Origin of the sequence: Rheinheimera marina, assembly GCF_042654345.1 — a bacterium.
Taxonomy (GTDB): domain Bacteria; phylum Pseudomonadota; class Gammaproteobacteria; order Enterobacterales; family Alteromonadaceae; genus Pararheinheimera; species Pararheinheimera marina.
Genome location: NZ_JBHSGB010000010.1, coordinates 631,457 through 689,127, shown reverse-complemented (window position 1 = coordinate 689,127; position 57,671 = coordinate 631,457). Strand labels below are relative to the sequence as shown.

Annotated in this window: 50 protein-coding genes (2 of these 50 running past the window's edge); 21 read left to right on the top strand and 29 right to left on the bottom strand. The window is 52.6% G+C overall.

Translation table 11 applies throughout. From position 1 onward, the window contains the following. From ACFO3I_RS12770 to ACFO3I_RS12755, 4 genes are all read right to left on the bottom strand, one after another. Positions 1 to 463, bottom strand: the 5' portion of a protein-coding gene (locus ACFO3I_RS12770) for a DUF2937 family protein (RefSeq protein ID WP_377334395.1). 50 nt of this gene lie to the left of the window's left edge; the window shows 463 of its 513 coding nt (coding positions 1–463); the start codon lies at positions 461 to 463; its stop codon lies off the left edge, out of view. After that, the gene (locus ACFO3I_RS12765; protein WP_377334393.1) at positions 460 to 756 is read right to left on the bottom strand and encodes a helix-hairpin-helix domain-containing protein; all 297 of its coding nucleotides are present in this window, start codon (positions 754 to 756) and stop codon (positions 460 to 462) included. Before ACFO3I_RS12765 ends, ACFO3I_RS12770 begins: the two co-directional genes overlap by 4 nt. A 33-nt stretch (positions 757 to 789) precedes the next feature. Beyond that, entirely contained in the window at positions 790 to 1,059 is a 270-nt protein-coding gene (locus ACFO3I_RS12760; RefSeq protein ID WP_377334391.1) for a hypothetical protein, read from the bottom strand. 126 nt (positions 1,060 to 1,185) lie between these two features. Next, positions 1,186 to 2,205 (bottom strand): Gfo/Idh/MocA family oxidoreductase, encoded by a 1,020-nt coding sequence (locus tag ACFO3I_RS12755; RefSeq protein ID WP_377334389.1) that lies wholly within the window; start codon positions 2,203 to 2,205, stop codon positions 1,186 to 1,188. A 132-nt stretch (positions 2,206 to 2,337) separates the two neighbouring features. On the opposite strand from ACFO3I_RS12755, the gene ACFO3I_RS12750 reads away from it, so the two are divergent. Continuing rightward, positions 2,338 to 4,290: an alkaline phosphatase D family protein gene (locus ACFO3I_RS12750; RefSeq protein ID WP_377334387.1), complete on the top strand. Its 1,953-nt coding sequence runs from the start codon at positions 2,338 to 2,340 to the stop codon at positions 4,288 to 4,290. Between the two features lie 13 nt (positions 4,291 to 4,303). On the opposite strand, the gene ACFO3I_RS12745 is transcribed toward ACFO3I_RS12750, so the two are convergent. Next, a complete protein-coding gene (locus ACFO3I_RS12745; protein WP_377334385.1) occupies positions 4,304 to 5,029 on the bottom strand; it encodes a substrate-binding periplasmic protein in 726 nt (241 codons plus the stop codon). Between the two features lie 210 nt (positions 5,030 to 5,239). Between ACFO3I_RS12745 and ACFO3I_RS12740 the strand changes: the two genes are divergently transcribed. Further along, positions 5,240 to 7,570 carry a TonB-dependent receptor gene (locus tag ACFO3I_RS12740; protein ID WP_377334383.1) on the top strand — a complete coding sequence of 777 codons (2,331 nt, stop codon included), beginning with the start codon at positions 5,240 to 5,242 and terminating at the stop codon, positions 7,568 to 7,570. A 59-nt stretch (positions 7,571 to 7,629) separates the two neighbouring features. On the opposite strand, the gene ACFO3I_RS12735 is transcribed toward ACFO3I_RS12740, so the two are convergent. The 4 genes from ACFO3I_RS12735 to ACFO3I_RS12720 all read right to left on the bottom strand — a co-directional run bounded on the left by ACFO3I_RS12735 (position 7,630) and on the right by ACFO3I_RS12720 (position 11,482). After that, positions 7,630 to 8,805, bottom strand: coding sequence for a glycerophosphodiester phosphodiesterase family protein (locus ACFO3I_RS12735; protein ID WP_377334381.1), 1,176 nt, complete (start codon positions 8,803 to 8,805; stop codon positions 7,630 to 7,632). Positions 8,806 to 8,878: 73 nt separating this feature from the next. Then, positions 8,879 to 9,700 (bottom strand): DMT family transporter, encoded by an 822-nt coding sequence (locus ACFO3I_RS12730; RefSeq protein ID WP_377334640.1) that lies wholly within the window; start codon positions 9,698 to 9,700, stop codon positions 8,879 to 8,881. A gap of 319 nt (positions 9,701 to 10,019) precedes the next feature. Then, the gene (locus ACFO3I_RS12725) at positions 10,020 to 10,505 is read right to left on the bottom strand and encodes a glutathione peroxidase (RefSeq protein WP_377334379.1); all 486 of its coding nucleotides are present in this window, start codon (positions 10,503 to 10,505) and stop codon (positions 10,020 to 10,022) included. A gap of 83 nt (positions 10,506 to 10,588) precedes the next feature. After that, entirely contained in the window at positions 10,589 to 11,482 is an 894-nt protein-coding gene (locus tag ACFO3I_RS12720) for a diguanylate cyclase domain-containing protein (RefSeq protein ID WP_377334377.1), read from the bottom strand. A gap of 168 nt (positions 11,483 to 11,650) precedes the next feature. Here ACFO3I_RS12720 and cobB point away from each other — a divergent pair, with 168 nt between their 5' ends. Continuing rightward, positions 11,651 to 12,361 carry a Sir2 family NAD+-dependent deacetylase gene (gene cobB, locus ACFO3I_RS12715; RefSeq protein WP_377334375.1) on the top strand — a complete coding sequence of 237 codons (711 nt, stop codon included), beginning with the start codon at positions 11,651 to 11,653 and terminating at the stop codon, positions 12,359 to 12,361. Between the two features lie 116 nt (positions 12,362 to 12,477). Continuing rightward, a complete protein-coding gene (locus ACFO3I_RS12710; protein ID WP_377334373.1) occupies positions 12,478 to 14,478 on the top strand; it encodes a PhoX family protein in 2,001 nt (666 codons plus the stop codon). 72 nt (positions 14,479 to 14,550) lie between these two features. Here ACFO3I_RS12710 and ACFO3I_RS12705 read toward each other — a convergent pair whose 3' ends face one another. The 7 genes from ACFO3I_RS12705 to ACFO3I_RS12675 all read right to left on the bottom strand — a co-directional run bounded on the left by ACFO3I_RS12705 (position 14,551) and on the right by ACFO3I_RS12675 (position 19,965). Next, positions 14,551 to 15,183: an alpha/beta fold hydrolase gene (locus ACFO3I_RS12705; RefSeq protein WP_377334371.1), complete on the bottom strand. Its 633-nt coding sequence runs from the start codon at positions 15,181 to 15,183 to the stop codon at positions 14,551 to 14,553. Between the two features lie 176 nt (positions 15,184 to 15,359). Continuing rightward, positions 15,360 to 15,782: a GFA family protein gene (locus ACFO3I_RS12700; protein ID WP_377334369.1), complete on the bottom strand. Its 423-nt coding sequence runs from the start codon at positions 15,780 to 15,782 to the stop codon at positions 15,360 to 15,362. A 164-nt stretch (positions 15,783 to 15,946) separates the two neighbouring features. Continuing rightward, positions 15,947 to 16,858: an alpha/beta hydrolase family protein gene (locus tag ACFO3I_RS12695; protein ID WP_377334367.1), complete on the bottom strand. Its 912-nt coding sequence runs from the start codon at positions 16,856 to 16,858 to the stop codon at positions 15,947 to 15,949. A gap of 74 nt (positions 16,859 to 16,932) precedes the next feature. After that, positions 16,933 to 17,301 (bottom strand): VOC family protein, encoded by a 369-nt coding sequence (locus ACFO3I_RS12690; protein WP_377334365.1) that lies wholly within the window; start codon positions 17,299 to 17,301, stop codon positions 16,933 to 16,935. A gap of 15 nt (positions 17,302 to 17,316) precedes the next feature. Beyond that, positions 17,317 to 17,658: a YdbL family probable chaperone protein gene (locus tag ACFO3I_RS12685; protein ID WP_377334363.1), complete on the bottom strand. Its 342-nt coding sequence runs from the start codon at positions 17,656 to 17,658 to the stop codon at positions 17,317 to 17,319. Between the two features lie 10 nt (positions 17,659 to 17,668). Further along, positions 17,669 to 17,851, bottom strand: a complete 183-nt coding sequence (locus ACFO3I_RS12680; protein ID WP_377334361.1) for a YnbE family lipoprotein — start codon at positions 17,849 to 17,851, stop codon at positions 17,669 to 17,671. Continuing rightward, positions 17,848 to 19,965 carry an intermembrane phospholipid transport protein YdbH family protein gene (locus ACFO3I_RS12675; protein WP_377334359.1) on the bottom strand — a complete coding sequence of 706 codons (2,118 nt, stop codon included), beginning with the start codon at positions 19,963 to 19,965 and terminating at the stop codon, positions 17,848 to 17,850. Before ACFO3I_RS12675 ends, ACFO3I_RS12680 begins: the two co-directional genes overlap by 4 nt. Positions 19,966 to 20,209: 244 nt before the next feature. Between ACFO3I_RS12675 and ACFO3I_RS12670 the strand changes: the two genes are divergently transcribed. From ACFO3I_RS12670 to ACFO3I_RS12645, 6 genes are all read left to right on the top strand, one after another. Beyond that, positions 20,210 to 23,044, top strand: coding sequence for a M16 family metallopeptidase (locus tag ACFO3I_RS12670; protein WP_377334357.1), 2,835 nt, complete (start codon positions 20,210 to 20,212; stop codon positions 23,042 to 23,044). Between the two features lie 447 nt (positions 23,045 to 23,491). Next, complete coding sequence (locus ACFO3I_RS12665) at positions 23,492 to 24,535, top strand: efflux RND transporter periplasmic adaptor subunit (protein WP_377334355.1); 1,044 nt, start codon at positions 23,492 to 23,494, stop codon at positions 24,533 to 24,535. 20 nt (positions 24,536 to 24,555) lie between these two features. Then, the gene (locus ACFO3I_RS12660; protein ID WP_377334353.1) at positions 24,556 to 27,642 is read left to right on the top strand and encodes an efflux RND transporter permease subunit; all 3,087 of its coding nucleotides are present in this window, start codon (positions 24,556 to 24,558) and stop codon (positions 27,640 to 27,642) included. A gap of 370 nt (positions 27,643 to 28,012) precedes the next feature. Further along, positions 28,013 to 28,231 carry a hypothetical protein gene (locus ACFO3I_RS12655; RefSeq protein ID WP_377334351.1) on the top strand — a complete coding sequence of 73 codons (219 nt, stop codon included), beginning with the start codon at positions 28,013 to 28,015 and terminating at the stop codon, positions 28,229 to 28,231. Between the two features lie 38 nt (positions 28,232 to 28,269). Further along, a complete protein-coding gene (locus ACFO3I_RS12650) occupies positions 28,270 to 28,758 on the top strand; it encodes a hypothetical protein (RefSeq protein ID WP_377334349.1) in 489 nt (162 codons plus the stop codon). Continuing rightward, on the top strand, positions 28,755 to 29,075 hold the full coding sequence (locus tag ACFO3I_RS12645) for a hypothetical protein (RefSeq protein ID WP_377334347.1): 321 nt from the start codon (positions 28,755 to 28,757) through the stop codon (positions 29,073 to 29,075). The genes ACFO3I_RS12650 and ACFO3I_RS12645 overlap by 4 nt, the downstream gene beginning before the upstream one ends. A gap of 188 nt (positions 29,076 to 29,263) precedes the next feature. Here the strand turns inward: ACFO3I_RS12645 and ACFO3I_RS12640 are convergent, their stop codons facing one another. From ACFO3I_RS12640 to ACFO3I_RS12625, 4 genes are all read right to left on the bottom strand, one after another. Then, positions 29,264 to 32,107: a TonB-dependent receptor gene (locus ACFO3I_RS12640; protein WP_377334345.1), complete on the bottom strand. Its 2,844-nt coding sequence runs from the start codon at positions 32,105 to 32,107 to the stop codon at positions 29,264 to 29,266. 245 nt (positions 32,108 to 32,352) lie between these two features. Next, on the bottom strand, positions 32,353 to 33,975 hold the full coding sequence (locus ACFO3I_RS12635; RefSeq protein WP_377334343.1) for a M28 family metallopeptidase: 1,623 nt from the start codon (positions 33,973 to 33,975) through the stop codon (positions 32,353 to 32,355). A gap of 70 nt (positions 33,976 to 34,045) precedes the next feature. Next, positions 34,046 to 35,740 (bottom strand): M28 family metallopeptidase, encoded by a 1,695-nt coding sequence (locus tag ACFO3I_RS12630; protein ID WP_377334341.1) that lies wholly within the window; start codon positions 35,738 to 35,740, stop codon positions 34,046 to 34,048. Positions 35,741 to 35,875: 135 nt separating this feature from the next. Next, entirely contained in the window at positions 35,876 to 36,430 is a 555-nt protein-coding gene (locus ACFO3I_RS12625; protein WP_377334340.1) for a hypothetical protein, read from the bottom strand. A gap of 200 nt (positions 36,431 to 36,630) precedes the next feature. Between ACFO3I_RS12625 and ACFO3I_RS12620 the strand changes: the two genes are divergently transcribed. Beyond that, positions 36,631 to 38,544: an alpha-amylase family glycosyl hydrolase gene (locus ACFO3I_RS12620; protein ID WP_377334338.1), complete on the top strand. Its 1,914-nt coding sequence runs from the start codon at positions 36,631 to 36,633 to the stop codon at positions 38,542 to 38,544. 398 nt (positions 38,545 to 38,942) lie between these two features. On the opposite strand, the gene ACFO3I_RS12615 is transcribed toward ACFO3I_RS12620, so the two are convergent. Then, positions 38,943 to 40,583: a methyl-accepting chemotaxis protein gene (locus ACFO3I_RS12615; RefSeq protein ID WP_377334336.1), complete on the bottom strand. Its 1,641-nt coding sequence runs from the start codon at positions 40,581 to 40,583 to the stop codon at positions 38,943 to 38,945. Positions 40,584 to 41,007: 424 nt separating this feature from the next. Here ACFO3I_RS12615 and ppnP point away from each other — a divergent pair, with 424 nt between their 5' ends. The 4 genes from ppnP to ACFO3I_RS12595 all read left to right on the top strand — a co-directional run bounded on the left by ppnP (position 41,008) and on the right by ACFO3I_RS12595 (position 45,780). Beyond that, positions 41,008 to 41,289 (top strand): pyrimidine/purine nucleoside phosphorylase, encoded by a 282-nt coding sequence (ppnP, locus tag ACFO3I_RS12610; RefSeq protein ID WP_377334334.1) that lies wholly within the window; start codon positions 41,008 to 41,010, stop codon positions 41,287 to 41,289. A 34-nt stretch (positions 41,290 to 41,323) separates the two neighbouring features. Further along, complete coding sequence (locus tag ACFO3I_RS12605) at positions 41,324 to 43,129, top strand: ABCB family ABC transporter ATP-binding protein/permease (RefSeq protein ID WP_377334332.1); 1,806 nt, start codon at positions 41,324 to 41,326, stop codon at positions 43,127 to 43,129. 131 nt (positions 43,130 to 43,260) lie between these two features. Beyond that, positions 43,261 to 44,607 (top strand): DUF4397 domain-containing protein, encoded by a 1,347-nt coding sequence (locus tag ACFO3I_RS12600; protein WP_377334330.1) that lies wholly within the window; start codon positions 43,261 to 43,263, stop codon positions 44,605 to 44,607. A 102-nt stretch (positions 44,608 to 44,709) separates the two neighbouring features. Beyond that, a complete protein-coding gene (locus ACFO3I_RS12595) occupies positions 44,710 to 45,780 on the top strand; it encodes a calcium/sodium antiporter (protein ID WP_377334328.1) in 1,071 nt (356 codons plus the stop codon). 45 nt (positions 45,781 to 45,825) lie between these two features. On the opposite strand, the gene ACFO3I_RS12590 is transcribed toward ACFO3I_RS12595, so the two are convergent. From ACFO3I_RS12590 to ACFO3I_RS12575, 4 genes are all read right to left on the bottom strand, one after another. Next, a complete protein-coding gene (locus tag ACFO3I_RS12590) occupies positions 45,826 to 46,017 on the bottom strand; it encodes a hypothetical protein (protein WP_377334326.1) in 192 nt (63 codons plus the stop codon). 402 nt (positions 46,018 to 46,419) lie between these two features. Then, complete coding sequence (locus ACFO3I_RS12585) at positions 46,420 to 47,250, bottom strand: SDR family oxidoreductase (RefSeq protein WP_377334325.1); 831 nt, start codon at positions 47,248 to 47,250, stop codon at positions 46,420 to 46,422. After that, complete coding sequence (gene map, locus ACFO3I_RS12580; RefSeq protein WP_377334324.1) at positions 47,247 to 48,038, bottom strand: type I methionyl aminopeptidase; 792 nt, start codon at positions 48,036 to 48,038, stop codon at positions 47,247 to 47,249. The genes ACFO3I_RS12585 and map overlap by 4 nt, the downstream gene beginning before the upstream one ends. Then, entirely contained in the window at positions 48,010 to 48,237 is a 228-nt protein-coding gene (locus ACFO3I_RS12575; RefSeq protein WP_377334323.1) for a ParD-like family protein, read from the bottom strand. Before ACFO3I_RS12575 ends, map begins: the two co-directional genes overlap by 29 nt. Before the next feature lie 160 nt (positions 48,238 to 48,397). Between ACFO3I_RS12575 and ACFO3I_RS12570 the strand changes: the two genes are divergently transcribed. Beyond that, complete coding sequence (locus tag ACFO3I_RS12570) at positions 48,398 to 49,615, top strand: methyl-accepting chemotaxis protein (protein ID WP_377334322.1); 1,218 nt, start codon at positions 48,398 to 48,400, stop codon at positions 49,613 to 49,615. Between the two features lie 15 nt (positions 49,616 to 49,630). Here the strand turns inward: ACFO3I_RS12570 and nhaR are convergent, their stop codons facing one another. Then, positions 49,631 to 50,581 carry a transcriptional activator NhaR gene (gene nhaR, locus ACFO3I_RS12565; protein WP_377334321.1) on the bottom strand — a complete coding sequence of 317 codons (951 nt, stop codon included), beginning with the start codon at positions 50,579 to 50,581 and terminating at the stop codon, positions 49,631 to 49,633. Between the two features lie 187 nt (positions 50,582 to 50,768). Between nhaR and ACFO3I_RS12560 the strand changes: the two genes are divergently transcribed. Further along, positions 50,769 to 51,098, top strand: a complete 330-nt coding sequence (locus tag ACFO3I_RS12560; RefSeq protein ID WP_377334320.1) for a DUF4144 family protein — start codon at positions 50,769 to 50,771, stop codon at positions 51,096 to 51,098. Positions 51,099 to 51,103: 5 nt separating this feature from the next. On the opposite strand, the gene ACFO3I_RS12555 is transcribed toward ACFO3I_RS12560, so the two are convergent. Continuing rightward, positions 51,104 to 51,463 carry a DUF3703 domain-containing protein gene (locus tag ACFO3I_RS12555; protein ID WP_377334319.1) on the bottom strand — a complete coding sequence of 120 codons (360 nt, stop codon included), beginning with the start codon at positions 51,461 to 51,463 and terminating at the stop codon, positions 51,104 to 51,106. A gap of 132 nt (positions 51,464 to 51,595) precedes the next feature. Here ACFO3I_RS12555 and ACFO3I_RS12550 point away from each other — a divergent pair, with 132 nt between their 5' ends. The 4 genes from ACFO3I_RS12550 to ACFO3I_RS12535 are packed head-to-tail and all read left to right on the top strand — an operon-like array spanning position 51,596 to position 55,421. Continuing rightward, on the top strand, positions 51,596 to 51,976 hold the full coding sequence (locus tag ACFO3I_RS12550; protein WP_377334318.1) for a DUF2946 family protein: 381 nt from the start codon (positions 51,596 to 51,598) through the stop codon (positions 51,974 to 51,976). 60 nt (positions 51,977 to 52,036) lie between these two features. After that, positions 52,037 to 52,657: a hypothetical protein gene (locus ACFO3I_RS12545; RefSeq protein ID WP_377334317.1), complete on the top strand. Its 621-nt coding sequence runs from the start codon at positions 52,037 to 52,039 to the stop codon at positions 52,655 to 52,657. Continuing rightward, a complete protein-coding gene (locus tag ACFO3I_RS12540; protein WP_377334316.1) occupies positions 52,635 to 54,026 on the top strand; it encodes a TolC family protein in 1,392 nt (463 codons plus the stop codon). The genes ACFO3I_RS12545 and ACFO3I_RS12540 overlap by 23 nt, the downstream gene beginning before the upstream one ends. A gap of 15 nt (positions 54,027 to 54,041) precedes the next feature. After that, positions 54,042 to 55,421 carry a multicopper oxidase family protein gene (locus tag ACFO3I_RS12535; protein WP_377334638.1) on the top strand — a complete coding sequence of 460 codons (1,380 nt, stop codon included), beginning with the start codon at positions 54,042 to 54,044 and terminating at the stop codon, positions 55,419 to 55,421. A gap of 81 nt (positions 55,422 to 55,502) precedes the next feature. Here the strand turns inward: ACFO3I_RS12535 and cueR are convergent, their stop codons facing one another. Together cueR and ACFO3I_RS12525 are read right to left on the bottom strand one after the other, a co-directional pair. Next, complete coding sequence (gene cueR, locus ACFO3I_RS12530; RefSeq protein WP_377334315.1) at positions 55,503 to 55,907, bottom strand: Cu(I)-responsive transcriptional regulator; 405 nt, start codon at positions 55,905 to 55,907, stop codon at positions 55,503 to 55,505. Continuing rightward, positions 55,904 to 57,671, bottom strand: partial view of a heavy metal translocating P-type ATPase gene (locus ACFO3I_RS12525; RefSeq protein WP_377334314.1) — the 3' portion only. Its footprint extends 605 nt past the window's final position; only the last 1,768 of its 2,373 coding nucleotides appear in the window; its start codon lies beyond the right edge, outside the window; the stop codon is at positions 55,904 to 55,906. Before ACFO3I_RS12525 ends, cueR begins: the two co-directional genes overlap by 4 nt.

Genomic DNA, 57,671 nt, shown 5'->3' with positions numbered 1-57,671 from the left:
AAAAGGGCCACATCAGCAGCAGGTTCAGCAGCAAGGCGCACAGCACGGCAAACAGCAGCGCTTCGCCGGTTAATGGAATGCCTGGGGTGAAATTTTTTACCACATCCTGTAGCTGAGACAACCGCTTGGGCTGCAGCATAAACCAGAGTTTTTCCGGCAAATAGCCTTGCTCAAAGGTGTAAATGCCAGCCTGAAGCTCTTGCAGCAAATCGACGGTAGCCTGCTTTTGTCTGGCGTCATCCCGCACACTGGGTTCCGGATTTTGCAGATGCTGCGCGATCATTGCGTCTAAATCGGCAAACTGATGGGCTTTGGCGGTGGCGCTATACCCATCAACCTGCAATTGAGTCGCCTGATAAAAACCAGCCAGGTACTGATGATAGTGCTCAGCCAGCAGCGGCAGTTGCAACGACAGCAACAGTGCCGCGCCAAACACCAGTTTATCAAGTAATCGTTTAATCACTGGGCAGGCTCCTGCAGATACTGTTTACGCTCATCGGTATAACACCACCATGCTTTGGCATCTTCCCCTTGCATAAAGCGGGTCACCGAAATAAACACATCAATGACACAAGGGTCGTGCCGTTGCCCGGTCAGCTCGCACAGCTGCTGGTACATCTGATAAGGGTCACGACTGCGTAATTCATCTGGCTGCGTGATGCCAAGCAGCCGCAAATCGGCCGCGCTGGCCGGGCCAATATTCGGCAGATCGGTCAACTGCTGCAAGCGGCTGCGAGAAACTTTATCCGGGTGCACAATATTCTCCGTGGCAACAACGCGACAAATTGATTAACTGAACAACCCGACCGCCAATTCAGCCCAGATCAGCGCCAGCAGCGTTACTACAAGCACAGCGAGCAGGGTACGCTGTGCTTTGCCAGGCAACTGAGCTGCCACCAACCGGTAAATCAAGCCAGCAGAAAACAGCAACACAGCCGCCACAAAGAAATCTGCTGGCCCCCAATTCACTTCAGTGCTCAACTGCATACCAAGCACAGGCAACAACATCAAGCCACATGTAACGAGTGCCACTTGTCTGACCGTTTGAGTAAGCTCCACTTTTCACCTCCTGTTGTCCGGGTTAAACCTGCAGTCTCTGATGATCGAGCGCAGCTTCTTTTTCTGCTCCGCCTGAACCGCAGCTTTGTTTTTACAGGCTGCGCAACAGGACCCCGCAGGCGCACCTTACCAGTTCAGGGTTTTGCCAGTGTCAGCACTTTGCAGTGCCAATTCGATGGCTTTCACTGAGTGCAATGCCTCCTGCACTGTCACTGGCAGCGGTGCCTGCCCATGCAGCGCCAACGCCAACTGCTGGTAAAAACAGCTGTAATGGCCTTTGCCAAGCGGCAGCGGCCGGGTACCTCCGGCATCACTAAGTTCAGCCTGGCGTTGCTGCTGCCGCACCGCCCAGCGCGGGTCTGTCCTACCCTGGCCAAAACGTAAAATCTCTTCCTGCGGGTCCAGTCCATAGCTACGAAAAGTCGCCTGGCTACCCTGCACCTCAAAACGCAGCGGCGTGGCGGCGGCAAAAGGTGACGAACTTAAGCAGACTTCTTTATCGGCATAGTGCAGCTGCAGCTGAAAATAATCGGTATTCTTGCCCGAATCCCGCAGCACGCGGCAACGGGCCGTCAATGCTTCCGGCTCACCAAACAGCAGCAAAGCCTGATCAATCAGATGCGGCCCTAAATCGAATAAAATGCCACTGCCAAAATCGGCAGTTTCGCGCCAGCGCTGCTGTACCTCTGGCCTGAATCTGTCGTAACGCGACTGCATCAGCCGCACCTGGCCCAGACAGCCTTGTTGGATCTGCTGTTGCAGCGCCAGAAAATCATCATCAAAACGGCGGTTGTGAAAGGCACAGAGCTGTAAATTTTTTTGTGCCGCGAGATCTGCCAGTTCTTCAGCTTCATATTGACGCAGCGTAAAAGGTTTTTCCACCACCAGATGTTTGCCCGCCAACAGCGCGGCTTTGGCCAATAAATAATGGCTTTGGTTGGGCGAGGTAATCACCACCAGCTGGGCGTCCGTTTGGCTGATCAGCTGCTGCGCTTCCGGATAGACCGTGAGGCCCGATTTGAAATTCTGAGCATCTGACTGAGAGCTAGACAGCGCCACCAGTTGATAACCCGCTTGTGCGGTTAAAAATGGCAGATGGAATACCTTGGCTGATAGACCAAAACCTATCACTGCGGTTTTTATCATACGACATGCCTCCGAGTTGCAGAATGCACAGCATAGCTGGTTTACCCTAGCCAAGTGGTTCAATTCAGTGAAGATTTAGGAAAACTGCGATAGGATGAAGCCAAACGTCACTTTGACTTGGGGATCTGACTTTTGACATCTGACTCGTTGCCATTGGTTCTGGCCGGCCCAATTTTGCGTTTGGCCACTCCAGAGCGTCTGGTATTTTGGCTGGCGACCTCCACGGCAATAGATGCCCGTTTGCAGCTAAGCCGCCCGGCGGATAGCAGTTTCCAACTGGCGTTCAGCGCCAGTCAGCTGGCTGAAGCGACCCAGCAGTTGCAACTGGCAGAGGCGCTTTACCTGCAGATGATTGATTTGCCATTGCTGCAGGCACTGCCGGTGCAACAACAGATCAGTTACGATCTGCAACTGAAACCCCAGAGTGCAGAGCGCTGGCAGAATTGCAACGAGTGGGCCAGTGCGCTCTGTTACCCAGGCCAGCAGTTGCCTTTTTTCCGGCTCGAGCCAAAAGTACGGCAGCTACTGCATGGCTCTTGCCGCAAGCCACATTTTGCCGGTCCGGACGGCCTGGTGCGCGCCGATCAGTTTCTGCAGCAATGCAGTGAGCATGACTGGCCGTCTTTGCTGATGCTCAGCGGCGATCAGATCTATGCCGATGATGTCGCAACCCCAATGTTGTATGCCATTCATCAGCTTGCCAACAAACTCGGTTTTGCCAACGAACACTTACCAGAGGCCGATATTCAAAACTCGGTCGAACTGCATCAGCAACGGCCTTATTATGGCCAGCGTGAACAATTGCTGCCCGACACCAAAGCTGGCCAACAAGTGCTGCAACAGCTGTTTAAAGGGGTACGGAAACCCGTTTTTACCAGCGACAATGCACATAATCATTTAATTTCTTTTGCCGAAGTTTGCTGCATGTACCTGCTGGTCTGGTCGCCGCAGTGTTGGGGATTACTGACTAAGGCGTTGCCAGCAGAACTGATTGAGCACATGCCAGCAGCCCAGCACGCCAAACTGCAGAAACAGCAGCAGACCATCCAAACTTTCGCCTCTGGCCTGGGTCAGGTGCAGCGGCTGCTTGCCCATTTACCTGTAGCGATGATCTTTGATGATCACGACATTTCCGACGACTGGAACCTGACAGCAGAGTGGGAGCAGACGGCGTACCAACATCCGTTTTCCCGCCGCATTATTGGCAACGCCTTGTTGGGCTATTGCCTGTTCCAGGGCTGGGGCAATGCCCCGGAGCAACATCAGCCCCTGCTGACGCTGTGCCAGCAAGCGGCGACCGTTCCAGGCAGCCTGGCGCATGATGAGTGCATTAACGCGCTGCTGAAATTTAATCAGTGGCGGTATCAATGGCCGACCGAACCGCCACTGATCGTATTGGACACCCGAACCCAGCGCTGGCGTTCAGAGGTGTCTCCGGATCAACCATCAGGCCTGATGGACTGGGAAAGCATTACTGATCTGCAGCAGCAATTGCGTGGCCACAGTGCAGTCTTGCTGGTATCGCCTGCCCCGGTATTTGGCGTCAAACTGATTGAAACCATTCAGCACCTCTTTACCGCCTTTGGCAAACCCCTGTTGGTGGATGCCGAAAGCTGGATGGCACATCCCGGATCTGCGCATGCGCTGCTGAACCTGTTCCGCCACCCGAAAACGCCACAAAACTTTGTGATTTTGTCCGGCGATGTGCATTACAGCTTTGTATTTCAGGTCGCTTTGCGCTGTCGCGAACAGAGCCCGTCCATCTGGCAAATCACCAGCAGCGGGCTGAAAAACCAGTTTCCTGACCGGCTGTTGAAACTGCTGGACCGCAGCAACCGCTGGCTCTATGCCTCCTGGTCACCACTAAACTGGCTGACCAAAAGACGGCAGATGAAGGTAACTCACCATAAACCACTGGGTGCGTCCGCGGGGCAGCGACTGGTCAATAGCGCGGGCATCGGCCTGCTGCAGCTGAGCGACCAGGGCGTGCCTGAAAAAGTCTTGCAGCTGACTGCTGACGGAAAGCAGATTGAGTTTGATCTGACTCAGGGCGATGATGAAATCAGTCAGGACTACAGCCTGTAACAGTCGCAAGGAGCTACTGATTGGCCTGCTGAAAAAACTGCAGCTGCAGTTGATGAAACGCGGCAGTTTGCTGAAACTGCACTAAGGCCTGGCTGAACTGCTGCACCAGCGCCTGATTACGCCCAAGTAAATGGTAGCTGTTGACGCCAAACCAGTGTAACTGCTGCAAGCTGCTGTCATTGGGCGCGGTCTGCAGGTAGTAGTAATCAAAAATGTTGCGGTCCATTACCAGCGCGTCAACCCGGTTTTTTAGCAGCATACTGGGTAACTGATGCTGCTCTACCACTTCCAGATAACTGGCCAACAGCGGCAACATCCGCCGGTAATCGTCAGACAAAAACTGACTGGCGTTTTGAAAGGCCATCAAACGTAAGCCAGCGAGGTCGGTCAGGCGACGAATGGTACGCAGCGCGTCTTTGCGGATAATCAGTACATTTTCATAACGGATATAAGGTGCAGTGGCGTAGAGCCCGTCCGGCACCGAACGTTGCAGCGAGACTAAATCCCCCAGCCCTTGTGTATAGAGTTCAAGCAAGCGACCATTAGGAACATGTAAAAATTTTGCGCAGCGACCTAGCTGCTGACTGACTGTTTTCAGTAGCTCCAGCTCAAAGCCACTTTGTTGTTTGACTGCGATATAAGGCGGTTTATCGACCCCGACCAGAATAGCCAGTTCAGGCCCGCTGCAGGCCCAAAGTGGAGCACAAAACAACCAGAGACTGCCTAGCAAAAACTTCATCACTACTCCTCATCGCCTGCAAACCAGCTTAAGCAACAGCCTGAATTTAATCCAGTTTTTGAATCACTTCTTTCTTAAAACTTACATTTTAATTACACAATTTTGTCACCTGCACTTCACTGGTCTGTCATCTGCCGCCGCCAGAATAAGCGCGATTTTGCCCGTCAGTGGCAAAGCCTGATACCTCAATAAATTAAAGGGAGATTGCGCGTGACTTTACAAAAAACCTTAGTGGCTATCGCCATCAGTGCCAGCCTGAGCCATATGGCACTGGCCGAAGAAGCCGCCGCCAACAAAGCAGCTGAATCTGACGTCGAAGTGGTGGCCGTCACAGGCAAACGCATCAGTTATGCCAACAACACGGTCGACGAAGCGATGAAACAAAGTAAGTCCCCAATCGGCAACGTGATGGATTTAGTCAACCAGTTGCCGGGTATCACGGTTGGCCAGGGCGATGCTTTTGGCGGTGACGACTGGTCCACCACCATCAGCATGCGTGGCTTTGCAGTCAGTGGCAGCGAACAGCAGCTGGGTATTACCGTCGATGGTTTGCCAAACGGCGGCTCTTCGTATGGCGGTGGCAGTAAAGCCAACCGTTACCTCGACACCGAAAACACCGCTCTGGTGGAAGTTGGCCAGGGCACCTCGGACATCGGTTCTGCCTCATTGGATGCTTTAGGCGGCACACTGAACTTTGTGTCGATGACCCCGGACGACGAAGAAAGCCTGAACTTCGGCGTGACAGGCGGCGACCACAATGCCCGTCGTTATTTCACCCGCTACAACACGGGTGAACTGGGTGGCCACACCAAAGCCTATGTCAGTCTGTCAGACAGCTACAGCAACAGATGGATTGGTACCGGCAGCAATGGCTTTACCGAGCGCCTGCATGCTGAAGCCAAGTCGGTGACTGAACTGGAACACACAAAAATCACTGCCCGTTTCTCGTACGATGACGCCAACGAAGATAACTACAACACAGTGTCTTTGGCACAGTTCGCCGACAACCCACATTGGGACCGTCTGACCAACGTCTGGACTGGAGATCCGGATATCGACCAGAACTTTGCCGAAGTCTGGTCCACCTTACGGGAAAACAGCTTCAGCTATGTCAAAGTCGAAACCGATTTAACTGACGATATCCAACTGACCGTTACGCCTTACCTGCACCTGCAATCTGGCCGTGGTGACTGGATGCCAAATTACCAGGTCTATGTGGTCGACGCTCAGGGTAACCGCGTCACCCGCGGTACTGGTACTGGCGTGCTGACCCCTTACATGTACGTCGACGCCCAAAACCGTCCAATTCTGGATCCAAGCGCAGATCTGTCTGACGCTACCCGCGTGTCGTCTTACCGTCACACCCACTACGAAAAGCAACGTTTGGGCATGACCTCTGAACTGTTCTGGGCTTTGGGTAACCACGAGCTGCGCGCCGGTGCCTGGCTGGAACAGCAGGAACGTGATGAAAGTCGTGACTGGCACAACGTGATTGACCCGGTGCAATACCACTATTTTGACACTTCACCATACTGGGTGCAGTATGACCGCACCTACGACACCGACACCCAGAAACTCTATCTGCAGGACCAAATTCGTCTGAGCGACGACTTAACTGTGACTCTGGGCGTGAAACAGTTTTATGTTGACGTTGAACGCCAGGATAACATTGTCACCGCCAACCAGGGACAGCTGGACAGCGACTCCGACCTGCTGCCTTCTGTTGGTGTGGTGTACAGCCTGACCAACAACCTTGAATTATTTGCCGGCTACACCGAAAACTTTAAAGCGATCAGCGACGCCATTCTGGAAACCAATCAGGATTACAACGCGCTGGAAGCAGAAACCGCCGACAATATCGACCTGGGCCTGCGTTACTTTGGCGATGCGCTGAACTTCTCTGTGACTTACTACGATGTCACCTTCGACAACCGCATTACCTACCTGCAACCAGGTGCCAACGGCGGCCCGGATTACCTGAATGAACTGGACGGCACCTATGTCAACGTAGGTGGTATCGATTCCAACGGTATTGAAGCGAGCATGGACTGGCAATTAGGTTCAGGCTGGAGCATTTACGGCGCAGCCACCCTGAACAAAGCTGAATACAACCGCACTGTGAACAGTCAGGTGCTGGATGAAGATGGCAATGTGGTGGTGGATGCAAACGGCAACCCGGTGATCAACCCGGCAGCTATTTTTGCCGGTGACAAAGTGGCGGGCTCGCCGGAGAAAATCTACAACCTGTCGCTGCGTTACCAGGGCGATGCCTACCGCACCGGCTTAACAGCACGTCACACCGCCAGCTACTTTGGCGCCGCCATGGGTGGCAACAAAGACGAGCTGCCAGCGTCCACAGTGCTGGACTTCTACGTTGGCTACAGCAAAACCCTGAGCAACTCAGAGTTATTTAAAGGCCTGGATTTAGCTCTGGTGATCAATAACCTGAACGATGAAAGTTATCTGACAGGTGGCCAGGAAGGTGCGTATTTTATCGGTGCTGAACGCACCGCCAGCCTGACCTTGTCACTGGATTTCTGATAACACCCCGTGAGCAAAAAGGGTTGGGCCTGTCCCAACCCTTTTTATTCAGGCCCAGGCTATTTTTCGCAGCTTTGCCGCCACTCGTTGCGCTCGGCCAGCACCAGATCCGGGTAGTCACTGAACACGCCCTGCCCCCCTTGTTGCATTAACGCATTGGCTTCAAACCGCAAACTGAAACTCTTGCCGTCTTTATCCTTTTGCAGGTAGTTGTCTTCATCGCGCAAGGTGTATGGGTGCAGCTGAAATTGACTGGTCAGCGCGGCAAACTCAGGCTTGAGCGTGACACTGCCCTTTTGGTACAGATTACTTTTCCACGGACCAACGCCTGTGGCATAGCTTTGCAACAGGGTTTTGCCCTGCCCTTGCAGCAGCTGGCTGTAATCCAGCGGCGCTTTCAGTCCTGCTATCAGGCGGCCCGCCTCGCCATAAAGCCCGCTCAGCTGCGTATTGTGCTGCTGGTGATACCAGACATCGTAAGGTACAGAGAAATTGTCCTTGGGCGGCATAAAAGCGTGGTCTGTGTCCCCAAGCAACTGCACCAGCGGCAGACTGACACGGTACTTCGGCATCAGTTGCTGCTTCAGTTCCAGCAGGTTTTGTAGTTCAAAGGACTGAATAAAGACCCGTTTCGGGTCGGTAAAGCGCTGAGTTCTCAGCTCCTTTAGCAGCAACTCTGAGGTGTTCAGTGCAATCGCAGTGCCGTCCAGGTGTTTGCCTTCAAAACGAAAGTAAGTTGGATGTTTGGTTTCAGGGTAAATACCGACTTTACGGCCTGTGTCCCGCTCAAACTGGCGCACCGCCGCAATAATTTCGCTCAGGGTCACCAGCTGATACTGGTCGTTATGCGCCACGCCCTGAGGCCGCAGTTCAGGTAAGGGTTCACGTGCCCTGAGTTGCTTAATTTCCGCCAGACTGAAGTCTTCAGCAAACCAGCCAGTGACCGCTAAACCGTCTACAGTTTTAGTGGTTTTCCGGCTGGCAAACTGAGGTAAATCCGCCACGTTCGTGCTATGAGTTAAATCATTTTCGTGCCGGCTGATCAGCACGCCATCCCGGGTTGGCACTAAATCCGGCTCAATAAAATCGGCGCCCATTTTCATTGCCAGCTGGTAAGCCTCCAGCGTGTGCTCAGGCAGGTGGCCGCTGGCGCCACGATGCGCCACCACCAGAAAATCAGGGCAGGCAGCCTGCGCCGCCACAGGCAATAATGCAGATAACCACAGGTAGTTCATCAATCAGACTCCGGTTAAAATTTTGTAGCCTAAATCAACTGCATGACAACCAGATGACCCACCAGCCACCGCACTAGTGACGCTGCTGAGCCAATAAATACAAGCCACTGCCCATAATAAAGGTAGCGCCGACCAGCAAAGACCACCCTGGCACATGCTGCCACAGCAACCAATCGAAGCCTAAACCCCAAATCAGCGCCGTGTATTCAAAAGGCGCAATCACGGACGCCGGAGCCAGCCGGAACGCTTCGGTAATACAGACCTGCCCTATGGCACCGGTCAGACCCAGCCCCAGCATCCAGGGCAATAGTTCCATCGACAGCGGCACCCAGTCCGGCCAGGCCAATGCACCAGCACCAAGCCCAATCATCGACATCAGCCAGAACACCATATTGCCGCTGTTATCGGTGCGCGCCAGCACACTGACCGTCACCGCAGACACCGCATAACACAAAGCCGACAACAAGGCCGCCAAAGCCCCCAGACTCATTAGCTGGCCCCCTTCAGGTTTCAGCATCCAGAGCACTGCGGCCATCCCGACACTAATAGCGACCCACTGGCGCAGGTGCACTTTTTCTTTTAAAAACCAGACCGACAGCACGGTGATCAGCAAAGGCGCAGCGAAAAAAATGGCATAGGCATCTGCCAGGGATAAAGTTCGGATGCTGAAGATAAAGGCCGCCAGCATCACTATGCCCAACAGCGCGCGTAGCAGATGCAGCGACCAGCGCGCATTAAGCAAATGCTGAACCCGCCCCGTGGCAAACAACCAGCCGACAATCAATGGCCAGGCAAACAACGCGCGCAGCGCCGTGATTTGCATAGGCCCGTAATGCGCGGTCAGTTGTTTCATGCAGGCATCCATCGCCGAGAAACAGCCTACTGCGGCAATCATAAAAAAAATACCCTGCCTGACCTGTTGTGCAGCCATAGTCCATGTACCTTGGGGAAATATCGCAGCAATGTGAAGATTGTGCGCAGAACTGTCAACAGAAGAAGCGGAACTTGTTCTATATCAAAGAGGAAACACTGAGTTGCCAGGATAATTAGGGGGTGCACTATTTGGGGTCAGTGCTTCTGCAGCTGCTTGGGGTCAGGTCTTGAATCTTGCATTGAAACGCAAAATTCAAGACCTGACCCCAATAACCTGACCCCAATTACTTCCCAGCCTGTCTTTGGAACGCCCCTTTATCGGGGCGTCTTTTTAGCCGGAATTACTGCGCCAGCGCCTTCTCAATGGCACTGACCAAATCGTCCGGCTTAGTGCTGGGAGCGGCACGCAAAATCGCCTTGCCGTCACGGCCAATCAGAAACTTGGTGAAATTCCACTTAATGCTCTGAGTACCAAACAGGCCTGGTTTGGCCTTTTTTAAACTGGTAAACAAAGGCAGCGCTTCAGGACCATTCACATCCACTTTGGCGAACAATGGAAAACTTACACCATAGTTCAGTTCACAAAAGCTGCTGATTTCAGTTTCGTCACCTTGTTCCTGCTTACCAAACTGGTTGCACGGAAAACCCAGGATCACTAATCCACGCTCTTTGTAGTTTTGGTAAAGCTGCTCCAGACCTTTGTACTGTGGAGTAAAGCCGCAGGCACTGGCCGTGTTTACCACCAGCACCACTTTCCCTTTGTATTGACTTAAGTCGACTGTGTTACCACGAATGTCTTTGACCTGCTGTGCCAGAATATCCGTCATCTGTTGCCTTCCTGTTCAAGCTAAAAACCCAGTCTGAAAGAAAATCAGTGCCTTGACTACTGGATTTTTTCACTACAGCTGTTCTATTTTTCCGATAGATCGGTAACCACGCCAGTGGCAAAACACAAATGAGGCCATTGCAGCTTGGCTTTGAACATTGCCTGGTCCGCACGGCACAATAAGCTTTCCGCGTCGGCGGCATGCTGTGGAAACAACGCCACGCCAATACTGGCATCCAGCTGGATCTGCTGATGCTGCCATAGCAGATCCAGTTGACAGGCCTGCAGCAATTTATCCAGCACTGGCGCCACTTCGGCAGCGTTCTGACAATCAATCAACACTACGAACTCGTCCCCTGCCAGCCGGGCTACAGTGTCGGTATCCCGCAATGCCGATTTCAGCGCTCCAGCCAGCTGGCACAACACCGCATCGCCGGCGGCATGGCCGAAGTTGTCGTTGATCTGTTTGAATTTATTTAAATCGACGAAGCCCAAAGCCAGAATACGATTTTCGCGCCGACAGCGCGCCAGTCCTTGCTGCAAACGGTCCATTAACAGCGCCCGGTTTGGTAATCCGGTTAATGAATCATAAAACGCCAGATGCTGCAGCTGTTCCAACACTTGCTTATGTGAGGTAATGTCCCGCGCAACAGCCACCCGCACCTGCTCGCTTTCAGACCAACGGGCTGACCACTGCAGATGCACTACAGAGCCGTCTTTTCGGACATAACGGTTTTCAAATGCGGTAATTTTTTGGCCGGCCATAATGTCCTTGACCGTCAGTAAAGTGCGTTCTTTGTCTTCCGGATGCATAAACTCCAGCATATTGCGGCCACACATCTCGTGCGTCTTATAGCCGAACACCCGTTCCGATCCTGGGCTTAAAAACACAAAAACGCCCTGTTTATCCACCACACACACGGCTTCTAACAATTCATCAATCAGCTGATTTAACGAGTGAAACTGACGTAACGGCATGACAACACCTACTACTGGCCTTTGTTTACCATAGCAAAAAAAGTGAGCTTAGAAGCGGTTGTGCAAAAATGTACCTTCTTCGGAAAACACAGAACTCAAAGTTTCGATTGTCCATCAGGCCCCGCTTCAAGTACTTTGAACACCTGACAAGTCAAGCTTGAGACAGCAATGTACTATTCCAACATTGTGGTGCTGACCGGCGCAGGCATTTCAGCCGAATCCGGTATTAACACCTTTCGTGACCAAAACGGCCTGTGGGAAAACCACGCCATCGAAGAGGTCGCTACCCCTGAAGGTTTTGCCGCTAACCCGGCGCTGGTGCATCAGTTTTACAATGCGCGTCGTGCCCAGTTGCTGGACCCGGCGTTAAAACCTAACGCCGCTCATCTGGCATTAGCACAACTGGAACAACGACACTGTGCCGCAGGCGGCCAGTTCTTACTGATCACCCAAAATGTCGATAACCTGCACCAACGCGCCGGCTCAGAACAGCTGATCGCGATGCACGGCCAATTGCAGCAGGTTAAGTGCGTACAGAGTGGTCAGTCCCAGCCCTGGACTGGCCCATTGAGTCTGCAGGACAGCTGCAGTTGTTGCACTCCGGCCCGGCCACTGCGGCCCAACATTGTCTGGTTTGGTGAAATGCCTTATCAGATGGAACAGATTGAACAGGCACTTTGCCAGGCGGATTTATTTATCGCCATTGGCACCTCGGGTCAGGTGTACCCTGCTGCAGGCTTTGCCGCACTGGCGGCCGCTAACGGCGCTTACACCGTGGAACTGAATCTGGAAGCAACCCGGGGTGATTTTGCCTCAGGTCAGTACGGCCTAGCCAGCAAAGTGGTACCACAGTTTGTGGCGCAACTTCTAAATGGTTGATTTTCATAATTTTGACATTAAACCGTCGCCAGAACATCAACGCCTGTTAACAATTATGTCATCTTGACCCGTTGTAATGTCGCGAGCTTTTTTCAGGTCACGACATTGGAGTCAAAATGAATAACAAGAACTTTCAGATCGACAACTCGGGTATAGACCCGCAAACCAACTTCTCCGCTAACCCGGAGTTTCAGCAAATTCTGGCCAGCCGCCGCAGCTTTTTAAAAGGCTCTTTGGGGGCTGCCATCGCAACCATTATGGGCACGACACTGGCAGGTTGCGACACCGACAGCGCCGACCCGGTGAAGCTACCTGAAGCCCAACTGCCAGAACCGGCGCCGGTGCTGCTTGGTTTTACCGCCCTGGCGGCAGCCCGCCCAGATACCATTCTGGTACCACAAGGCTACACAGCCCGCGCATTTTTACCTATGGGCACTCCACTGCTCGGCAGCTACCCGGCCTACAAAAACGGCGGCCAAAACACTGGCGCCGAAGCTGAGCAGCAAGTGGGCGCTCACCACGACGGCATGCACTTTTTCCCGTTAGACGCCCGCAGCACTCACCAGAACAGCGCGGAAGGTTTATTGGTGTTTAACCACGAGTACCTGGACCCGGATTTATTGCACCCGAACGGTGCCACCGGCCTGCCTCGCCCGGCCGATGAAGTGCGTAAAGAAGTGGCCGTACACGGTGTCACTGTGGCGCATATCAAAAAAGATGCCGCTGGTGAGTTCCAGCTGGTACAAGGCAGCCCCTTTAACCGCCGTATTACCGGCGCCACGCCAATGGAGCTGTCAGGCCCAGTGCGCGGCCACGCCAAAGTGGTCACCAAGTACAGCCAGGACGGTACCCGCACCCGCGGCACCCTGAACAACTGTGGTAACGGTTTTACCCCTTGGGGCACTTACCTGACCTGTGAAGAAAACTGGGCCGGTTATTTTATGAATGCAGACGCGACTCAGCCGCGTGAACACAGCCGCTATGGCGTGGGTAAAACCAGTGGCCGTTACTACTGGGAAACCGCTGACAACGGCGCTGACCAGTACCAACGTTTTAATGCTACCACTCTGGCTGCCGACGCCAGCGCCGACTACCGCAACGAACCCAATACCTTTGGCTGGATTGTGGAAATCGACCCGTTTAACCCGGACAGCGTGCCACAAAAACGCACCGCGCTTGGCCGCTTTGGCCATGAAGGCGTGATTTTTGGCCCCGTGACCGAAGGTCAGCCTGTGACTGTGTATTCTGGCGACGACTCGCAGTTTGAATACATCTACAAGTACGTGTCGAACGCGCCTTATTACAAGGCCACAGCAGGCGGCCACCTGCTGAACGACGGTACGCTGTATGTCGCCAAATTTAACGCGGACGGCAGCGGTGAATGGCTGGCACTGGACATCAACAACACCGCCTTACAAAGCGCAGCCGCTGCGGCCGGTGTGGTGTTTGACAGCCAGGCCGATGTGCTGCTGAATACCCGTTTAGCCGCTGACCTGGTGGGCGCCACCAAAATGGACAGACCTGAATGGGGCGCGGTGCACCCGGCCACAGGTGAGGTGTATTTCACTCTGACCAACAACACCCGCCGCACTGCAGCACAAATAGACCCGGCCAACCCGCGCGCCAATAACGCCACAGGCCATATCATCCGCTGGAAAGAAAGCAGCAGCTCAGTGCGCAGCTTTCACTGGGATATTTTCCTGCTGGCCGGTGATGTGGGCACCAACACGCCTGGCACCAATATTACGCTGACCGCCGACAACCATATGGCGAGTCCGGACGGTTTATGTTTCGACGCCAACGGCCTCTTGTGGATCCAAACCGATATGAGCGGCAGCCAACAAGGCGACGGCCCTTTTGGTAATAACCAGATGCTGGTCGCTAACCCGGCCACCAAAGAAATTAAACGCTTTTTAGTCGGCCCAATGGATGCCGAAATCACTGGCCTGGCGTTCTCACCGGACGGCAAAACCATGTTTGTGAATATTCAGCACCCGGGTGACCGCTCCACCCCAACCAACCTGACCAGCCACTGGCCAGCCAACGACGGCACCAGCCACCCACGTTCGGCCACAGTGATTGTGACCAAAGACGATGGCGGCGTGATAGGCAGCTAAGCCACTTCGACAAACACTAAGGGCGCCCAGAAGGCGCCCTTTTTATTGATTGGCATTCTGGCCCAAATGGTATCAAAGGCCGCACTGGCCATCTTGCAGAAACTGCAGCAGGCGCTGGGTAATTTCTGCTTTTAATGGCGCCGGGCCATAGTCGTTCATATCGTTATGGTGCGAACCGGCAATTGTGGTAATGCACTGGCTGCCGTTTTGCGCGCTCTGCTGCGGGAGCACGCCAGGGTCGGCTTCGAAGTCACTGGCGCGAATTGACAACACCTTAAGCTGAGTGTCTCGTGGCAATGGGTAGCGGCGATGATCCAGCGTCACCAATGTGTTGGCAAAATCCGGGTTTTGGGTCAGCACCAGCGCAGAAATATCGCCGCCATTGGAGTGGCCTATGAGCAGCAGCTGGTTCCAGTCATAGTCGCTGTCCGTTTGCGCCAGACTCTGGCGGACAAAACGCAGATTGTCGGCACCGCGTTGCCACATTGGCAGGCGGTTGGTAAATAAGTCGCCGCTGGTACTTATTGGCGGGTCGGACGGCAATTCGTGTTGCACCGCCACCACCAGATACCCCAGCTCGATCAGGGTATTGGCCAAAAAGGCATAATCGCCTGGTTTAAGCCCGTACCCTGCGCTCAGCAAGGCGACCGCACAGCGTTTTTGCAGCTGGCAGGGCGCGTTTGATGGCGGGGCATACAGAAGCACAGGGATATCCCTGGACCGCGCGGGGTCAACCAAAAGCCGGGCTTGGGGCTCTGGCGCCGATGCGGCGAACGATGTGGTCGTAGTCAAGAAAACAGCAGACGCCAGCAGCGTCAAAAGGCACTTCATGTATGCAAATCCTTGGTAAACCTATGCAGCTGCCTCTACGGCAACCGGCATTAAAACTTGGTTGGCAGGCCTGAAAATTCAGGGCTCTGTTCAATGTGCTGCACCCAGTCAGCGCGATCGTCACAAAAGATCCGGTCATCCGGCTTCAGCGCAATAGCGTCGTTCAGGCTGCCCGCTGGTACCACCAGGAAACTGCCGGACCTGTTGATATAAGGCAAACCCGAGCCGCAGATTTTACAAAATTGTTTGGCCCAACTTTTGGCGGTCGCCAGCTCAAAACGCTGAATATGCTCCTGGCCTGCCTGCCAGACAATAGCGTCAGGTGAAGTAAACAGATTAGCGGCATGCGCCGAGCCGCTCGAATGGCGGCAACGCGAGCAATAACACAGATGAAATGAGGACACTTCACCGTCGATTTCAAATTGCACAGCGCTACACAAACATTGACCTGCGGCTTTAAGTTGCTTTGTCATTGAGAAAACTCCCAGGTTTAACTTGAATGGACCCGCTGCAGACGACCCCTTCTTCAGCGCCATCCAACCATGTACGCAACTGTTCAATCCGTTGTAGCGTCAGAGCAGCACGCCAGTTGTTTTCACAGATCGGCTGCACCTCAGTTAATCGACCTGCTGCAGTGCTACAACAGCGTCGCGGCCGCCTCAGACATTTTTTGATAGTCGTGCCCCACCTTTGGCACTAACTGCAAAGTCCAGTGAAACGGATAATCCGCTTTTTTAGCAACAGCTTCTGCCACACTGAAAAAGTTCTGCCCGCGCTGCAAACGATTGGCACCTTGCCGCATCGCCGCTTCGCTTTGGTCAAGCACGCCCTGCTCTGCGTTGTTATCCAGCTCGCCCAGCAACAGCACCAGCTGTTTACCGAACGAAGCATTCAGGTTGTGCTGAACACCGCCAAGCCCGAAGGGGTAAGGCACTGTCTCTTGCATAAAGGTATAACTGCCGGCGTTGGCCGCAATGGCTTTTCTGACTCTCGCCTCAGGTTTGACCGCCACCATCCGCTGCACAAACTGCCCTCCAGCCGAATGACCAAACATATCGTAGTGCTCTAGTGACCAGTGATTGATGGTATTTAACTGGTCAAAGATGTTTTCCACCACGGTGAAAGCCCATTCGCTTTGCGGGTTGTTCCAGCCAAAGTAGCTTTTTAGGTTACCTTCCTGATAGTCATTGGTGATCACCCGGTAAAACCTGCTGTCAAATTCGGGTGCGACCAGCAACAGATTTTTGCGCTCGGCAATCTCAGACCAGGCGTCCAGATAACTTTCTGCATTGCGTCCCATGCCATGCATCACAAACAGCACCTGTCCGTCCGCAGTCCATTGCTGCGGCTTGTAGGTCCAGACCCGAATGGTCTTGCGTTCGGTGTGCTGATAAGCATTGATCACAAAACTGTCCTTGCCCGCACCGGTCGGCCTGACATCAGTCTTTTGGGGACCTGTTGGCAACACGTATAAATACAGGTAACCAATCAGTGAAAGTGCAACCACTAAGGCCAGCAGCAAGCCGAACATCCATTTTAACAGCTTCATTTGTTTGCCCTTAAACAACTCATCCTATTGATTTAACTATCAAAGCCGGATTTAGCAATGAAAGTCAATGCAGCCTATTCCGACCAAACCGCAAATTCATTGCCTGAGGGTTCAGTAAAATGAAAACGCCGTCCGCCAGGAAAGCTGAAAATGGCCTGGATCACCTGGCCACCCGCCTGTTCAACTGCCGCCTGAGTGGCTTCAAGATGGCTGCTGTACAGCACCAGCAGCGCAGAACCTGTAGCGGTTCTGGCCATCTGCTCAGAGCGGAAAAAGCCGCCGTCCAGGCCAGAATTGGCAAAGGCGGTGTAGTCCGGGCCATAGTCAGTAAAACTCCAGCCAAATACCTGCTGAAAAAAAGCTTTGGTGGCGGTTAAATCCCTGCACGGGAACTCGGCATAATTCAGCTGATGGTGCTTGTGGTGTGCGGCTGCGTCAGTCATCTCAATTCCTTTTGGTTATTTTTTCTGCCACTGGCCACCTAACAACACAAACTGGCCTTTGGTGGTTTTTTCAATGGCTTTCTGACCTGCCATAGCTTCCACATCGGCCAGCGCGATGCCGTTTTGCTGCGCCAGTTTCTGGTATTCCGCTTTGCGGGCTTTATTAATCAGCTCAGCAATTTCTGTGGCCTGCGCCGAGCTTTGCACCACCCCCAAATAGCCATTGGGTTGTTCACCCACCAGCCCCTGGCTTTTTGCTGGCCCCAAAGCCTGCATCGCCTGCTGTAAATCCAGTGCCAGCACAGGTAAAGCACAGGCCAGAACCAGAGACAAACAAAGAGTTTTGATGGTTTTCATACGGCTCTCCTTAGAATAAACCACTGGAATCACTGAACAATTCGTCCAGCTCTTTATCAACTTTGATGCGGATCTCATGCTCAATCTTCACGTTCAGATTGATATTGATCGGCTCATTCGGCATGGCCACCTGCACGGTCGGCGTACAGGCCGACAACAGCACCAGGCTGACCATCAGAGCGGCTAGTTTCATGGTTGCTCCTTTGCGGCTTTGGCTTGTTTGGCCGCCAGCCGTTGTTGTACTCGCTTTTTCACCAGCTCACTGACCTGTCCGCTCAATTGCAGGCTGGCCAGCAGTGCCGGTATGTTTTCTTCCAGATTAATATTCAAATTGATCGCCCGGCCATTTTCATAATCCGGGTTTTTGCCTTCCAGATGCAGCGCCAGCAGCAGTTGGCCAGAAGTGGCGTAACTGACATCTGCTGACAATACCGAATAATGAAAGTTTTGCAGTGCCTGCATTAACACCTGCATGCCTTGGTTACTTTGCGCCAGCGCTTTGGCTTTGTCCGATTCAAATTTCAGCAAGCCACCCGGCGCCAGCGCGCCAATCTGGCCCTGCGCCACCGTGACGCCTTGCGCCGTCCAGCGCAGCGGAATACGGCCCGAAATGCTACCCTGGCCACTGACTCCGGCTTCAGGCCGCTGTTTTAATAAATCAGCCAGCTGCAATTGTTGCAGTTCCAGCTCAAATTGCTGGTCTTTGCTTAAATCAAAACGTCCGGGTTTCACCTGCACCAGTCCGGCAAACAGCGCCAGCTGCAGCTGATTCAATTGCAATTGGCCTGCTGTCATCTGCTCGGGTAGAAACTGGTAGCTACCGGCAAATTTCACAGGCCCGGCCACCATACCATGGTTAATTTGCGCCAGCTCCAGCGCTTTGCTGCTGAGCAGCCAGTCACGGGCACTGTGTTTCAAGGCGACCACACCGGTTAAACCTTTAAACTCCGATCGGTCCCAAATGCCGTCAATGCCCATCAGCTGCAGCTGCTGTTCACCACTTAACAGCGAAAAATTGTCGCCCGCCAGCATTACTTTGCCTTCACCGCTGAGTTTGCCACGGGAAATAGTCAGCAATTCTGGCCAGGCAGGCCCCAGTTTGAGCGGATTGCCGGCCAGGAAAAACAGCTCGGGTAACTGCCAGCTCAGCTGGTACTGCTGATTTTTCCGCTGCAGCTGATGGTTGAGCACCAAGGAATTGCCTGACGTCAGCACCCCGCTCAGTTTGGGCTCGGCCAGTGAACCCGACACTTTCGCATGCCAGATCCAGTCCTGTGGATACAAGGCCTGCTGCTCCAGTTGCTTCAATTGCATCGCCAGGCTTGCACTGAGGCTGGCTTGCTGCCAATCCGGCCAGGGCAATTCCAAAGCCCAATCCTCGATGCTGAACTGGCCTTGTTGCCAGCTCAGCTCTGGCGCTGTCAGTTGGGTAGACATGGTCGCCGCCGCTGTGCTTTGTAATACCAGTTTCCCCTGCTGCCAGCGACCTGTAGCCTGCAGCGCAAGTTCGGTGTTGTCGAGCTTGCTGGTACCGTAGGTCAGCACTTTGCTGCGGAACTTCACCTGCAGGAAACTGATCTGGATCTGGTTGCCATCTGGCTGCGCTGTAAATTGCACTTCTGGCTGCACGTCGCCCAAGCCTTCAATCAGCAGCGGTTGTTCGCTTAACAATCGCAGCTGTGCTTTTTTTTGTTGGCTGTCGAGACTGACAGACCCACTGAGCAGGCATTGGCTGTTGCTATGCGCTTTCACATCGGGTGTTGAGACAAAGGCGGTCAGCCGTTTATCGAGCTCAGCGCAGGGCAACTGCAACTGCAGTTGCTTGACCTGCACAGCCGACGGCAACCAGTAAGGCCAGAGCTGTTGCAAAAGCGAGTCAGCGGCTTCAGGCGTAACAACAGCAACCTGGTCTGGCGTTGCGTGTTCTGTGGATGTTAGTTGACCAGGCACCTGCCCCTCTGCGCTGAGGTTGCCCTCTTCCGAGCTGTCCGGTTGGGGCCAGACAGGGGCAGACTGCACAATAAGCTGTTCAACCTGCAGCACATCCAGCGGCCAGGGCCAGCCTGACCAGCGCAAGTCCAACTGACGGATCTCCAGCTGATGCGTAGCGGCATAAGGTAAAGTCAGACTGAGCTGTTCGGCCTGCACACGGCCCCACTGCATGCTTAACCCAGACCAGGACGGCTGCAACTGCTGATAATAATGGCGCAACTGAATGCCGCCATACACAGCGCCAACCAAAAGCAACAGCAGCAGGTTTAACCCCAGGCTGATATTGGCTTTGCGTCTGCTTTGTGCGACGGGCATGGCGTGAACTCCAGCTGATTCAGCATGGCTGTATTGAGGACCAGGTTAAAAAGAATGCACTAACTTAATGAATCTTCTCTGAATTCAACCAGTCTATGTGATTTCCTTTGGAAGCCCAAGCCAGTTGTCGTGAATGCCAGTCGATGCACCGTCTTTACTGGTACAGGTAGCGTCTTGTTACATAATTGTATCTGGCACTGAAGGAGCAAAAGTGCTTAAATCGGCCCAACTCAAGGAGAGACCCATGAAAAAAACCAAACTGACCCTGGCGATTGGTTTTGCCATCGCCCTCGCTGCCTGCAGCCAACAACCCCAACAGCAACTGCCTGCAGGCGTCAAACTGATTGAACAATCAGCACCCAGCACCGGCATTCATATTCCTTATAAAAAGTACCAGCTGGACAACGGCCTGACGGTTGTGGTGCATGAAGATAACTCTGACCCACTGGTGCATGTGGACGTGACCTACCATGTCGGTTCTGCCCGTGAAGAAGCGGGTAAATCTGGTTTTGCCCACTTCTTTGAACACATGATGTTTCAGGGTTCTGAAAACGTGGCTGACGAGCAGCACTTTAAAATTGTCACTGAATCGGGCGGCAATTTAAACGGCACCACCAATAACGACAGAACCAATTATTTCGAAACCGTGCCTGCCAATCAGCTGGAAAAAATGCTGTGGCTGGAAGCGGACCGGATGGGCTTTTTGCTGGACGCAGTCACCGAGAAAAAATTTGAGGTGCAGCGCGAAACGGTGAAAAACGAACGTGGTCAGCGTATCGACAACCAGCCGTACGGCCGTTTATTTGAGCGGGTGTCAGAAGCCATGTTCCCGCAAGGCCACCCGTATTCCTGGCCCATCATTGGTTATATGGACGATTTAAACCGCGCCAACGTGAATGATGTAAAAGCATTTTTCCTGCGCTGGTATGGCCCGAACAATGCCACTCTGACCATTGGTGGTGACGTGAAAGCAGAAGATATTCTGCCTTTGGTGAACAAATACTTCGGCACTATTCCACGTGGCCCACAAGTGACAGACGCCGCCAAACAGCTGTGGAGCCTGCCGGACACCCGTTATATCTCGATGGAAGACAATGTGCATTTGCCACTGCTGTACATCAGCTTCCCCACTGTGTATGCCAACCATAAAGATGAAGCGGCACTCGACATCCTGTCGGAGATCCTCGGCAACGGCAATAATTCGCTGCTGTACAAAAACCTGGTGAAAACCCAGCTGGCCGTGCAGGCGCAGGTATCCCACCCCTGTCGTGAACTGTCCTGTGAATTCAGTCTGTATGCGCTGCCAAACCCGGGTGCAGGCAAAAACCTGGCGGACATTGAAAAAATTATCCGGGACAGTCTGCTGGAATTTGAACAGCGTGGTGTGACCGACGATGACCTGCTGAAAGTCAAAGCCAAAATGGAGGCAAACAGCATTTTTGGCCTGCAAAGTGTCAGTGGCAAAGTCAGCCAGCTGGCCGCCAGCCAGACCTTTAAAGGCAAGCCTGATACCATTGCCGACGACATCGCCCGTTACAATGCAGTGAGCAAAGAAGACGTGATGCGGGTGTACCAGACCTACCTGAAAGGCAAACACTCAGTGGTGATGAGTGTGGTGCCACGTGGCCAGAAAGCCCTGATTGCCCATGCCGACACCTTCACGCCGGCCAAACGTGATTTCGGTGGCCCATCGACCACCAAAGCCGAAGATCTGCAGGTACGTAAAGCCACCGACAGCTTCGACCGCAGCAAGCAACCGGTCGCAGGCGCCAACCCGGCTGTGGGTTTACCACAAACCTGGACCACAGACCTTGGTAATGGCATTCAGGTGCTGGGCAGCCAGAGCCTGGAAACGCCAACCACCTCGTTACTGCTGAAAATTCCGGTGGGTGCTTATGCCGAAAGCGCGGACAAAGCTGGTATTACCAGCCTGATGGCCGGTCTGATGAATGAAAGCACCAAAAACTACAGCACAGAGCAAATGAGCCTGGAGCTGGAGAAACTGGGCAGCAGCATCAGCTTCAGCAGCTCCGACAGTTATGTGGAGGTGTTTGTCTCCAGCCTGAGTAAACACTTACCCCGCACCTTAGTGCTGCTGGAAGAAAAACTGCGCAATCCGGCCTTCAGCGCCGAAGATTTTGCCCGGGTGCAGCAACAAGTGTTGCAAGGCATGCAACACGCCGAAAAAACGCCGGCTTATTTAGCAGCGCAGAAATTCAACGGCCTGCTGTATGAAGGCAGCATTGCTGCACTGCCGAATGAAGGCACTATGGCGTCGGTCAGTACTCTGACTGCAGCCGATATTCAGAACTGGTACCAGCAGTGGTTTAAACCAGCCGGTGGTCAGCTGATTGTGGTGTCGGATTTACCCCAGGATAAAGTGTCTGCAGAGCTCAAAGCTCAACTGGCCGACTGGCAGGGTCAGGCACCAGCTATCCAGGTCAGCACAGGTGCATTAAAAGCGGCACCGGCCACCATTTACCTGGTCGACAAGCCGGATGCACCTCAGTCGGAGATCCGTATTGGTAAGCGCTCATTAACTCAGGACATCTCCGGTGAATTCTACAAAGCCGGCTTGATGAACTATGTACTGGGCGGCACCTTTAACAGCCGGATTAACCTGAACCTGCGTGAAGACAAAGGCTATACCTATGGTGCCCGTGCCGGTTTCAGCGGCGATAAATACGCCGGTGTGTACACGGCATCTGCAGCCGTGCGCGCCGACGCTACCGTGGATTCCATTCGTCAGTTCCTCAATGAAATTAATCAGTTCAGAGAACAAGGTATTAAAGATGACGAACTGGCCTTTATGCGCCTGGCCATTAACCAGGCCGATGCGCTGAAGTACGAAACGCCGAATGCCAAACTGGGTTTTATGGCACAAATTCTGGAGTTTAACTTAACGCCGGATTTTGTCCGTGAACGTAACCAGATTGTGTCCAGCATCAGCAAAGAGGAAATCAATGCCCTGGCGAAAAAACACCTGGATACCAAAGACATGGTGATCCTGGTGGTGGGCGACGCCAAAACGCTGGAGCCTCAGCTGGCTGAGCTGGGTATGCCGGTGAAACGTCTGTAACAGACTGCGGGCAGGCTCTCAGCTTGGGAGCCTGCCCTTTACTTATCCAAACAGTGATTAATTTCCGTTACAATTTTTTTCCAAATGAACGTAGGCAAGCCGCCTGCGGCCCCGTACACTAAAGCGCTTTCAATCCGGGCGTCACCCGCCTCGTTGAAAGAACCTACACTGATACTCACAACAAAAAATTCCGATCCAGCGGGCCGCTTGACCCGTAAGTACGTTGTAAAAAAATATTTTGTGACGAATCGTCAACTTTTAATAAAAACATGGCAGACTAACGCGACTTGGCTGCAGCCCTGAAGGCTGCTCTGAGAACACAGCAAGAGTTTTTATCTGCTGAAGTGGATTAACTTAACTTGGTTTTTAGGTATGAAAACATTGAAATCCGTGCAGCTTGCTCTGGTTGGCTTAGCGGTAATTTTCGCCCTGCTTGCAGGTACAAAAATGAGCCAGTTTATGGCAATGGGCGAAGCCAGTCAGCATATGCAGCCTCCCCCTGAATCCGTTTCTGTTTACAGCGCCGAGCAACAAAGCTGGCCACATACCTATCAGGCCATTGGGACAGTGCTGGCCGATGAGGGCATTGTGATCGCAGCCGAAGTGGCTGGCCGGGTAAAAAAAATCAGTTTCAGCAATGGCCAGCAAGTCAAAGCGGGCGATGTGTTAGTGCAGCAGGACACCAGCAACGAACAGGCACAGCTGCGAGCCGCCGATGCCAGGTTGAAACTGGCTAAAACCAGCTATGACCGTCTGGTGCAGCTGCGTAAAACCAATATTGCCACCCAAAGTGAACTGGATTCAGGCAAACAACAACTTGACTCCGCCCAGGGCGACGTCGACAACCTCAAAGCAACATTAGCGAAAAAATCTATCCGCGCGCCTTTTGACGGCAAAGTGGGCATCCGTCAGGTTGACTTGGGTGCAGACCTGCAAGTAGGCACCGCCATTGTCAGCCTGCAGGCGACCAATAAAGTGCGGGTAAACTTCCCGGTGCCACAACACTGGTTAACCTCGATGAAAAAAGGCTTGCCGGTGAGCGTCTCTGTCAATCAAGGTGCCGCTGTGGTCAATGGTGAAATTACTGCCATTGGCGCCGAAATTAACACCAGCACCCGCAATGCCATAGTGCAGTCCATTCTGGAAAATACCGGCGATGTGCTGGTCCCGGGCATGGCGGTGAACGCCACTGTAACGCTGTCTGATCCACTGCAGGTGTTGGTGGTACCAAGCACCGCCATTATTTACGCGCCTTTTGGTGACACTGTGTTTGTGGTGGAAAAAGACGACAAAGGTGGCCTGAAAGCGCGACAACAATTTGTCCGGTTAGGCAAAGCCCGTGGCGATTTCGTTGAAGTGCTGGATGGTGTGAAAGCCGATGAGCAGGTGGTCAGTGCCGGTGCCTTTAAGCTGTACACCGGCCAGGCTGTGGTGATTAGCAAAACCGTCACCCCTGAATTTAAAACCCAGCAGCAGCCAGCTGACAGCTAAGCCACCAGGACGGTTTGTTTATGAACTTTACCGATATTTTTATTAAAAAGCCGGTGCTGGCCATAGTGGTCAGCCTGCTGATATTGCTGGCTGGTTTCCAGTCGATGAGCAATATGACGGTACGCCAGTATCCGCGCTCCGACATTGCGGTGATCAAAATCACCACTGTGTACGTTGGTGCCAACGCCGAATTGGTGAAAGGTTTTATTACCTCGCCTATTGAGCGCGCTATCGCCTCAGCCGGTGGTATTGATTACATCGAATCACAAAGCACCATGGGCATGTCGACTGTGACAGCTCACCTGCACCTGAACTATGACCCACTAAAAGCGATGACAGAAATCAGCGCCAAGGTGAACCAGGTGCGTGGCGACTTGCCGCCTGAAGCTGAAATTCCGGCCATTGCAATTGAAGCGGCCGACAGCCAGTTTGCCTCAGCTTACCTGAGCTTCAGCTCCGACATTCTGGAACAGAACCAGATCACCGAGTTTTTAAGCCGCTCAGTGCAGCCACGTTTAATTGCAGTGTCTGGTGTGCAAAAAGCCGATATTCTGGGTGGCCGTACCTTTGCCATGCGGGTCTGGTTAAAACCAGAAGCCATGGCGTCTTTGGGCATTACCGCGTCCGACGTACGTACTGCGCTTGCTGACAATAACGTGCAAGCGACCATTGGTCAGACCCGTGGTGCTTACACTCAGGTGAATCTGCGCTCCAATACCGACATGAAATCGGTCGACGAGTTTAAGCAGATGATCCTGCGGCAAAATACTGAAGGTATTGTGCGGCTGGCTGACGTAGCCGATGTAGTGCTTGGCGCCGAGGACTACAACACCAACGTCAACTACTCAGGTGAAACGGCCGTCTTTATGGGTGTCTTTGTGGCGCCGAATGCCAACTCACTGGACGTCATTAAAGCCGTTACTGTCGAGATGGAGAAGATCAAAGCCGAGTTGCCTTCCGGTCTGACCGCAGAAGTGTCCTACGATGCCACCAAATACATTGAAGCCGCCATCGACGACGTGGTGAAAACCCTGGCGGAGACGCTGGCCATTATTGTCATCGTGATTTTCCTGTTCCTTGGCTTTAGCCGCTCTGTGCTGATCCCGATAGTGGCCATCCCACTGTCGCTGATTGGTGCGCTCTTTATCATGAAGTTGTTTGGTTTCTCGCTGAACCTGCTGACTCTGCTGTCTATTGTGTTGTCGGTTGGTCTGGTGGTGGATGACGCCATCGTTATGGTGGAGAACATTGAGCGCCATGTGCAAAACGGCTTAAAGCCGTTTAAAGCCGCACTGGTCGCCGCCCGTGAACTGGGTGGCCCTATTATTGCGATGACCATTACGCTGGTGTCTGTGTATGTGCCCATTGGTCTGCAAGGTGGCTTAACCGGCACCCTGTTCCGCGAGTTTGCCATTACGCTGGCCGGTGCAGTCACCATTTCGGCCATAGTGGCCATTACCTTGTCGCCGATGATGGCGTCACGCATGTTAAAACCACACAGCAATAACCATGCGCCACTGGATGGCCTGTTTAACCGCTTCCAGAATTTCTACGCCCGCCGTTTGGATGCCACGCTGAAAAACCGTATTGGTGTGTATTTGTTCTGGGTTGGTATTACGGCGCTGTGTTTCCCGCTGTATCAGTTCTCGCCAAAAGAGCTGGCACCGACGGAAGACCAGGGGGTTATTTTCGGTATCGTCGACGCACCGGCCAACTCGACTGTGGACCAGTCGTCTTTCTATGGCAAAGCAGTGAACCAGGCTTTTATGTCGGTGCCGGAAACCGATTTTACCTTTCAAATCACCTTCCCTACCGGTGGTTTTGGCGGCATGGTCACCAAGCCTTGGGCTGAGCGTGACCGTTCGGTGTTTGAAATGATGCCGGAAGTGCAGCAAAAGCTGGCGGACGTGTCAGGCATTCGTATTCTGCCGATTACCCCTCCGGCCTTGCCTGGTGGCGGTCAGTTCCCGGTCGAATTTGTAATTGCGTCAACAGCGGATTCGGAAGAGATTTACCAATACGCACTGAAAGTGGAACAAATGATGCGCGAAAGCGGCAGCTTCCCGTTCCAGGTCATAGATATGAAGGTGGATCAACCCGAGTATCAGCTGAATATTGACCGCGATAAAGTGGCCGATTTAGGCCTGAATATGCGCGATGTGGTGCAGGATCTCGGCACCTTATTGGGTGGTGGTTATGTCAACCGCTTTAATATGGACGGTCAGAGTTATAAGGTGATCCCGCAGGTGAAACGGGTTGAACGCTTAACGCCGGACGATTTACAAAACCTGTATATCAAAGGCCCTGCCGGCCAGATGATTCGGGTGGACCAAATTGCCAGCCTGAGCCACAGCACTGTGCCGCGCAGCATCAACCGGATGCAACAGCTGAACGCTGTGAAAATTTCTGGCGTCACCACCAAACCTCTGGATGAAACCTTGCGCTTTCTGGAAACAGAAGCCCGTAAGATTATTCCTGCCGGTTACCAGATTGATTACACAGGTGAATCCCGTCAGCTAAAACGTGAAGGCAACACCTTCCTGCCCGCCTTTATGTTGGCTGTGACCATGATTTTCCTGGTGCTGGCAGCTCAGTACAACAGCTTCCGCGACCCGGTGGTGATCCTGTTGGGCTCAGTGCCACTGGCGATGTTTGGCGCCCTGGTATTTACCTTCCTGAAAATCCCGATGCCAATGCCGTTTTTCACCGACGGTTTTACCAGCACCCTGAATATTTATTCGCAGGTTGGTCTGGTGACGCTGATTGGTCTGATTGCACGGAACGGTATTTTGGTGGTGGAGTTCGCCAACAAGCTGCAGGAGCAAGGCAAAGCCAAACTGGATGCGATTAAAGAAGCGTCCAATCTGCGTCTGCGCCCGGTGATGATGACCAGCATTGCGACCATTGCTGGTCACACCCCACTGATTTTTGCCGAAGGTGCCGGTGCAGAAGCCCGTAACTCTATCGGTATTGTATTGGTTCTGGGCATGACCATAGGTACCTTGTGTACACTCTTTGTGTTGCCGTCGGTGTATATGCTGCTGGCCAAAGACCATAGCCATGACAAAGTGGTCGATCACGACGAGGCGGACCCGCAGCCGGCCTGATAGTTGTTCGGAGTGCGGCAGGCCGCCGAGCGCCATAGAGGCCAGCTGATGCTGGCCTTTATTTTGGCCGCAAAAAATTGATTAACACAAATTGATCATTTATAAAATCACCCGCGCTCCCGGCACCTCCCTAAAAAGCCCTGGATTTCGAGCCATAAAAAAGCCTGGAACTACTACTTTATCCAAGGCGGTTTTTATGTCAGATTGAACAGGACAAGCTTATTTTTCTATTTTTCGGAAAAAATAATAAATTTAAGGCGTTGATAATAAATAAATTATTAATTAATGATGTTTTTTTCAGGTTTGTAATACCCTGATTGCTGAATAATAAAATCAGCTTTTCTCCCCCAACTAAAAAAGGTGTGTTTTTATGCAAGTTACCAACTCAGGCGCCGCCGCTTTAACCAGTTACACCACTACCGCAGCCAGCACTCAAGCAACTCAGGCGACTGCCGACACTGCAAAAACAACAGTTGCCAGCAGTTCTGCCGATACAGTGACGATCAGTTCCGAAGCTAAAGCTTTATTACAGAGCAGTGTGCAAACTAGAGGAAATGGTTCTGGCACAGAGGCAGAAGATTGGACCTAAAAGCAGAAGCATAAAACCAAACTTGCAGGAGCAGTGTTTTGCGGGATTACCTTGTACTAGTCGACAATATATTTTTGGTGCTAACAGCTGTCGGGTTGTTTGCATCCTTAGTTATTAACGCAGATAACTCATCTCGTTTGACTCTTGCCATTTGGATCCTCGGCAACTTCTGTATGGAACGTATGACTCCTATGATTGGCGAGGTTGTATCTGCGTCAGGAAGCGAGTTTCGAGGGGTCTGGTACTTAATCTGGGCCGCGTGCAACTTACTAAGTCTGTATGCTATTTGGTTTGTGCATAAACGATTTAACTTAAATATTCAGGCCTTAGCTAAATTTATTGTGCTTTGTTTTTTTAGTTTATGTGCATTGCAGGTATTCCGTTATTTTGACAGGGATTTAGGATTAAACCTGCTGGCTGATGTGTATCGCTATGGTGTATTGGCGATCAATATTTCCGTATTTCCGATGGCCTGCCTCTGGCTGGTCCGTTGTTATGTTCATCACTACAAGGAAGCCAAAGCATGATTGCCACCACGGTTGCGGGATTATTGGTACTGGTATTTGTATTGACCCTGCATATCACGCTAAAACTGCTGAAAAAGCCTGAACTGGCCCGGCTTGAAGATGTAGTCACCCACGAGTTTGGCCCCCGTGCGCATAAGCTGTGCCAACTGGCTTACGAAAGTCAGCGTCCGGTCAATGCCGACCGCCGTGAACTGATGGAAGAGCAGTTTCAGGATGACCTGTACGAATACATGGAAGATTATCAAATTGAAGTGGCGCAGCGTTTACGCCAGCAAAAGTTTAAAGGCATCCAAGCCTACGGTTATGTAAGGCTTTAACATTTGGGGGTCAGGTCTTTAACCTTTTGGGGTCAGGTCTTGAATTTTGCGTTTCAATGCAAAATTCAAGACCTGACCCCGAGACCACAAGACCTGACCCCAAACAACTCCCTGAACGCTGCCAGTTTCTGGCCGCGCAATAAAAAACCCGGCTGTACAGCCGGGTTTTTCTCTTTGACTCGCCGCTGTTACATGCTGTAACGCACGCCCAAAGCAAAGGTGCGGCTATACAGAGCGGTGCCGAAGTTATTCGTCTCCGGGTTGTTGCCGTAGTAGCTTTGGTACAGCTCATTGGTCAGGTTGGTCCCATCCAGAGTCAGTTCCCACTGATCGGTTAACTGATAGCTTAACTGGAAGTCCATACTGGCTTCAGATTTACGGCGAACTTCCAGCGGGTTGGCAAACAGAGCAGCTTCATAGTTGGCCAGGAAGTCTTTACGCCAGGCGTAAGACAACCGCATACCCAGTTTATCTTTGTCATAAGCCAGCACTACGCTGTATGACGAATCTGAAACACCAAACAGGTCTGTAGTGCGATACGCAGTAATTTCACCTTCGGAGTTGGTATCCGGAGTGGTTTGCGAGGAAGACAGGCTGGTGTAGCTGGCCTGAATACCGAAACCATCCAGAACTGCAGGCAGATTTTCCGGGAACCAGACGACCCCCAGTTCTGCACCGGATAACTCACCTTCAGAGGCGTTATAAGGCTGAGTCAGAATAAATTTATAAGGTGTCGGATCTGTGGCCGATTTAGGTGCGGTGACAGCGCGGCGGAAGCCTACGACAAAGCCATCAATATCACGGCGGAACAAAGTACCGTAAATAGAGCTGGCGTCAGCAAAGTAGTATTCCAATGCAAAGTCATAGTTTTTCGACTCTGTTGGCTTCAGGTCCGGGTTACCGCCACCGGCTGTGCCATAGCCTATCCCAGTGACATCTTCGTTATAGGTAATCAGTGGGTTCAAATCACCAAAACCAGGGTAACGCAGTGTTTCGGTATAGGCCACACGGGCTTGCAAGTCGTCAGTTAACTGGTAACGGGCCGTCAGGCTGGGCAGAATTTTACGGGTTTTACTTTCGCCTGAGGTCAGTGTCTGGGCATCCACTGTAGCCGCTTCCTGCCAGAAGTTGGAGTCGGTATCAATGCCGGTATAACGCACACCGATCTCACCATCCAGCACTCTGCCTGCAACTTCAGTTTCGTATTTACCTTGTGCGTACACTGATAATGTCGTCGAATCGATTTCAAAAGAACGCTGCAGCGCCAGCTTGTTCAGTCCGTACATGCTGCGGAATTCATCAGCATTATTACGGATATAGTGGCCATCCGCGACCACCCAGGACGTTGGCACATCAGCTTCACCATCCATAAAGCCGCTGTTAATAGACGCCAAACCATCAATAGTGCCCACGTTGGCACCACCACCACAGCAGGTATCCTGACGGCTGAACGCAGTTTCTGCACCACGTTTGTCATAGCGCACACCGACTTCGGCCAAGGTAAAGAAACCATCCAGCCGGTAACTCAGGTCGGTGGTAAAGGTAATAGCATCACCTTTATCCTCGTTCGCATTGTCGTACATGGTGTCGGTGATGTAAGCCGAAGGGTCAGCCATAGAGCCTTCGTTCACAGCAGCTGTCGCTGGGTTGTCTTCAAAATTAAAACCAGGAATGCCTCCGCCGTTGTTAAAATCCACATTCAGCTTGTAGTTGGCACCGGGGCGAATAAAACGCATCGCAAAGAAGTCACCTTCATACTTGCTGTCCTGATACACCAGCTCTGATTTCAGAGTCAGGTTGTCAGTTAAATCCCAACGACCACCCAGCGCGTGCAGATAGCTGTCGGTCTGGCCTGTGGTTAAGTCACCACTGGTAAAGACCCATGGGTCTTGTACAGAACGCGACTTCACAATATTGGTACCCGGATGCAGCACTACGTTAGCCGCGCTAGCAGCCTGAGCCGGCGTCATACCGCCGTAGCCACCCCACCAGTCGGCGAAGGAGAACAACAGGCTGTTAAAACCTTCGTTACGAAAGCCGTTGTAGAAGGATTCGAACACATATTCGGACTTTTCATTCGGCGCAAATTGCAGCGAAATATTAGCGGCCGGACGTTCACGCTCACCGTTAAAATCGCTTTGGAAAATGGCGTCACGACCCAGAATGTATTCGGTTGGCGTGCCGTTCACTAACAAGGTTGAACCTGCAGCTGACGGTAAACCGTCCAATAAGCCTGGTTGCCAGATTGGGTTTTCAGCCACGCCGCCACGGTCTAAAAAGATCCGCTCGTACGGGGTAAAAGGAGAGGTCGAATTCGCCGTAGAAAAAGGCACCATAGCACCAGCCGTCACACTTTGGTCACGGTAACGCATACGGGAATAGGAGATATTGACCAAAGCACCAAATTCACCTGAATCCAGTTCCCATCTGTTGCTGGCCAGCGCACTAATGGCCGGATTGGTTTCTTCATTTTGTTCAGTGTAAATGCCACGACCGGCAGCTACGACCTTCAGGCCATCAAAATCAAAAGGCCGGTGCGTTTTTACATCAATGGAGCCGGCAATGCCGCTTTCGATTTGGCTGGCAGAACGGGTTTTATAGACGTCAACCTGCTTCAGCAGGCTGGCAGGAATATCCTGCAGCGCGACGGCTGTACCAGCCGCAGTAAAGATATTACGGCCATTGACTGTGGTGGTGATATCACTTAAACCACGGATAGATACAGCGGAAGTTTCGCCTGAGCCACGGTTTGTCACCTGTACACCTGTGACCCGCTGCAAAGACTCAATCACATTATTGTCTGGAAACTTGCCGATATCTTCGGCAACGATGGCGTCTACTATCTGCTCTTCGTGACGCTTCACGTTGAGTGCTTTATTCAGACTGCCGCGAATACCTTTGACTTCAATGACTTCGACATTGTCTGGTTTATCTGCGCCGGAATTGTTCTGTTGTGCAAGCACAGCTGTACTACTGACCGCGAGGGCCAGGGTTACAGCAGCGCTCAGCACGGAAGGCTTAAAGCTCTGCATTTGTTCTCCCCTTGTCGTTGGCTTTTTGTTTGCCTTCATCGCCTTCACTGCAAATTGACGATTGAGGCTTATTATCACTTCTCGAATGATGCTATTGTATGATTAATAAGCTGTCAACTGACAGATGAACAAAATTTGGCTATTTGTAGTATTAAAAGATGTATGGCATTTTTTACTGCAGAGCTTTCAATTTCAGCCATAAAAAAACCGGCTGTACAGCCGGTTTTTCAATAGTTATCAACTAGTTAATTTTTCAACGATGCATCACGTGCCGCTTTAAATTCTTTCCCTTGGTTCCAGTTTGGCCAGCTGTCACCATTCGCCAGTTCCTGACCCACCTGGTAAAACAGCCATAAATCCTGCTCGGCGCCGCGTAAATCCCACTTGGGGTCAAACTCATCTGTGACCTTGTGATAGTAGTTTTTCACATAGTCGGCGCGCTGCTGCAAACCCCATTCTTTGCCAAATTCAACATGGTCGACACCACCACGGGCATACAGCATAGGAATGCCCTTTTTCGCCAGCTGGAAGTGGTCAGAACGGTAGTAGAAACCATCCTGTGGCGTGGGCTCTGGCGCCAGATAACGCTGCTGCGCTTTGGCATACCTGTCCAGCACCGGCTCCAGCTCGGAGCTGCCATAACCAAACACCATCACATCTTTCATCGGGCCGTAGACGTTGATCACGTCCATATTGATACCAGCCACCGTTTTATTCAGCGGGAACAACGGATGCTGGGCATACCAGCCAGAACCCAGCATGCCACGTTCTTCCACTGTGATTGCCAGAAAGGCCACTGAGCGCTCTGGCGCCTGGCCTTGCTGGTATTTTTCGGCCAGCGCAATTAACGCGGCCACACCACCGGCGTTGTCCTGAGCACCATTAAAAATCTTGTCATCTTTAAGACTGAAATCCAGACCGAAATGGTCCCAATGCGCCATATAAAGCACGGCTTCATCTGGCTTTTTGCTACCAGGGATATAACCAATCACATTGTGACTGTTAATTTCCCGCAGGTTGTTTTTTATGCTGATACTGGCTTTTGCCTGCAGCGGAATGGCTTTAAAGTCTTTCTGCAATGCTTGTTTGCGCAGCTCGTTCAGACTGGTACCGTTGGCATTAAACAAACGCTCTGCAGCATCCAACGACAACCAGCCTTCGACCTGGGATCTGTGGCTGTTTTTATTTTTATTGGCCAGTTCAAAGCGGATCGGGCTGGTCCCAGCCACCACATTCCAGCCATAACTGGCAGCATCGGTTTCATGCACTATCAGCACCATGGCTGCGCCCTGACGCGCAGCTTCTTCAAATTTGTAGGTCCAGCGACCGTAATAGGTCATTGCATTACCGGTAAAGAGTGCAGGATCTTTGGTGGCATAGCCAGGATCATTCACCAACACCACCACAGTTTTGCCTTTTACATCCAGCCCTTTATAGTCATTCCAGCCATATTCAGGTGCCACAATGCCGTAGCCGGCAAACACCACCTCACTGTCTTTCACCTGAATGTCAGTTTCCATCCGGGTTGACCAGGCCATCATGTCAGTTTTGTAACTCAGACTGGCAGCGGTTTTATCGCCGGATAAAGTCAGGCTGGACACAGCCACAGGGTCAATCTGCACCACAGGAACGGCTTGCAGGTAAGAATCACCCTGAAATGGCTTCAGGCCCAAGCGTTTAAATTCGGCTGAGATATAGGCAATAGTGCGTTTTTCACCTTCAGTGGCCGGTGCGCGGCCTTGCAATTCATCAGACGCCAGCTTCTCAAAGTACCCGGAAAAATTGGTGCCGAAGTCGGTTTGTGGCAATGGAGCGGCCTGCACAGAGGCGCTGAGGCACAAGGCCGTGGTGAAGAGTATGCGTTTCATAAAAACCCGCTTTGTCGATGATATGAAAAGGCAGAGCTCTGGCTCTGCCTCCTTGTTGAACTTCGCGGCGTTACTTCGCCAGAGAAGCGTCACGAATGGCGCGGAACTCGCGGCCTTCGAACCAGTTTGGCCATTGTGCAGAATTGGCGATGTCGTTACCGACACGGTAGAACACGGCCATATCCTGCTGAGCACCGCCTAAGTCCCAGCTATCGCTGAACTCGTCAGCCACTTTGTGGTAACAGCAACTGTTGTAGTCTTTCTTCTGAGCCATGCCCCACTCCTTGCCGTGGGCAAAGCTGTCAATGCCGCCTTTGGCATACAGCATTGGCACCCCCACTTTGGCCAGATTGAAGTGGTCTGAGCGGTAGAATGAACCGTGCTCAGGGCTTGGTTCAGGCGCCACATAACGGCCTTGTTGCTCGGAGTATTTGGTCAGGGTCTTTTCCAACTCAGAGTTGTTGTAACCCACCACCACCATGTCTTTCATTGGACCATAAACATTCATCACGTCCATATTGATACCAGCAACCGTCTTGTTCAGCGGGAATACCGGATTTTTGGCATACCAGGCCGAGCCCAATAAACCGCGCTCTTCGGCAGTCACCGCCAGGAAAGCGACTGAACGCTTAGGTTTTGGCTGGCTGGCAAAATGTTCTGCCATGGCAATTACCGCTGCTGTACCGCTGGCATTGTCCTGCGCACCGTTAAAAACCTTGTCATTCGGGTTGGAGAAATCCACACCCAAATGGTCCCAGTGCGCCATATAGAGTACGACTTCGTCTGGTTTTTCAGAACCTTCGATATAGCCCATCACGTTGTTGGAGGTCAGCTCACTGATATGGCTTTTCACTGACACTGAGGCTTTGACATTCAGTGGCATTGGTGCGAAATCTTTGCTCAACGCTTTTTGACGCATGGCTTCGATATCGGTGTTCATCGACGCAAACAACTGCTGAGCAGATTCAGTGGTCAGCCAGCCTTCAACCACAGAGCGGTCCATGTTTTTGTTTGGGTTGATCAGGTCAAACTTGGTCGGCGAGCCACCCGCAATCACCTGCCAACCATAAGACGCAGGTTCAGTTTCATGAATAATCAGCGCCATAGCTGCGCCATGACGGGCTGCTTCTTCGAACTTGTAGGTCCAGCGGCCGTAATAGGTCATGGCATTACCAGTGAACAGCGCAGGATCTTTAGTCGCAAAACCCGGGTCGTTGACAAACATCACCACGGTTTTGCCTTTGACGTCCAGACCTTCGTAGTCGTTCCAGTTGTATTCCGGAGCCACGATGCCATAGCCAACAAACACCATCTCACTGTCTTTGACTTCAACCTGTTCCTGCACCTGGGTAGTCCAGGCCATCATTTGTTCTTTGTAGGTTAATTCGGCATTGAACTTGTCACCGGACAGCTTCAGCGATGACACCTCTTTCGGGTCAATCCGCACCAGGGAGACTGGTTGCAGATAGCTGTCGCCATCAATGCCTTTTAAACCGATACGCTTAAACTGTTCGCTGATGTAATTAATGGTTTTTTCTTCACCTGGGGTGGCAGGCATCCGGCCCTGAAACTCATCAGACGCCAGCGTTTTCAGATAGTCTTTGTAAGCAGGGTTAAAATTGGTGTCCTGCAATGGTGCAGTATCGGCCACAGCCGCTGGGGCGGCAGATTCGGCAGTCTGACTTGGCTCAGCTGGTTTATTACAACCAGTCAGGGCCAGACTCAACGCCAGCGCAGAGGCTGACCAGCCTGTGAAGGATTTCATAATCACTCCCGGAATTTTATTGTTTTATGTGTTGTGCTCTCCACCCGAATGGCGGACGTTCCTAGCATGAACATCCTAAACCAAGGCTGCCGCCACTGCCTAGGGGACTGGTCGCGGCTTTTCGGGTGCTTGTGGTTAAATGCTGTTTTTTTCAGCCCCCCAGGCCGCGGCGGGCGTTGCGACCGGCTTGGTCAGGTCAAAATCCACCCGAAATTCCCGGCCTTCGCGACTGAGGCGGTAACTGAAACGGTCTTGAGGATACAGGTACAAATGCCAGGTATTGCCTGTGGACTGAGGCATACTGGTTCGCAGGAATAAGTCTTTCGAATAGGCATCGGCCGGAAAGCTTTGATGCTGGGCACTGCCCTCACTCACTGTATCGCCGCCATACAGTGTCGACACATCGTCCGTGCCATCCTGGTGTTTGTGTTGATGTTTCAGCCGCAGGCCATCCGCAGTTTTACTGATGATCCAGGTACGGGAGCGGTTTTCGCCAACAACAAAAGGGATCTGAATTTCACTGGCGCTGCAATCCCGCACATGCATCAGCATCTCGCCGGAAAACGCAGGGCTGGGCTGATTGTCTTCAACCACTTTGCCTATAAATGACTGGCCACAAAGAGCGGACAACTGATTAAAAAATGCCAGCTGCGGTGCTGTGGGCTCGGCCTGTACTGCCTTTGCTGCCATTGCGAGCACAAAAAAAGTTGGTAGTGTTGATTTTGTATTCATCTAAGCTGAACTCCTGTTTCAATACAGTCGCACTATAACCATAACGGGCAAAAACATGGAACCTCAGACTGCAAACGTATGCACTGGCAGGGCCCTGCTCAATGGCTGTGTTAGCATGAGCCGAAAAAGTCAGAAGAGATACAAGGATACTGTCGACCATGCACAAGTTAACCTTCCCTGTCAGCCGCTACGCCTTAAGTGCTTTGGCACTGGCGATGCTGGTGTCCTGCGGTAAAACCGAGATGCCGACGCCAACAGCCCAAGTATCGGCTGCAGCACAGACTCCGCAACAAGCAATGCCGTCACCTGCTGGAAAAACCGTGGTTTACCAAATGTTTACCCGCCTGTTTGGCAACAGTAACAGCGCCAATCAGCCTTGGGGGAGCATTGAGCAAAACGGTGTCGGCAAATTTAATGACATCAATGACGCCGCACTGGCAGGCATTAAAGAGCTGGGCGTCAGCCATGTCTGGTACACAGGGGTACTGCACCACGCCCTGATCCGCGATTACAGTGCCTACGGCATCAGCAATGACGACCCGGATGTGGTGAAAGGCCGGGCCGGCTCTCCGTATGCCGTCAAAGACTATTACAGCGTCAACCCGGACCTGGCAGTAGACCCTGCCAAACGTCTGGAGGAATTTCAGGCGCTAATCAACAGAACCCACCAGCATGGCCTGAAAGTGATTATCGACATAGTGCCCAACCATGTGGCCCGCCACTACCAGTCGCTGGATAAACCCGCAGGCGTGGAAGACTTTGGTGCCTCAGACGACACCAGCGTTGAATACAAAAGAGACAACAACTTCTATTACGTGGTGGGCCAGCCTTTTCAGGTACCAGTAGCACAAAACGGTTACCAGCCTTTAGGCGGCGAAGCACACCCATTGGCTGACGGTCAGTTTGCCGAAAACCCGGCGAAGTGGACAGGCAATGGTTCACGACTGGCGCAACCGGACTTCAACGACTGGTATGAAACCGTCAAAATTAACTACGGGGTAAAACCTGACGGCAGTTACGATTTTGACCGGCTGCCGGCCAATTACGCCGACAAATCCGTGGCTGAGCACTTTGCCTTCTGGCAAGGCAAGTCAGTGCCGAACTCCTGGCTGAAGTTCCGGGATATTGCCTACTACTGGCTGGAAAAAGGAGTGGATGGTTTCCGCTTTGATATGGCGGAAATGGTGCCGGTCGAATTCTGGAGCTTTTTAAACTCCAGCATCAAGCAGAAGAACCCGGACGCTTTTTTGCTGGCCGAAGTGTACAACCCGGCGCTGTACCGTGATTACCTGCATCAGGGCAAAATGGATTACCTGTACGACAAAGTAGAAATGTACGACAGCCTGAAGCTGATTATGCAAGGCAAAGGCAGCACCGACCGTATTGCTCAGGTGCAACAAGGCATGGCCGACATTGAATCTCATATGCTGCATTTCCTGGAAAATCACGACGAACAACGCATCGCCAGCCCGGAATTTGCCGGCGATGCCAATAAAGCCAAACCTGCGATGGTGGTATCAACCCTCATCAGCAGTTCGCCGACCATGCTGTATTTCGGCCAGGAAGTCGGCGAAGCCGGCGCCCTGGATTCAGGCTTTGGCGACCCCAGCCGCACCAGTATTTTTGATTATGCCGGGGTACCCGCTCATCAAGCCTGGTTAAATAACGGCAAGTACGATGGCGGCCTACTGACCAAAGAACAACAACAGCTGCGTCAGTTTTACCGGGTGCTGCTCAACCTGTCAGCGTCTGAAGCCGTGTTTAAAGGCCAGTATCAGCCACTGCATCAACTGAACAAAAGCACAGCAGGTTACACCGATAAGAGCTACGCTTTTGTCCGTTTTGACAGCAAAGACAAAGTGGTGGTGGTCAGCAACTTTGACGCAGAGGCATCACAACGCTACGAGCTGCAGTTGCCTGCCGAGCTAGTGCAGCAATGGCAGCTGAACCAAGGCGAGCATCAGGCCAAAGATTTACTTGGTGGTGCAGACAGCGTACTGAAGGTTGAACAAGGCAAAACCAGCCTGAAAGTCGAGCTGCCACCTTTGGGCTCCGCCGTCTATAAGTTCTGATGAAAAAAGCCCGGCTGACGCCGTAATGCCAGTCAGTTAAGCTGACTGGCATTGTTTTTTGTGAATCAGTATCAAGATTCACCTGAACGAAAACAGTAAACGCACTGAATCTATTCAAAGCGAGGAAAGGTAAAGCACTAAGCAGACCCTGTGAGGGTGATTGCGGGATTTCTATAAGCCAATAATTTGGCTTATCGCCGCAAGAACGCCCTTTGCTCTGCACAGGGCCGGATGCCGAACAACACGCTACGCTGCCCCCCAGGGATGGGTTCACGGCGGGTCTGCGTGGGCTTTGCCTTTTCCGCTGCAGCTGAACCAACTCGTGAATAGATAAGCAGTTTTTGCATAAAAACTGCTTATCTGATCGGCATTAAGCTGACGCCGGGCTTTTTTTAGGTTCAGGCTAACTTAAAGAAATTCACATGGCCGGTCAGCCGGTTGGCTATCTGGCTGAGTTCCACACTGGCACGGGACACCTGTTCTGACGCCGCGGCAGATAATTCGGCCGAGCCTTTTATTTGCATCAGGTTGCGATTAATTTCCTCTGAAACATGGCTTTGCTGCTCTGCCGCACTGGCAATTTGTCCGTTCATCTGCTGGATTTGCGCCATCGATTGACGAATGCCATTAAAGACCTGTTGGCTGTCACCCACCAAATCCAACATCACACCGGCATGCTGCTGATTCATCTTCATAGCCGCCACAGTGGATTGTACGCCCTGATACAGGGTACTGATCATTTGTTGGATCGCGGCGGTAGAATCCTGAGTGCGGCTGGCCAGCGTACGGACTTCATCAGCCACCACAGCAAAACCCCGCCCTTGCTCACCCGCCCTGGCCGCTTCAATGGCCGCATTCAGTGCCAACAGATTGGTTTGCTCGGCCACGCCGCGGATCACATCCACCACCTGGCCTATCTGTTCACTGTGAGCAGACAGCTGGCCAATCAAATCGGTACTCACTTGCACTTGTGAAGACAACTCCGACACCGCGCTCTGGGTTTTTGCCATCACTTGCGCCGAATTACGCAAACCAGCTTCCGCCTCTTCGCTATTCGTGGCGGCCTGAGCCGCACTGTGCGCCACATCGGCCACACTACTGCTCATTTCATTCATCGCCGTAGAAACGCCATCCACTTCACGATACTGCATCATCAATTGCTGAGTGCTTTGTTCACTGCTGACGGCCAGTTCATGAGCCGCCTGATCCAGTGCATCAGAGCTTTGTTTCAGTTCAATCACAATGCCCCGCAGTTGCTGCACCATAGCGCCCAGATTGTGCAATAAGCTGTTGCCTGTTTGTTGTTTCAGGTCAATGGTCAGATTCAACTCGCCATTGGCGACCCGCCGCACAATCATGGCTGCATATTCAGGCTCACCGCCCAAATGCCCTAAGGTGTTATGGACAACCCGATAAGCCGCGGCGACAGAACCTGCAATTGCCAGTAACGCCATAATCGCAATCAGCCAGAGATTTTGTTGGTAAAGATTTTCAGCTTTTTTGAATTCGTTTTCCGCGACCCGCAATTGCAAGTCGACTAACTCAGTCACTTTACTGCTGATTGGGTCAATACTCTGGTAAAGAGGGCCGTCGAAATCGGTCATCTTTCCCGATAAGTCTGCAGAATTTTGCTGCAAAAAGTTCTGCAAGGTTCGGATATCCTGATCTGCAGCCACAAACAATTGCTCGGCCTGACGCGCCAGCTGTGCCTCTTCAACGGTCATGGTGGTCGCCATATAGGCTTTCCACTCGGAGCTGATGCCCTGCTGCGCCATTTTGACCTGCTCCAACGCCTCGTCAGAACTGAATAATCCGGCATTAGCTTTGTTCACGGCGTCAATGACTGAGACGGCGTATAAATCCGCAATGCGTTTTAATCCCTCAAGCGGTACTACTCTGTCGAGGTAAACAGTTCTCAGACCTGCCTGCATCGAATTCAACGACCAGACACTAAGTACAGCGATTAAAACTAACAGGGATAATGGGATAGCAAAAGCTATTGCCAGGCGGCCTGCAAGGCCTATTTTTTGAGTAACCACAGTTCGACTCCTTTTCAGACGGGTGCCAACAACAGCGTGGCTGCAAGGTTCAATGTTCTGCCGCCATCTATAACTTGCACATAGTCTATAGTGACCGGCGAAATAGTACATGAGCGGGTCTTTAACCAACAACAGCATAAATGATAAATACAATAAAAACTACAAACACAGTAATAAAATAAGCAGTATTAGACCAATATCTAAGCAAAACCATCCCGAATTTCTGACAATTCGCACCAAAATGGTACAAAAAGTTACAATTTCATCTGCGCTCTGTGTACATTTTCAATGTCAATTCCTGCGCAGCCATTCAGGCCAGGCTGCATCACAAAACATTTAGCCATCCAGACTGTTAGAAATCTCTTTCATTTTCTATACAAATCCGCTCTACTGCTGACAGCGAAATTCAGTAACAGGAGCAACTATGTTTAAGGTAAACAGCTATTTTGACGGCAAGGTGACATCCATTGGTTTTCAGGGCGAGCAACTGCCTGCCACAGTCGGCGTGATGGCACCTGGCGATTATGAGTTTGGCACCAGCCAACACGAAGTGATGACTGTGATTAGCGGCGCACTGCAGGTATTATTGCCTGGCCAGCAGAACTGGCAGCTGTTCAGCAAAGGCCAGAGTTTTGAAGTGCCTGCCCACAGTAAATTTCAGCTGAAAGTTGCAATCGACACCGCTTATCTTTGTACTTATCAATAGCCTGCCATGCTGGCCAGGCTTTCGGAGACATCCAATGCGTGGCATGGGTAACAGCAAGCGACCTGACGCAGCCCGCTCTGCGTCAGCATTTACCTTTCGTCAAAGCGTCAGTTATATCTGGCCTTATCTGTGGACCTTTAAACACCATGTGATCTGGGCCGTCGTGGCGCTCATTGCCGCCAAAGCCGCAACCCTCGCTCTTCCTTATCTGCTGAAACTAACCATAGACGCAATGGACCCAGGCCTGACCCAACTGATCGCCGTGCCTGTCGCGCTGGTGCTCTGGTATGGCTTGCTGCGCTTTGGCTCTGTGTTCTTCGCTGAAGTGCGCGACGCCCTGTTTAGCCGGGTGACAGAACATGCGATGCGTCAGATTGGCCTGACCGTGTTTAGCCATTTACACCAGCTGGATTTGAGTTTTCATCTGAACCGCCAAACCGGTGGCGTCAGTCGCGATATAGAGCGCGGCCTGCAAGGCATGGGCTTTCTGATGCGTTTTCTGATGTTCAACATTGCGCCAACCCTGCTGGAGATTGTGCTGGTGATGGCCATCTTCGCTGGTTTGTTTTCGTTCTGGTATGTCACCGCCACCTTACTGGCCATTGCGGCCTATATGGCCTTTACCTTTTATGCCACCGAATGGCGCAACCAATACATTCGTGAAGCCAATCTGGCGGATTCAGCCAGCAGCAGCCGCGCTGTCGAAAGCCTGATCAACTATGAGACGGTCAAATACTTCAATAACGAAGCCTATGAAGCCGGCATTTACGATACCCACCTGCAGCGGGCAGAGCGGGCTAAATTAAAAAACCGCCTGTCCCTGCTGGCGTTAAACAGTGGTCAGGCCTTGATTATTGCGCTGGCGGTCACTGTGCTGATGTGGCTGGCCGCCCGCGATGTTGTGGCGAAGCAATTGACGCTGGGTGATTTGGCGATGGTGAATGCCTATATGCTGCAGCTGTTTATTCCGCTGAATTTTTTAGGTTTTGTGTACCGGGAAATAAAACGCTCATTAACAGATTTGGAAAATATGCTCGGGCTGCTGAATCAGCACAGCAGCGTTATTGATAAGCCGTCGGCAGCAGAACTGCAGATCCGCGGCGGCCAGATCAGTTTTTCCCAGGTCAGTTTTGCTTATCAGGCCAACAGGCCGATTTTACAAAATTGCAGTTTTGAACTGGCCCCAGGCCGGAAGCTGGCCATAGTCGGCACCTCGGGCGCGGGCAAAAGCACCATTGCCCGGCTGCTATTCCGTTTTTATGACGTGCAGCAAGGCGCCATTTGTATTGATGGTCAGGATATCCGTGACATCAGCCAGCACTCGCTGCGAAGCGCCATCGCTGTGGTGCCGCAAGATACGGTGCTGTTCAATATCAGCATCAGAGAAAACATTCATTACGGCCGGCCCGATGCCACCGAGCAGGAAGTGGATATGGCGATAGAAGCAGCGCAGTTGCGTCCTTTTATTCAGTCCCTGCCAGACGGCGACCAGACTTTAGTGGGTGAGCGAGGTCTGAAAGTTTCTGGTGGTGAAAAACAACGTATCGCTATAGCCCGTGTGTTACTGAAAAACGCCCCGATCCTGGTGTTTGACGAAGCCACCTCGGCGCTGGATTCAGGCGTGGAAACCGCGGTGTTGCAAGCCTTAAAGCAGCTGGCGCGTAACCATAGCACTCTGGTGATTGCCCACCGCTTATCGACCATTACCGACGCCGACCAGATTTTGGTGCTGGACCAGGGCCGTGTAGTAGAACAAGGTACGCATCAACAGCTATTGCAGCAACAAGGCCATTACGCCCGCCTCTGGCGTATGCAGCAGGCAGAACAAAGCCACAGCTGAGTCCGGCAGCGCCAAGTTAAGATCGGTAATGTTTAGTTATGTAAGCCAGGGTAAAAGCCAGTTAAAGGCCTGAACCCTGGCAGGATTTTCTGTTCTGATGGCCGAATTTAACGTCTAAGGAAACAGAATCCATGTTACGTGTAGTCTTGTGTCTGTCGGCCTCATTGTTGTTGACCGCCTGTGGCGGCAGCAGCTCGTCTGAAGGCAATGATACTTACCCAAATACCTACCTGCAGTTTTACAATGCCTCTTACAACAGCGCCACCACCACTGTCACATTGACCGACAGTGACGATGAAGAATACAGCTTAGGTTCCGCTTACTTTGGTGATTCCACCTCGGTAGTGACACTGGATGCTGCCACTTACGACGTTGGTCTGAGTTATTACGATGACAGCGGCGATGAAATCAGCGTGATGGATGACAGCGTCACCACCAAGAAGAGTCAGAAAACCATTCTGATGATGGCTGGCGACTACAGCAGCCCGCAACTGCTGAACCTGAGCTTCGAGCGTGACGACGAACTGGATGAACAATTCAACCTGTACTTTGTGAACTTGCTTGGTTCCAGCCAGAACGTGGACCTGTATCTGAGCAAATCCACCGAAGACTTTGACGATGCTGTGCTGGTGGGTACTGCAGCTCAATACGCTCATACTGAACTCGCCACCTACGATTTGGGCAGTTACATCCTGTATGTGACCGAAGCAGGCACCCGCACTCTGTTACTGCAAAGCCCGGTTTATGCATTCAGCTATGAAACCGACTATGTGCTGGCACTGCGTGACAATGCCGGCCCACTGAAAGAAAAGATCGCACTGGATCTGATTGGCAATACCACCACTGTCTACACACTGGAAGACGTGAACGCCAATGCGCAGTTCCGGGTTTACAACAGCCTGAATGACTACACCAATGCCAATGTGTATCTGGGTACCACCAGTTCCACACCAGTAATGACCAGTCTGACCCCAGATACCTTGACCAGTTATCTGGAGCTGCCACATGGAGATTACCGGGCCAGTCTTAAATCGGAAAATGGCGGCCTGATCCCTAACGGTCTGCTGACTCTGAATCAGGGTCAAAGCAAAACGCTGGTGTATTACAAAGATGCCAGCGGCAATGCCACCTCACTGACGGTGACTGACAGTCAGACACCACAAATTTATGACTTTATCTTTAACGTGGTGAACGTGATCCCCGATTTCGACAATGTCAGCCTGTATTTCGTGGCTCCGGATAAAACCATGGAAACGACCTCGTACTACATCAGCTCGTTGAACGACGCAACGGCAGTTTCAATGACCCTGCCAGCTAACACTTACTCAGTACTGTTAGTTCGTCGCGACAGCAACAATAACAAAACCCTGCTCGACCAGACCGACGCTGTCACTTTAGAAGCAGGTGCTTCGTATTTGCTGGTGGCAGAAAAAGACCCGGATACAGAAACGGGTTACAAAGTCGTACTGCAGCATTAAGCTCCTCAAGGCCCGGTTTCCACCGGGCCTTTTTCGATCTCCCCTTTCCTGCGCTTCGCTTTTCCACTAGATTAGCCACAGTAATTTTCTGATGAGGTAACTATGACCTGGGTAATGCTTGGAGTTGGTTTAGTGCTGTTGGTAATTGGCGCCGATTTGTTAGTCAAAGGTGCCGCACGGTTGGCGGGTGCTTTTGGCATTCCGGCCCTGGTGATAGGTTTAACCGTGGTCGCTTTTGGCACCAGCGCACCAGAGCTGGCCGTCAGTGTGAAATCGGCCTGGTCCGGTCAGGCAGAACTGGCCATAGCAAACGCTGTCGGCAGCAATATTTTTAACGTGTTATTTATTCTGGGCGCTGCGGCTATGATTTCGCCGCTGATCATTTCCCGCCAGCTTATTCGCCAGGACGTACCCATCATGGTACTGGTGTCCGTCGTGGCGTGGCTAATGACGCTCGACGGCGCAATCAGCCGATGGGAAGCGACGTTGTTATTTCTTGGGTTGTTGTCTTACACCTGGTTTTTATTCAAACAAGGCAAAGCCAAAGGTACAGATACAGCGGACGAAGAAGTTGAAGCTATGCTGAAAACACCAGCACCGATGTGGCAAAACCTATTATTCCTGCTCATTGGTCTGGCGCTGTTGGTGTTGGGGGCCCGCTGGCTGGTCGAAAGTGCAGTCGAAATTGCCCGCACTTTTGGTGTTAACGAAGCCGTGATTGGCCTGACCATCGTTGCCGCCGGCACCTCATTACCCGAAGTTGTGACCTCCATTGTAGCCACCATGCGTGGCGAGCGTGATATCGCTGTCGGTAATGTGGTTGGCAGCAATATCTTTAATATCTTATGCGTACTGGGTTTGTCAGGTCTGGTTTCTCCGACCCCATTAATGGCCGGTGCCCAGATGGTTGCGCTGGATATTCCGGTAATGGTGGGTGTGGCCTTACTTTGTGTCCCGCTGTTCTTTATCGGTTCCATGGTGAACCGCTTTGAAGGCCTGCTATTTATGCTGTTATATGTGGCTTACACCTGGTACCTGGTTGCTCTTGCCATGCAACAAAGTTATACGCCGCAGCTGGCTCAGGGCGTCTTGTACGGCCTGCTACCTTTGGTGTTGGTTTATATTGTCATTTCTTTTGTGCGCGACCGACGCTCAACAGAGCGCAGCAATTAAACTGCTGACGGCTCTCATTAAAAAGCCCGTCTCAGACGGGCTTTTTTAATCGAAACTATTCAAAGCCTTAGGATCCTGTTCATCAGTAAAGCCAACCAGTGGCAACAGCTCGGGGATCTCGTCATCAGGAATACCTACTTTGTGAAAATGGGCCAGCACATATTGCATGCTATGGCCTTGCGCTTTGTATTGTTGAGCAGTTTTCAGATGAACTTGACGCATAAATTCAGAAGTCATGACACAGCTCCCAGCCAGGTAACAGGAACGTCATGGTGGTGAAATATCAACCAATTAGCAAGGCTTTTTCGGTGAAATGCAGCCAGAAAAAACCCGCCACCCGGAATGTATTTCTACATCAATATCTTAGCGATAAGACGTCGTCGCTCAGTTCTGTAAGGTTCAAAAATCCAGCGCTACAGCAGTTTTCGACGGTATCATTTGCACGTTTTTTACCGACATAAAACCAATTTCTTCATTGGTTTCCGATAAATTATCCAGCTCACAGCTCAGCGCCGCAGTATCAACTGCCGCGTCAATAAAATCCAACTCATCGCTATTGCCTTATGTATCAGTCAAACCAACCAAGGCGCTGAAGGTGCAAATGAAATCTCTGACGGACAGGGAATCATTGATGCCTTCCTAATCGTCGGTCAGACCAAACTGGCGTTGCAGCACCCTGTCCAGCCAACGCCTGGGCAGCAGTATCGACAACGCAGCTAACAGTACCGAACCGTTGCCAAGCCGCACCATGCCAGTGCAAGCCGGTGAACGGATGCTGCGGAGCAGCTGTACAGCCAGTTGCTCCGCTGGTGTCGGATGTTGTTGGCTGGCATTGGCGCGTTTTTCGATGCCAGAACGAAAGCGCCACCACAACGACTGTGGCGTCAAACGAGCCGCAACACCAGCTTGCGCGTTATCCGCAAAGCCCGTGGCAATAGCGCCGGCCTGCACCGTCAGCACCCGCACACCTAAGGGCGCCAGCTCCATTCGCATCGCATCAGAAATACCATGCAAAGCAGCTTTCGACGCGCAGTACCAGCCAGCAAAAGGTGTGGTCAGTCTGGCTGAAACCGAACCTATATTGACCACCAGTCCTTGCTGGCGCAGCAGCAATGGCAAACAGGCTTGAGTCAGTTCTGCTACCGCAAACAGATTGGTGTCGAACTGTTGCCGCATTTGTTGAGCTGTGGCATCAAGCACCGGACCTATAGCGCCAAAGCCGGCGTTATTGACCAGAATATCCAGCTGAATGTTCTGCTGGTGCAGATGCAGTACCAGCTGCTGAATCGACGCAGCATCGCAAACATCCAGTTCATAAGCCTCCAACCCTAACGCCCTGAGCTCATCCTGATGTGTTTTTTTGCGAGCCGTCGCCAGCACCCGATAACCGGCCTGCATCGCCTGCAGTGCCAGCGCTTTGCCAAGCCCGCTCGAACAGCCGGTGATCAGCATGGTTTTATTCTGGCTCATGACGTCGCTCCCAACATGGCATGCTCTTCAGCCCGCAAGGTCAGAATTTCAAAGCCTGTGGCGGTGACCGCCACTGTGTGCTCCCACTGCGCCGATAACTTTTTATCTTTAGTCACCACAGTCCAGCCATCGCTTTTGGTTTTTACCCGGCGGTCGCCCTGATTAATCATTGGTTCAATGGTAAATACCATGCCGGGTTTTAACGCCAGCCCAGTGCCGGCGACGCCGTAGTGCAGCACCTGAGGCTCTTCATGCATCTGCACCCCAACCCCATGGCCACAAAACTCCCGAACCACGGAGTAACCGGCCTGCTCGGCATGGCGCTGCACTGCGGCAGCAATATCGCCAAGCCGGTTACCGGGTTTGACCTGACGTATGCCGTGCCACAAAGCCTGGTAAGTCACGTCCACCAGCCGTCTGGCAGCCGGACTGACCTGGCCTATCAAATACATTTTGCTGGAATCAGCGATCAGGCCATGTTTTTCCAGCGTGATATCCAGATTCAGAATGTCGCCGTCACGCAGAATGTCAGATGCTTTTGGCATGCCATGGCACACCACCTCATTCAACGAACTGTTGAGCACATAAGGGTAATCGTATTGGCCTTTGCTGGCAGGACGGGCGTGCAATTCATCACGAATGTACTGTTCCACCCAATCATTCAGCTGCATGGTGTTGACTCCGGGCTGCACCCATTCATCCAACCGGGCAAATACCTGCGCCAACAACTGACCGGCTTCACGCTGTGCAGCTAACTGCTCAGCACTTTTCAGCGGGATCAAATTCATCCAACAACTCCTGCAAAGTGGCCGATTTTCGTTTCAGCAACAAACGCTGCAATTCGTGGCAGGTCAGCTGCGGGTAAAGCTCCGCCAGCATACCTAAACGGATCCAGTATTCAGCCTGCGCATTGACGGACCGGGCCATGGCTTTGCTGGCTTCGCGCAGATCCTGATGCAAATCGTCGGCTATTTTGACAATTCCCATGGCCACCTCAATATACGTTTCATATATACATCATATAAAAACAACAGCTGACAAGCCAGCAAGAACAAGGTACAAAATTAACTTGTTTGATTTATAACAAGATAGCGGCGTTGCAAAACTGCGATGATGCACGCTGGTATCCTCTGCATGGATTTTGGCGATGGCATTATTTCAACACATGTATCAGGCCGTTGAACGGCAGTTTTTCTATAACCTGACCTTAAAGATTGTCGGCAATATCGGCTTTCTGACGCTGATTTTCTGGCTCAGTCTGTACGTAGCCCTCCCTGAGCAAGGCAGCCCGACCATGCATTGGTGGGCCCTGCTGCTGGTTGGTACCGGCGCCTTTTTATTTACCATCGGCTACCTGGTGTATCTGATCGTACGGCCAGTCAAAGCCCTGGTCAGTGCGTTGGAGCAGGCCAATCAGGCCGGCAGCGATCTGAAAACCCGACTGCCCGCCTTTACTTACGACGAATTCCGCACTTTATCTGAGCAGTACAATCAATTTGTCGGTCAGTTGTCAGAGCTGCTGCGCAGTATCCATCAACAGGCCAGCGAAAACTGTGCAGTAAACCAGCAAGTGGTGAAGGCCGTGCACAGCACCAGAGCTGAATTGCAGGGGGCGGAGCAGAACAGCCAGCAAATTCGTGAGCAAAGTGACAATGCGTTGCAACGGCTGGCCGATATAGTACAAAGCAATGATCAGGTGACCAAGGTCGCAGGTAGCTCGGTGCAAAATGCCCGCAATGCCAGCACGCAACTCAAGCAACTGACTACCGAACTGCACAAAATAGAGCAACTGCTGTCCAACTTCGGCAGCACAGTAACAGGCTTGCAAAAAAACGCCGAAAACGTGCGGCAAATACTGCTGATGGTAGAAAACTTTTCCGATCAAACAAACTTACTGGCATTAAACGCCGCGATTGAAGCGGCGCGGGCCGGTGAAGCAGGCCGGGGTTTTGCGGTGGTTGCAGATGAAGTCCGAACTCTGGCGGCCAAAGTGAATACAGCCACAGGCCAGATCGCAGGTTTCCTCAATGAAATGGATAGCCTGGTCAGTGACACCAAAGCCGAGTCTGAGCAACTGCAGCAACAGGCTGGCGCCGCCCAACAACAAATTCAATTGACCAGCCAGGATTTTGGCGCACTGGAGCAACAGCTACAGGCCGCGCAACAGCAACTAAACCAGATCCAGCAGCATGTGCAGCAACTGGCACAAAGCTCCCAGCAAAACCACCGGCATTTGACGCAGATTGAGCAAGGCACTAATCATGCTTACCAGCAAATGGCATCTATCGATCAGGCGACAGCTCAGTTGTTGTCGGGTACCGAAGCGACCCAACGCCAGTTGCAACCGTTCGCCCGCAGCAATTAACCATCGTCCGCTCGCTTAGTTCTTCGGCTGCTGCAGCGCTTTGACCAGCTGCAGCACCGCCGGATGGCTGAGTTTACGTTCAGGCGAAATGGCATAAAACCGCTCAGTCACCCGCTCAATTTCCCCCACTTTTATCAATCCGTAGTTGGCTTTAAGTTGTGTTTCCAGCAACACAGGGGCGGCAAAAGCTCCCAGGCCTTGTTGGGCAAAAGCCTGCATCAGCGCGCTGTCATCAAATTCAGCCACCACTTCAGGTTGAATATCCAGCTGATTAAACCAGCCAATCAATTGCTGGCGGATAATGGATTTTTTGCCCTGCAGCAAAAATGGCCTGTTATGCAATGAGTTCGGAAACCCTGTCGCCAACTGAGGTGCCAGATTTTCGGCGGCATAAACCGCCATTACCGATTCGGTCACCAGATGGCTGTAGGCTTTCACATGGCTACCGGTTTGAATGGGTTGGTCCGACAACACCATATCCAGTTTGTTGATGGCAAGCTCCGACAGCAGCGCGTCCAGCTCTCCTTCCCGGCACACCAGTTTCACAGGTAACTGCAACACTGGCTTGAGCATCTCGTAGACAAAAGCTTTGGGTAACACGTCGGTGATCCCTACGCTGAAGCTTTGCCAGCTGCTGTGCTGGCGCGTTAATACCGCTTTGAGCTCATCTCCCAACTGGAAAATATCGGCAGCATAACCTTGCACTACAGTGCCAAGTTCAGTCAGCACCAGCCGCTTGCCCTGGCGTTGAAACAACGCAGTGCCAATGGTGTGTTCCAGTTGACTGATTTGACCGCTGATGGTCTGCGGCGTGATATGCAGCAATTCGCTGGTTCTGGCGATACTGCCGTGTTCGGCCACCAGGTAAAAATAATAAAGCTGGTTGTAGTTGACTGGCGTCATAGCAGATTGGTTCATCAGGTAATAACGATTGATAATGAAGTTATATTCGAATTTACCTGACAAAGTAAAGCCCGTATAACTAGCAGCTACCAGGTGAACGAACTTTTTGGTTCCCAACCCTTCGGCACCGTCTGGGCGACAGCGGTGCTGTTTTTAACCTGCACTACGTTTCTACCCTAGGCTCATCCGCGCCTACTTCGCCTCCGGTTCGCCGGGGGCTTTTTTTATGCTTTTTCGGTATGCTGTCTGCATGAACGCCCAATTCGGCACGCCCCTGATGCACTACCCTGTGTTACTTCAATTATCCGGCGACCCAGAACTTGAATTTGTGGAGTCGGCAGAACAGCTGAATTTGCTATTGCGCCAGACTGGCCCTGTGCTGCCGGAAGATCGATGGATTGACTGCCAAGGCTTCACTTATGCCCTGCACGACCCCGGCACTAAATTAGGGCAACTAAACCAGGACCAGCTGACCGCACTGATCCAGGCACATTTTTTTAGCCAGTCGCAAAGCTGCGTGGTGAAAATTCAGGCAAAAAGTATCGCGGAATTGCTTGCGCTGCTGCGCCCTGAAGCCTGATCACCTTAATCTGCTGAAGCGCTCTGGCTCTGCGGCACAGCCAGCTCGGCTTGTTGCAGTTCCTCCGGTACTGGTTGAGGAGCAAAAGCGCTGACACGGCTGGTGCCCGGATTCCCTTCTGGTAATCTGTTCAGCAAGTGCCCTAACGGGGTCAGAGCTAAGCGCAGCAACTGGCCCCAGCCTTCCTTCAGATTGCGGGTCCGCCAGGCCAGCCCCAGCATGAGCCAATGACTTTGCCAATGCAGTCGAAACTGGTTTTGCCCACAAATATGCGCATATTCCAGATAACGCCAGGCCTCTGACCATTGCCGGTCCTGCTCAGCCTGCCTGGCCATGCTCAGGTACTGCTCAAACTGCTGTAACATCCTTACCTCCTGCCACTATTGCCTGCCTGTACATTGACTTTACCGGCTGCGCAGGTCAAGTCGGCGCTTCTAAGCTTGCGACAACCGACGTTCTGGTTTAGTCTGCACGGCAGATTATTAATGGTGGTGACTATGCATTCTAGGCTCCGGCTTTTTGCACCTTGGCTGATCCTCGCACTGTTGTTTAGCAACATTGCGACTGCAGCTATGTGGTGTTACCAGTCTGGCGGTCACCATCAGCAGCGCACCGGGCAGGTGTCAGCTGAAACTCAGAGCGCACATCAGGGGCATATGACGCATCAGATGGATGCCAACCCCTCCGTATCCAGCTCCAGCGCAGGCGATCATCAGACGGATTGTCCGCTGTGCGCTGCAGGCTGCCACAGCGCCGTGGTCTTGCCTTTGCTTGATTTCACCGAATTAGATTCGTCTGCCGACACGCTGGTCATTCAAGAGAATGCCGGCGCCTTGTCGACGTTTCCACAAGGCCGGTACCGCCCCCCTATTGCCTGAATTTGTTGCATGACTTATCGCCAGCACAGTGTGCTGGCGGCGACAATTTCAGGAGCTATCATGAACACTCAATCTTTACTCAGGGCACTTGCTCTGGCATCGCTATGGCAAGCCGCTTATGCAGACAGTATTCTGCCCGGCGCAATGAATGCTGGGCGACTCTCATCTGCTCAGCCAATGGAATCCCTGCTTCAAAGCACGCAGCAGCAGGCCCCCCAGCCAATAGGCTGGCTTGAGGCGAATCAGCACGTACTGCAAGCCGGTGGCTGGCAACGTTATATGGCCGGATCTGCCGGTGACGCAGGTTCGCATCAGGGCATGGACCATTCCCAGCACCAGAACATGGATCACTCCAAGCATCAGGATATGAACCATTCCCAACACCAGAACATGGATCACTCCAAACATCAGGGCATGGACCATTCCAAGCACCAGAACATGGATCACTCCAAGCATCAGGATATGAACCATTCCCAGCACCAGAACATGGATCACTCCAAACATCAGGGCATGGACCATTCCCAGCACCAGAACATGGATCACTCCAAGCATCAGGATATGAACCATTCCCAACACCAGAACATGGATCACTCCAAGCATCAGGACATGAACCACTCCGGCCATCAATCAACAGGCGCTAAGCCAAAGGAGACTGACAATGCGCATTCCAACCATCACTAAAACGCTGCTGCTAAGCACGGCGGTGGTGCTGGCGGGTTGTGTCAGCCCGGCACTGGAGTTATCACAGCAGGTAGCGCAACAAGCGAATAGGGAACAATTACAACTGCCAGTGCTGCCAACAACACTCAGTAGCGACAGCAGCGCCGCGGTGAAAGGCTTACTGCAACAGTCTCTAAGCTTTCAAAGCGTGGCGCAAATTGCGGTGTTGAATAACCCGGACTTCCTGGCAGCGATGGCCGCACTCAACGTCAGCAAAGCCGATTTGCAACAAGCGGGTCTGCTGCCCAATCCAGGCCTGAGCATCAGCCGCAACCGTGGAGAAGAAGGCTATGAGACCGAACTGGAGTTTGGCTTTGATCTCTTTGGCTTGTTATTTCGCAAACATAACCTGGCGATAGCCCAGCAGCAGGCCAATCAGCAACAGTATCAGTTGGCGGAGCTGTTGGTCGCTCTGGTGGCCCAAAGCCGTTTGGCACTGGCAGAAGCCGTGACCGCCGAGCAGCGCCTCAACTATTTGTTGCAGGTGCAGGAAGCCATCGATGCGTCAGCTGAACTGGCCAACCGGATGTATCAGGTGGGTAATTACAGCCCCCTGCAGCAAGCCCGGGCGCAAAAATATGCGGCCGAAGTAAAGTTGCAACTGGCTCAGGCCCAACAACAGCAAGTTCAAAGCCGGGAAGCCTTGTACCGTCAACTGGGGCTATGGGGAGGCGACCTTGCACTGCAGCTGCCAACGCAGTTACCTGACCTGCCGAATAGCTTGCCGTCGGTCCCTGATGCAGAACAGCTGGCACTCAGCCAACGCCTGGATTTGCAACAAGCCAGAGCCAGCCTGGCAGCCATGGCAGCACAACTGGAACTGACTCAAAGCAGCCGTTTTTTGCGCGGATTGGATGCAGAACTGTCAGGCTCTGCCCAGCACAGCGACAGCCGCAGCCTGACACTGGGTTTTGAATTACCCTTGTTTGACCGCCACAGTGCGCGGCTGACTAAAGTCCAGGCACAGCTGCAACAGCAGTTTTATCTGGCCCAGGCTAAAGCCGTCAATGCCCGTTCCGAGGTGCGCATGAACCAGGCCACACTGGCACAAAACTATGCCATTGCCCGGCACTATCAGCAGCAACTGGTGCCACTGGCTAAGCGCATCAACCAGGAAAATGTGCTGCGTTACAACGGCATGCTGATTGGCGTGTTTGAGCTGATCGCCGACACGCAGGCGCAGGTTGACACCATCACCGCGGCAATGCAGGCGCTGAACAACTTCCATCAGGCCCGGATCCGTTTTGAGCAATCCTTGTGGGGCGCTGCCGCACCAACCAGTTCTGCCCAGCCCGAAGCCAGCTCGGCCGCCGCACCGGCTGGTCATTAGGAGACCCAGATTATGATGACTCGTCGAGATTTATTAAAAAGCGTTGGCGCCATCACTGCCGCAGTAGCCGGAGCTTCTGTCAGCCGCACCGCCATGGCTGCATTGCCAGAACCGGTGATCCAAACCAGCCCCAATACTATGGACCCGCTGGTGCCAACCACAGGCCGGCCTTATAACCCAGTGGTCACCCTGAATGGCTGGACCTTGCCCTGGCGCATGAACAATGGGGTGAAAGAGTTTCATCTGGTGGCAGAGCCTGTAGTGCGCGAACTGGCGCCGGGCATGAACGCTCACCTGTGGGGCTACAATGGCCAGTCTCCGGGCCCGACTATTGAAGTGGTTGAAGGCGACCGGGTGCGCATTTTTGTCACCAACAAACTGCCGGAACATACCTCTGTGCACTGGCATGGCCAGCGCCTGCCGAACGGCATGGATGGCGTGTCTGGTTTAACCCAGCCATCCATCAAACCAGGCCAGACCTTTGTCTATGAGTTTATTGCCCGCCGGCCTGGTACTTTTATGTACCATCCGCATGCCGATGAAATGGTGCAAATGGCGATGGGCATGATGGGCATGTGGATCACCCATCCGAAGGAAGCCCACCCCCATATTGCCGAGGTCGACCGCGATTTCTGCTTCCTGCTGAATGCTTATGACATAGAACCCGGCAGCGCCACGCCGAAAATTATGACCATGACCGATTTTAACCTCTGGACCTGGAACAGCCGGGTGTTCCCTGGCATAGACCCGCTGGTGGTGCGGAAAAACGACCAGGTCCGCATTCGGGTTGGCAATCTGACCATGACGAACCACCCTATCCATATTCATGGGCATGAATTTACTGTCACCGGCACCGATGGCGGCCCGATTCCGCTCAGCGCCCGCAGGCCTGAAGTGACCACCGATATTGCGGTCGGACAGATGCGGCAAATTGAACTGCTGGCGGATGAAGAAGGCGACTGGGCCTTCCATTGCCATAAATCGCACCACACCATGAATGCCATGGGCCATGACGTCCCGACGATGATAGGTGTCGATCACAGTGGTCTGATGCAGAAAATCAACAAACTGGTACCGGACTACATGGTGATGGGTGACCGCGGCATGGCCGATATGGCCGAAATGCAAATGCCACTGCCTGCCAACACCCTACCCATGATGACAGGTCAAGGCCCCTTTGGTGGTATTGAAATGGGCGGTATGTTCAGTGTGTTTAAGGTCCGGGCCGACCAGGCCAAAGGCGACTATACCGACCCGGGTTGGTTTACACACCCCAAAGGCACTGTGGCTTATGAGTGGACAGGACCTACGCCTGAAAGCCATCACGCCACGCCTGCCCCTGCAGGTGCAGAGGTGGAATTGCAGGTGAAAAAACCAGCCACACATCAGCATTAACAAAAAACGGCCAGCTACGTGGAGAGGCTGGCCGTTAAAAAACCTATTTCAGAGCCATGCTACTGACTCAGTCCAGTCAACTCATGGCTTTGGCACCAGCCCGTCTAAAATGGCGCAGTGCGGCGATAAGTCACCACAACACTGCTCAGACAATTGCTGCAGTATCAGTTCCATCTGGCTTAGCTCGGCAATTTTTTGACGGATTTCGGCCAGATGACGGTCAGCCAGCTGTTTCACATCCCGGCTACTGCGGTTAGGATCGCGCCACAGCGCCAGCAGCGATTCAATTTGTGCCAGTGAAAAACCCAGATTTCTGGCCTGACGGATAAAGCCCAGTTGTTGCAGCTGCTGGCTGTTGTAGAGCCGGTAGCCCGCCTCTGTTCTGTGCGCTTTTTGCAGCACGCCAATCTCTTCGTAATGCCGGATCATTTTGGCCGACACGCCACTGGCGGCTGCCGCTTCACCAATAGTGACTAAGGTTTTCATTTGCCCACCTGCCTGCGATAACGCTGTAATAACAAGGCATTACTGATCACCAGCACACTGCTGCAGGCCATAGCGGCACCGGCAATCACCGGGTTTAACCAGCCAAAAGCCGCAGCAGGAATACCTAACGCATTAAAAATAAAAGCCCAAAACAGGTTTTGCCTGATTTTCTGGTACGTCAGCTGCGACAGTTCAAGCGCCGTGCTCACCAAAGATGGGTCGCCACGCATCAGACTGATGGCCGACGCGTTGACGGCGACCTCGGTGCCGGTCGCCATCGCGATGCCTAAGTCAGCCTGCGCCAGAGCTGGCGCATCATTAATACCATCACCGACCATCGCTACCCGGTAGCCTTGTTGTTGGTAGTGCGCTATCACTGCCGCTTTATCCGCTGGCAACACCTGAGCATGCACTTGATCCAAACCCAGTTGCTGCGCAACCCGCACGGCACTTTGCTGACTGTCGCCCGTTAGCATGGCAACGGCAATACCAGCTTGCTGTAACTGCGTCACAGCAAGCTGGGCTTGCGGTTTAAGCCCGTCACTAAAACACAGCAATGCCAACAACTCTGGACCTTGGTCATGCTGGCGCACCAGCCAGGACACCGAAGCGCCGGCCACCTGCACCTGGTCCAGCGGCAGCTCAAGCCCTAACTGTTGCATCCAGCCCGTGCTACCGAGCAGGTACAGCACGGAATCGATCCGGGCCTGCACTCCCTTACCTGCTACCACGCTGAATTCGCTGGTCTTGTGCAGACTCAGCCCCTGCCCGACAGCGGCATTCACCACAGCTTTGGCCAAGGGGTGCTCACTGTGCTGCTGCACACTGGCGGCCCACTGCAACACCTCAGGCTCATTCCCGCCAAAGACAGTGAACTGGCTTAACTGCGGTTTGCCTTGGGTCAGGGTGCCGGTTTTATCAAACACCACCAGATTAATTTTGCTGGCCTGCTCCAGCGCCACCGCATCTTTGACTAACACCCCCAAGCGGGCGGCACTGCCAGTCCCAGCCATAATGGCAGCCGGCGTCGCCAGGCCCAACGCACAAGGGCAGGCAATCACCAGCACCGCGACCGCATTCAAAATTGCCCTGGTCCAGTCGCCGCTGAAAAGCCCCCAGCCCAGCAGGGTCAGCAGTGCAATCAACACCACCACTGGAACAAACACAGCACTGATTTTGTCGACCAGCGCCTGTACCGGCGCTTTCGCCCCTTGCGCCTGTTCAACCAGCCGGACAATACGCGACAAGGTTGATTCGCTGCCGACACTGCTGGCAGTTAACTCCAGCATGCCATCAAGATTGACCGAGCCCCCTATCACCCTGTCTCCGGAGCTTTTGCTGACAGGCACAGATTCCCCGCTGATCAGAGCTTCATCGACATGGCTCTGTCCTTCTGTCACCAGGCCATCGACTGGTACCTGCTCTCCGGGTAATACCCGCACGATGTTACCGGCTTTAACCAACCTCGCCTCACACATTTGCCACTGCCCCTTCACCAACACACGCGCCTGACTGGGCTGCAGGTTTTCCAGCGCTTTCAGTGCGTCTGTAGTACGGCGTTTGGCTCTTTGTTCGAGAAATTTCCCCAACAGCACGAGCGACAACACAGCACTGCTGCTCTCAAAGTACAGATGCGGCATCCCATGATGTCCGCTGTGGCTCCACCACAGATACAAGGACAGGCCGTAGGCTGCACTGGTACCAATAGCCACCAATAAATCCATATTGCCGGTACCGGCTTTCAGTGCGCCCCACCCGGCTTTG

What these genes read in the sequence shown, in the direction of transcription:
- ACFO3I_RS12755 (WP_377334389.1), bottom strand. Translation starts at nt 2,205, where the DNA reads ATGATAAAAACCGCAGTGATAGGTTTTGGTCTATCAGCCAAGGTATTC.
- ACFO3I_RS12745 (WP_377334385.1), bottom strand. Translation starts at nt 5,029, where the DNA reads ATGAAGTTTTTGCTAGGCAGTCTCTGGTTGTTTTGTGCTCCACTTTGG.
- ACFO3I_RS12735 (WP_377334381.1), bottom strand. Translation starts at nt 8,805, where the DNA reads ATGAACTACCTGTGGTTATCTGCATTATTGCCTGTGGCGGCGCAGGCT.
- ACFO3I_RS12730 (WP_377334640.1), bottom strand. Translation starts at nt 9,700, where the DNA reads ATGATTGCCGCAGTAGGCTGTTTCTCGGCGATGGATGCCTGCATGAAA.
- ACFO3I_RS12725 (WP_377334379.1), bottom strand. Translation starts at nt 10,505, where the DNA reads ATGACGGATATTCTGGCACAGCAGGTCAAAGACATTCGTGGTAACACA.
- ACFO3I_RS12720 (WP_377334377.1), bottom strand. Translation starts at nt 11,482, where the DNA reads ATGCCGTTACGTCAGTTTCACTCGTTAAATCAGCTGATTGATGAATTG.
- cobB (WP_377334375.1), top strand. Translation starts at nt 11,651, where the DNA reads ATGTACTATTCCAACATTGTGGTGCTGACCGGCGCAGGCATTTCAGCC.
- ACFO3I_RS12710 (WP_377334373.1), top strand. Translation starts at nt 12,478, where the DNA reads ATGAATAACAAGAACTTTCAGATCGACAACTCGGGTATAGACCCGCAA.
- ACFO3I_RS12700 (WP_377334369.1), bottom strand. Translation starts at nt 15,782, where the DNA reads ATGACAAAGCAACTTAAAGCCGCAGGTCAATGTTTGTGTAGCGCTGTG.
- ACFO3I_RS12695 (WP_377334367.1), bottom strand. Translation starts at nt 16,858, where the DNA reads ATGAAGCTGTTAAAATGGATGTTCGGCTTGCTGCTGGCCTTAGTGGTT.
- ACFO3I_RS12690 (WP_377334365.1), bottom strand. Translation starts at nt 17,301, where the DNA reads ATGACTGACGCAGCCGCACACCACAAGCACCATCAGCTGAATTATGCC.
- ACFO3I_RS12685 (WP_377334363.1), bottom strand. Translation starts at nt 17,658, where the DNA reads ATGAAAACCATCAAAACTCTTTGTTTGTCTCTGGTTCTGGCCTGTGCT.
- ACFO3I_RS12680 (WP_377334361.1), bottom strand. Translation starts at nt 17,851, where the DNA reads ATGAAACTAGCCGCTCTGATGGTCAGCCTGGTGCTGTTGTCGGCCTGT.
- ACFO3I_RS12675 (WP_377334359.1), bottom strand. Translation starts at nt 19,965, where the DNA reads ATGCCCGTCGCACAAAGCAGACGCAAAGCCAATATCAGCCTGGGGTTA.
- ACFO3I_RS12670 (WP_377334357.1), top strand. Translation starts at nt 20,210, where the DNA reads ATGAAAAAAACCAAACTGACCCTGGCGATTGGTTTTGCCATCGCCCTC.
- ACFO3I_RS12665 (WP_377334355.1), top strand. Translation starts at nt 23,492, where the DNA reads ATGAGCCAGTTTATGGCAATGGGCGAAGCCAGTCAGCATATGCAGCCT.
- ACFO3I_RS12660 (WP_377334353.1), top strand. Translation starts at nt 24,556, where the DNA reads ATGAACTTTACCGATATTTTTATTAAAAAGCCGGTGCTGGCCATAGTG.
- ACFO3I_RS12655 (WP_377334351.1), top strand. Translation starts at nt 28,013, where the DNA reads ATGCAAGTTACCAACTCAGGCGCCGCCGCTTTAACCAGTTACACCACT.
- ACFO3I_RS12645 (WP_377334347.1), top strand. Translation starts at nt 28,755, where the DNA reads ATGATTGCCACCACGGTTGCGGGATTATTGGTACTGGTATTTGTATTG.
- ACFO3I_RS12640 (WP_377334345.1), bottom strand. Translation starts at nt 32,107, where the DNA reads ATGCAGAGCTTTAAGCCTTCCGTGCTGAGCGCTGCTGTAACCCTGGCC.
- ACFO3I_RS12635 (WP_377334343.1), bottom strand. Translation starts at nt 33,975, where the DNA reads ATGAAACGCATACTCTTCACCACGGCCTTGTGCCTCAGCGCCTCTGTG.
- ACFO3I_RS12630 (WP_377334341.1), bottom strand. Translation starts at nt 35,740, where the DNA reads ATGAAATCCTTCACAGGCTGGTCAGCCTCTGCGCTGGCGTTGAGTCTG.
- ACFO3I_RS12625 (WP_377334340.1), bottom strand. Translation starts at nt 36,430, where the DNA reads ATGGCAGCAAAGGCAGTACAGGCCGAGCCCACAGCACCGCAGCTGGCA.
- ACFO3I_RS12620 (WP_377334338.1), top strand. Translation starts at nt 36,631, where the DNA reads ATGCACAAGTTAACCTTCCCTGTCAGCCGCTACGCCTTAAGTGCTTTG.
- ppnP (WP_377334334.1), top strand. Translation starts at nt 41,008, where the DNA reads ATGTTTAAGGTAAACAGCTATTTTGACGGCAAGGTGACATCCATTGGT.
- ACFO3I_RS12605 (WP_377334332.1), top strand. Translation starts at nt 41,324, where the DNA reads ATGCGTGGCATGGGTAACAGCAAGCGACCTGACGCAGCCCGCTCTGCG.
- ACFO3I_RS12600 (WP_377334330.1), top strand. Translation starts at nt 43,261, where the DNA reads ATGTTACGTGTAGTCTTGTGTCTGTCGGCCTCATTGTTGTTGACCGCC.
- ACFO3I_RS12595 (WP_377334328.1), top strand. Translation starts at nt 44,710, where the DNA reads ATGACCTGGGTAATGCTTGGAGTTGGTTTAGTGCTGTTGGTAATTGGC.
- ACFO3I_RS12590 (WP_377334326.1), bottom strand. Translation starts at nt 46,017, where the DNA reads ATGACTTCTGAATTTATGCGTCAAGTTCATCTGAAAACTGCTCAACAA.
- ACFO3I_RS12585 (WP_377334325.1), bottom strand. Translation starts at nt 47,250, where the DNA reads ATGAGCCAGAATAAAACCATGCTGATCACCGGCTGTTCGAGCGGGCTT.
- map (WP_377334324.1), bottom strand. Translation starts at nt 48,038, where the DNA reads ATGAATTTGATCCCGCTGAAAAGTGCTGAGCAGTTAGCTGCACAGCGT.
- ACFO3I_RS12575 (WP_377334323.1), bottom strand. Translation starts at nt 48,237, where the DNA reads ATGGGAATTGTCAAAATAGCCGACGATTTGCATCAGGATCTGCGCGAA.
- ACFO3I_RS12570 (WP_377334322.1), top strand. Translation starts at nt 48,398, where the DNA reads ATGGCATTATTTCAACACATGTATCAGGCCGTTGAACGGCAGTTTTTC.
- ACFO3I_RS12560 (WP_377334320.1), top strand. Translation starts at nt 50,769, where the DNA reads ATGAACGCCCAATTCGGCACGCCCCTGATGCACTACCCTGTGTTACTT.
- ACFO3I_RS12555 (WP_377334319.1), bottom strand. Translation starts at nt 51,463, where the DNA reads ATGTTACAGCAGTTTGAGCAGTACCTGAGCATGGCCAGGCAGGCTGAG.
- ACFO3I_RS12550 (WP_377334318.1), top strand. Translation starts at nt 51,596, where the DNA reads ATGCATTCTAGGCTCCGGCTTTTTGCACCTTGGCTGATCCTCGCACTG.
- ACFO3I_RS12545 (WP_377334317.1), top strand. Translation starts at nt 52,037, where the DNA reads ATGAACACTCAATCTTTACTCAGGGCACTTGCTCTGGCATCGCTATGG.
- ACFO3I_RS12540 (WP_377334316.1), top strand. Translation starts at nt 52,635, where the DNA reads ATGCGCATTCCAACCATCACTAAAACGCTGCTGCTAAGCACGGCGGTG.
- ACFO3I_RS12535 (WP_377334638.1), top strand. Translation starts at nt 54,042, where the DNA reads ATGACTCGTCGAGATTTATTAAAAAGCGTTGGCGCCATCACTGCCGCA.
- cueR (WP_377334315.1), bottom strand. Translation starts at nt 55,907, where the DNA reads ATGAAAACCTTAGTCACTATTGGTGAAGCGGCAGCCGCCAGTGGCGTG.